Below are 57671 nucleotides of genomic sequence, written 5' to 3' on the forward strand. Positions count from 1 at the left end.
CCTTGGCGCGGGCCGTTCCCCGACCGATGAGTTTTCTAGAGATAAATAATGCGTGACACAGTTTATTTTACACTACCGTCTGGTCTGTTTCTGTCCGGAGCAGCCGCCAGCCTTAACATGAAGAAAATCCCGGAAGATATAGAAGACGGTATATTGACTGCCAAGGAACTTTCTAAGTTAGATCTGTCAAACCTCAATTTGGCTATCCTGTCAGCTTGCCAAACGGGGTTGGGAGAGATCGTAGGGGACGGCGTTTTCGGATTGCAACGAGGATTCAAAAAAGCCGGAGCCCAGACACTCTTAATGAGTTTATGGAAAGTAGATGATACTGCCACCCAGCTACTGATGGCAGAATTCTATAAGAACTTGGTTTCCGGACAAAACAAAAGAGCAGCTTTTCTAAATGCCCAAAAATATCTGCGTAGCTATCAAAACGGAATCTACGACAAACCAGAATATTGGGCAGCCTTTATTATGCTAGATGGAATTCATTAACTAAATATTTAGAAACACCATGAAAAGAGCCCTAATCAGCATGTTATACTTGCTTACCTTTTTAACAACATGTTTTTCACAAACAGCCACATTGTCAAAGAAGATGGCAACCTATCGGGATTTTTGTTTGAAAGTCCGCGAAGGAGTAGAACTGAAAAATGTACAAACCTTGAAAGAGTGTATAGCAGAGTGGACCGGTGACATCAATACTATCATATATCAGAATGATACGGTCAGAATTACCGACTTTGACCGATTCTCCGTAACAGATGGCAGTAACGAAGTGGGGCTAAACAAACACTTACTATACCGTCCCGAATTTATTGATTCATTGATTGTCTACGACATAAGCTTTGCCAATAACTACATTGAGAAACCCTTACTCTTACGAGCATCCTACGACTGTAAACTCGTACATCGCGCGCTGGCACCACATAGTAAAGGTACATACTCATCCAAAGGTTCCGGAAAGAGAGAACTTCTGGTTGTAGCAGAGAATGGTGGCACCGTGAACCTTTACGTCAACGACGAAAAAAACGGCATCCATGTATCAGACACATCTCCTCAAGGAAAAGCCGCCGCTTGGGTCTGCTGGGAGATGGATAGTTTCGGCATATATACAATAACCGTTGAAAACACTTCCGATAAAGAGATAAGTTTCGTGATAACATCCAACTAATTATGAAAATATTCATTGCATTATTACTACTGCTGGGCAATGTTTATATACATGCGCAAAGCAACTACAATGAACTGTTCACCCGTGGGGAAGAGTTCCGTAGTAAAGGTTTATATACAAAAGCACTTCCATATTACGAAAAGGCAGAAAAGGTAGTAAAGGCCAATAGTCATAAATTAGCCCTATGGAGAGTGATGGCAGAATCCTATAAAGAAACGGCAGATTATAATAAATCTCGCTTGTACTACGAGCAAATACTCCATACGTTCAAAAACTTTCCTTACAAAGACGACGTCTTACTGAATCTCAGTGACATTTATCTACTGACCGGCTATTACGAAAAAGTCATCGAGCTACTATCTCCTCTCAACTTAAGAAAAGGCGAAGACAAACGCCTGATTAATCTGTCCAATGCTTACGCACAAACCGGTAACTCCCAAAATGCATTAGCACTTTTGGACACAGCCATCAGTCAACATGCAACAAGCAAAGACAGCATCTTCAGAAGTGCCATCCAAAATAAAGGATACATTTTGTGGAATATAAAACGCCATAAAGAAGCTTTCGAGTTATTAAGCTCCGCTTTGTCTCTATATACAGAAAATGATGCCGATCGCTATTTATGTTTGGGTAATCTGGCCATCGTAGAAAGCGAATTAGGAGATTCAGCCAAAGAGCAGTCTTATTTCAAGAAAGCGTTGGCACATATAGACGAAGCCATATCCTGGCAGCAGATAAATATCGGAAACACCCATCCAGACTATATTATCTCATTGCGGAAAAAAGCAGAAATCCTACTTAAGATGAACGCTCTTCCAGAAGCAACAACTCAATTCAAAATATATTTTGAGAAAGAAAAAGACTACATCATCTCCAACTTTGCATACATGACCGAACAAGAACGAATTAACTTCTGGAATACAAAAAAGAAAGTATTGGCAGAATGTTATGCAACGGAAGGCTTTGACCCCGACTTTTTGTTTGATGTAGCTGTATTCTCAAAATCTGTACTATTACAAACCAACATCAATATATGGCAATTGGTATCTGGCAATCAAGAATATACACAACTTTATGAAAGGCTCCATGAACTACGACTGTTACTCCGCTCATCAACCGGTAAAGAGAGACAAACTCTACAAAAAGAATATGAACAACAAGAACGCCTATTAATGAACCGGGTAAATGCTTATAAATTCTTTCTTGACAATTTGAAAGTCAATGGAAAAGACATAAGCAGAGCACTGACAAATCAGTCGGACAAAGCCATTGAGTTCATACAATATCTCAAGAATGACACAACACGTTATGCAGCATTGGTTATGCAGAAAAATAAAGCAGTTCGCTTTATTCCCATGTTCACCTTGGAAGAAATAGAACAATACACAATACAGAATAAGAAGAACTTCGGTACGCTAAAAGAGGCTATATATTCCAGAAAAATCATAGATAAGAACCACCTTTATTCCGACACGATTTCTGGGAAAAAGATATGGGATAATCTTCTTGGCGATACACCCTCCAAAACTAATATTTATTTCTCACCGGAAGGTATATTCCATCTGCTGGGTATAGAATACCTCTGCTTTGACCGCCCCGACTGCAAAATATTCCGTCTGTCATCTACCAGAAGACTATGTGAAGACAGAGGAACAGCATCCAAGCCTTCTCTGTTACTACTCGGTGGATTAAATTACAATGATGACTCTGCCGTCATACAGCACCCCGATACCCTGCCTGATCGCAGTGCCAGTGAGATATTAGGTAGAGATATGTTACCACCCGTGGTAGGGCAAGGATATACATACCTCAATGGCTCGCTGGCCGAAGTAAACAATATTCGTACGCTTATATCACCCAATAGTTGCCAACTATACCAATATTCCAAGGGAACAGAGGATATCGTCAAACAAGATATGCAGAAATACAATATGATACATATATCTACTCATGGATTTTGTTTCGACTATCAGATAATACCATCCACATTATACCTCAAGGATAATGTTTCAGAAGATTTATCCTTGTCACGATGTGGAATCATACTTTCTGGAGCCAACCGGACAGCTAAACAAGATGCCAACAATAAATACGTGGAAGATGGCATATTGACAGCAAGAGAATTATGTAACCTTAATCTAACACATGTGGAGCTGGCTGTTCTTTCCGCATGTCAAACGGGATTAGGTCGTATTACGGCCGATGGAATTGCAGGGCTGCCCAGAGGATTGAAAAAGGCCGGTGCCAACGCCATCCTTGTTTCACTGTGGGACGTAAACGACCACGCAACACAGTTACTCATGACACAATTCTATAGGAACTTGCTTAAAGGAAAAAATAAAATTGAGTCTTTACATGATGCACAAACCTATGTGCGTAATTATGAAATCGAAGTGGAGACGGGAGTTGGTAAACAACAATGGAAATCCCGGGTCAGGCAAGAAATAGACAAAACCAAAGAAAAATCTGCTTCTCCGCAAACCACCAAAATAAAGAAATATCAAGACCCATATTATTGGGCAGCCTTTTTCTTGATTGACGCGATTTAGACCATATTATCCAGATATCACCTCCTTGGCTATCCACGCACAAGCCTCCGCATCTGCCAATGCATGGTGGTGCTGCTCCAGTTGGTAGCCACAACAAGCTGCCACTGTGTGCAACTGATAGTTGGGCAATCCTTTCAGGACGCGACGTGATACCTGCAAAGTACAATGAAACTCATAATCCGGATAATCCATGCAGTAAGTACGGAAAACAGCTTTCAAGCAGCTTTCATCAAAGGCCTTGTTGTGCGCTACCAATGGTAAACCTTCAATGCGTGGAGCTATTTCCTGCCACACAACGGGAAAGATAGGAGCATCCTGGGTATCTGCCAACGTCAAGCCATGCACGCGGGTATTCCAATAAGTATAATACTCCGGCTCGGGACGGATAAGGCTATAATAATGGTCCACAATTTCTCCATCGCGTACGATAACCACTCCTACACTACAAACACTGGTACGCTGTTCATTGGCCGTTTCAAAATCAATGGCTGCAAAATCTTTCATCCTATCAGAGAATTTAATGACTCCCAAAGATAGAAATAATATTTGCGCAAGAAACATAGTCAATAAACAAATATGCTACTAACTCTAATTACCAGCGCCTTACCTTTACCAAGTCGTTACTCTATTCGGTAAAAGCTTTTACTTCATAGTGTAACGACCATTACCTAAGAATGTAAAGCCCGTTACCCCATAATGTAAACACCTTTACAGCCTATTGTAAACGCACCCGTAATATAAAAAAGAACTCCGTTCCTTTCATACTACACCTGGTTTCCATTATCTTTGTCCCCCGGACAAAGGCTAAAATATCATGGAACATCCACTTTCGCAATTCAAATATTGTCCGAAATGCGGTTCAGCCCATTTCGAAGTTCATAACGAGAAGTCGAAGCAGTGCGCCGACTGCGGTTTCGTCTACTACTTCAACCCCTCTTCCGCCACCGTCGCCTTGATACTGAACGAGCGCGACGAGCTGCTGGTGTGCCGCCGCGCCAAAGAGCCTGCCAAAGGGACGTTAGACCTCCCCGGAGGCTTCATCGACATGACCGAGACCGGTGAGGAAGGCGTTGCCCGCGAAGTAAGAGAAGAAACCGGCATGAAGGTGGCAAAGGCCGAATATCTCTTCTCCCTACCCAATATTTACATCTATTCCGGCTTCCCCGTACACACGCTGGATATGTTTTTCCGTTGTACGGTGGAGGACACCTTGCACTTCGAGGCGATGGACGACGCGGCAGACCTCTTCTTCCTCCCCTTAAAAGATATCCGTACGGAAGAGTTCGGACTCGGCTCCATCCGCAAAGGAGTGGGTATCTTCCTGGAAGACATACGGAAGAACAAAAGTGAATGATTATTCGTTCCTATTATGGTATATATCCTAAAAAAGCCAAACAAGTGTAACATTTCCGGGTTAAAACCCGTATTTTTGTAAAATACCTATTTTAACAAAAGAAGATGAAACATAAAATCTCCCGAATATTGTGCACAGCACTCTGTTGCGCACCTTTACTCGCCTCAGCACAAACAAGCGAGAAGAGTACTTCTCCCAAGCGACTCTACCAGGAAGGACAGACGTTGTTCCAACAAAAGGCATACGCCGCCGCCATCTCCCCGTTGCAAGCCTATGTACGCCAGATGAATGCAGACGGCAAGCCTCTGCCCGATACCGGCGAGCGGCAAGAAGCGGAATACATGCTGGTATGCGCCGCATACGAGCTCAGAGACCCCAAAAGCATAGACCTGCTCCGCGCCTTCCTAGACGAATATCCTGATACTCCCCATGCCAACCGCATCTATGCATTAATCGCCTCCTCCTATTTCTTCGAAGGCAATTATGACGATGCCCTCGCCATGTTCAACTCCGCCCGCCTCGACCTTCTGGGTACCGAGGAGCGTGACGACATGACCTACCGCCTTGCCACCTGCTATCTGAAGACGGGCAATGTAAAGGAAGCAGCCATCTGGTTCGAGACCCTGCGCAGCACCAGCAGGAAATATGCAGCGGACTGTGCTTACTACATCTCTTATATCCGATATACCCAAGGACGGTATGACGAAGCGCTCAGCGGTTTCCTGCCTCTGCAGGACAATGCCAAGTACAAGAACCTGGTCCCCTATTACATCGCCGAAATCTACTTGCTGAAGAAACAGTACGACAAGGCGGAAATTGTAGCGCAAAATGCCTTGTCAACCCACCCCGACGGTCTGAGCTACACGCACACGGCGGAGCTGAACCGCATCCTCGGTACAGCCGAATACCATTTCGGGAAATACCACGAAGCCATAAAGTCCTTCGAGCAATACCTGGAGCACAATGCCGAATCTGCCACTCATAGAAGAGATGCCCTCTACATGCTGGGTATGTCCTATTATCAATGCGGCGTGTATTCTCAAGTTCCTGCCATCCTTGGCGAAGTGACTACCGAGAACGACGCTCTCTCCCAAAATGCCTACCTGCACATGGGACTGGCTTACCTGCAACTGGCCGACAAGACCAAGGCACGTATGGCCTTCGAGCAGGCTGCCGCTTCCAATGCCGACCCGAAAATCAAGGAACAAGCCGCCTATAACTACGCCTTATGCATTCACGAGACCTCCTATTCCGCTTTCGGCGAATCGGTGACCGTCTTTGAGAAATTCCTGAACGAATTTCCAAACTCTCCTTATGCCGAGAAAGTCAGCAACTACCTGGTGGAAGTATACATGAATACACGCAGCTATGATGCCGCACTCAAGTCCATCGACCGTATCTCCCATCCCAGCAAAGCCATTCTGGAAGCCAAACAAAAGATTCTTTTCCAACTCGGGACCCAGTCTTTTGCCAACACGCAGTTCGAACAAGCCATCGGTTACTTCAACCAAAGCGTCACGTTGAGGCAATACAACCTCCAGACCAAGGCAGACGCCCTCTACTGGCTCGGCGAGTCTTATTACCGCCTGAACCGGATGAGAGAAGCTGCCCGCAATTTCAACGAATATCTGTCACTCACCCGGCAGAGGGATACGGAGATGTTCGCCCTTGCCTACTATAACCTGGGCTACATCGCTTTCCACCAGAAAGACTATTCGACGGCAGAGAACCGTTTCCGCAACTTTGTCCAACTGGAGAAAGGTGAAAACCCGACTGCATTGGCAGATGCCTACAACCGTATCGGTGACTGCAACCTGCACGTCCGCCGCTTCGACGAGGCCAAGCAATACTATACAAAAGCAGAAAGTCTGGGAACACCTGCCGGAGACTACTCTTACTATCAGCTGGCCCTTGTAGCCGGCCTGCAAAAAGACTATTCCGGAAAGGTTACTTTACTGGACCGCCTTGCCGTCAAATATCCCAATTCGCCTTATGCCATCAATGCCCTTTACGAAAAAGGACGCTCCTACGTACAGAGCAACAACAGCCCCCAAGCTATCGCCGCCTTCCGCGAATTGCTCGGCAAGTATCCCGAGAGTCCCGTCAGCCGTAAAGCAGCTGCAGAAATCGGCCTGCTTTACTACCAGAACGATGACTATGACCGTGCCATAGAAGCCTACAAACATGTAGTCACCCAATATCCCGGAAGCGAGGAAGCCCGCCTTGCCATGCGCGACTTGAAGTCCATCTACGTAGATGCCAACCGCGTGGATGAGTTTGCCGCCCTTGCCGCCCAAATGCCGGGAGAAATCCGCTTCGAACCCAGTGAGCAAGACTCGCTGACTTACATCGCTGCCGAAAAAGTATATATGAAAGGCGAAGCCGTACCTGCCAAAGAGAGTTTCACCCGCTATCTGCAAAGTTATCCGGGAGGCGCTTTCAGCCTGAATGCACACTACTACCTCTGCGTCATAGGCAAAGAGCAGAAAGATGACGAGGCGGTATTGGAACATGCCGGAAAACTGCTGGAATACCCCGATAACCCATATTCTGAAGAGGCTTTGCTGATGCATGGAGAAATTCTGTTCAACCGCCAGCAATATGACCTGGCATTGGCCGACTACAAAAAATTGCAGGCCAAAGCCACCACGGCAGAGCGCCGCCAGCTTGGCGCTATCGGTGTACTGCGCTGTGGAGCACTGATGCATGATGATGCGGAAGTCATCAACGCCGCCACAGCCTTGCTTGCCGAAGCCAAGCTGTCTCCGGAGCTCCGGAACGAGGCGTTGTACTACCGTGCCAAGGCATACCTCAACCAGAAAGCCGACAAGAAGGCAATGGATGACCTTCAGCTGCTGGCCAAAGACACCCGTACCCTTTATGGAGCCGAAGCCAAATATCTGGTGGCATTACAATGGTACAACGCCGGTAATTATGCCTCTGCAGAAAAGGAAATCCTTAATTTCATCGACCAGAGCACACCGCATGCCTACTGGCTGGCACGCAGTTTCATCCTTCTGTCTGATGTATATGTAGCCATGGACAAGAAGCTCGATGCACGCCAATACCTATTGAGCCTGCAGCAGAACTACCAGGCCGACGACGATATAGCAAGCATGATTAACGAAAGACTGGAGAAATTAAAGTAAGAAATATAGCACATTATGAAAAAGATACAATATATCCTCGCAGGAACTATGCTTGTCTCCCTCTCTTTGGGAGCACAAGCCCAGACACAACCCCAAGACACCACCATGAACCGTACGGTAGTCGTGGAACAAGAATATAATCCGGACATCATGGATGCCTCCAAAGTGAACGTGCTTCCCAAGGTGGAACCTCCTACCGTCAGCAAAAAGGCGGTGGAATATGACGCCACCCTGATGCCGGCAACCCATATCCCGGCAGGTATCATGCAAGCCTATACCGGAAAAGAGACGCAGGCGAAAGCGCTGCCCGGATATGTACGCTTGGGATACGGTAACTACGGTAACCTCGATGTACGCGCCAACTACCTCTTCTCTTTATCCCCCAAAGACCGCCTCAACCTGACATTCACAATGGATGGCATGGATGGCAAACTGGACTTGCCGGATAATGGCGGGAAGTGGAATTCATTCTACTACCGTACCCATGCTGCCATGGATTATGTACATGCCTTCAGCAAAGTCGATTTGAATATTGCCGGAAAGTTCAACCAAAGCAATTTCAATTTCCTGCCCGACTTCGTCAGCAACAAGCAGAAATTCGTTTCGGGTGATGTACATTTCGGGGTAAGTTCCACGAGCGACGATATGCCTCTCCAATTCCGTGCCGAAACCAATTTGTTGGTCTACCAGCGCCAACACGACCTCATGGTGAGCAATATCAAAGAAAATATCGTGCGTACCAAAGCCGATGTCACCGGTTCCATCTCCGATGAGCAGACCATCGGCATGGCTTTTGCCATGGACAATACATTCTACAGCGACGGACGTTTCGAGAATCACACCGACGTAGACTTCAATCCATACTATCTCTTTCAGAATGACGACTGGAAAATACGTCTCGGCGCACACGTCGACCTGGCTTTCGGTTTCGGCAAGAAGTTCCGCGCCGCTCCCGACGTAGAAATACAATACATCTTCTCGGACAGCTACATCCTCTACGCACAAGGTAAGGGAGGACGGCTACAGAACGATTTCCGCCGTCTGGAAACCATTACGCCTTATGGCATTACAAACCAGCAACTTGACAATACCTACGAACAGCTCAACGCAGCCGTCGGCTTCAAGGCAAGCCCGGTCAGCGGATTGTGGTTCAACCTATACGGCGGGTATCAAGATTTGAAAAACGACCTGATTGACACTCCGACTGTCAAGTCCGACGGGATAAGCAATGTTTTCCTCACAGAAGACACCAAGAACCTCTACGCCGGAGCCGACCTGAGCTACAACTACAAGGATGTTTTCTATCTCGCCGCCAATGCCGTCTATCGCCATTGGACAACGGACTCAGACGGTTCTGATGTCGTAGTAAGTTTCAAACCGGCCGTAGAAGGCAATCTCAATCTCAAGGTACGCCCCATCTCCCCACTGCTTGTCGGCATCGGCTATCAGCACATCTCACGCCAAGGCGTGGAGGGCAACAAGGCGGACCCCGTCAGCAATCTCTATCTGAACGGCAGCTACGAACTCTTCAAAGGTATCTCCGTGTATGCGCGCGTGAACAACTTGCTGAACAAAGATTACCAGTACTACTGGGGATACCCTTCAGAAGGTCTCAGTTTCTTAGGCGGAGTAAGCTTCCTCTTTTAATAGAGGCAGCACAAGCCGAAGCTCTAATTTGAACAAAAAAGGTCATTTTTGCTAAATTCTCCTTATATTATAAGGTGGGAAGAATCTTTTTTTCCTACTTTTGCGGGCGAATTCAGTGGCGGGAGTCACTAAAAAACAGAAATTTATGCAGAAAAACCTTGTCATAGTCGAGTCTCCGGCGAAAGCAAAAACCATCGAGAAATTCCTTGGAAAAGATTTCAAAGTCCTTTCCAGCTACGGCCATATACGTGATTTGAAGAAAAAAGAATTCAGTATTGACGTAGACAAAGACTTCAAACCGCATTACGAGATACCGGCGGATAAAAAGAAACTCGTAACCCAGCTGAAAGAAGAAGCCGAGCAGGCAGAAACCGTATGGCTGGCTTCCGATGAGGACCGCGAAGGGGAAGCCATCGCATGGCACTTGTACGAAGTGCTGAAACTGAAACCGGAACACACCAGACGTATCGTCTTCCATGAAATCACCAAAGGTGCCATCCTGAAAGCGATAGAAAATCCCCGTGACATTGACATCAACTTGGTCGATGCCCAGCAAGCCCGACGTATCCTGGACCGTATCGTAGGTTTTGAACTTTCACCGGTATTGTGGAAGAAAGTGAAACCTGCCCTTTCTGCAGGCCGTGTACAGTCCGTAGCCGTCCGTCTCATTGTAGAGCGCGAACGCGAGATACATGCATTCCAAACCGAAGCATCCTACCGTGTTACTGCCGTATTCCTCGTTCCGGACACTGACGGCAAAACAGTGGAAATGAAAGCCGAACTGGCGCATCGGCTCAAGACAAAGGCAGAAGCCCGGAAATTGCTGGAGAGCTGTAAAGCAGCTACGTTTACCATCAGCGACATCACTACCCGTCCGCTGAAGAAAACTCCCGCCGCCCCGTTCACCACCTCTACCTTGCAGCAGGAGGCTGCCCGCAAACTGGGATTCACCGTGGCACAGACCATGATGGTGGCGCAACGTCTGTACGAATCCGGATTGATAACCTACATGCGTACCGACTCCGTCAACCTTTCCGAACTTGCCGTCAACGCCAGCCGTGAAACCATCTCCAACCTGATGGGCGAACGTTACGTACACAACCGCCACTTCGCCACCAAGACCAAAGGAGCGCAAGAGGCCCACGAAGCTATCCGCCCCACCTATATGGAGAATGCCAAGATAGAAGGTACCCCGCAGGAAAGAAAGCTGTACGACCTCATCTGGAAACGTACCATCGCCTCGCAGATGGCAGATGCCGAAGTGGAAAAGACAACCGTAACCATTGCTATCAGCAACGAGACGGAGACTTTCACTGCAACCGGCGAAGTGGTGAAATTCGACGGTTTCCTCCGTGTCTACCGCGAATCATACGATGATGACGTAGAAACCCAGGAAGATGAGGCACGCCTACTGCCCCCTCTGAAAAAAGGACAGAAGCTCGAACATGAAGGTATCACCGCTACCGAACGTTTCACCCAACACCCTCCCCGCTACACGGAAGCAAGCCTTGTGCGCAAATTGGAGGAACTGGGTATCGGACGTCCGTCTACCTATGCTCCTACCATTTCCACCATCCAGCAACGCGAATACGTGATAAAAGGAGAAAAAGCAGGTGAAGAACGCACCTACAATGTGCTCAACCTGCAGGGTAATGAAATAACGGACAACAACCATACAGAAATCACCGGAGCTGAAAAGTCAAAACTGATGCCGACAGACACCGGTATTGTGGTCAATGACTTCCTGATAGAGTACTTCCCGGACATCCTTGACTACAACTTCACTGCGAGCGTCGAAAAGCAATTCGACGAAATAGCCGAAGGTGACAAGCAATGGACCGCCATTCTGAAAACATTCTATAAAAAATTCCATCCTTCAGTAGAAAACACGCTTGCCGCGAAAACCGCCCACAAGGCAGGCGAACGGATTCTGGGAACAGACCCCGTCAGCGGAAAGCAAGTGTCTGTAAAAATCGGACGTTTCGGCCCAGTAGCACAGATAGGTACTGCCGAAGATGAGGAAAAGCCCCGTTTCGCTCAGGTAAAAAAAGAAATGTCCATCGAGACCATTACGCTGGAAGAAGCGCTGGAGCTGTTCAAACTTCCCCGTACTCTCGGAGAGTACGAAGGTAAGAATGTAGTCGTAGGTGCGGGACGTTTCGGACCTTATATCCAGAACAACGGCTTGTATGCCTCATTACCCAAGACAATGGACCCGATGACTGTTACGCTGGAAGAAGCTATTGAACTTTTGCAAAAGAAACAAGAAGCAGAAGCCCAGAAACATATCAAGAAGTTTGAGGAAGAACCGGAACTGGAAATCCTGAATGGACGCTATGGCCCTTACATCGCTTATAAAGGCAGCAACTACAAGATTCCTAAAGACATCATCCCTCAAGACCTAAGCCTTCAGGCTTGTCTGGAGATTGTGAAACTGCAAAGCGACAAGGATACGGGCAAGTCGAAACGGACTGCAAAGGCGGTGAAAGCAACGAAAACTACGAAAACAACCGCCAAAGCAACTGCCAAAACGAGCAAGACGAAATAGGATGAAGCCGATTTACTCTTCCTTTCATATCGGAAGAGTTTCGGACAATCCGAAAGAAGCCCAAGGTTCAGAGTACCAAAATACTTTTTTGTACAACCAGAGTTTTCACGGTATTTGTCATCTCTGCATGCCCGATTCTTCAGGCACGGATGATGCGGATAAAGAAAGCCAATAGTGCCACTGCAACATCACTGCATATCTTATGCAGTGTCACTGCAATAGTGTTGCAGTGGCGCTGCAAAAGGCGTGCAGTAGTTTTGCAGTGGAGTTGCACTGATTATCAACATCTTATTTTACCCACATAAAATGAGGGAAAAGATTTATCTACATAAAATGGAGGAAAACACTCCTTTAGCCAGTTTTTGTAAAAAAGCCTTGTGTCTTCGTTAAATATTGCATATATTCGCCGTGCATGCAAGATGGATAAGTAAAACTCAACCGTCAAGATGCAAAAAAGACAATATACCATGAAGCAAATCAACCTTTTATCGGCACTCCTGCTGCTATGCCTCTATGCCTGCAACAACAAACCATATCCTCATACTATGCAAGTGGCAGATAAATTGGTATATAGTAATCCGGACAGTGCCTGCCTATTGCTGGAACAACTCCGTGACAGTATCACTACAGAACCCAAAGCCACACAGATATATTACCAACTACTGAACATAAAGGCCAGAGACAAAGCCTATATTACACATACCTCTGACAGCCTCATCCTGGAAGTTCTGCATTATTATGAAGATAAAAAAGACAAAACGCATTTACCCGAAGCATATTACTATGCCGGGCGAGTATATGCCGACTTAGGAGATGCCCCACAAGCATTAGACTACTATCAGAAAGCAGCAGAACTGTTGGAAGGAAGTACGGATTACCGATTGCAGAAAGTGATTTATAGTCAAATGGGAGAATTGTTCCTTTATCAGGGAGTATATGAAGAGGCGATGAAAACATACAAAAAAGCTTATCGGTATAGTGCATTGACCAAAGATGAAAGAAGTATAATTGTCAACCTCTGCAATATAGGGACAACTTGGATGGCTTTCGATAAGCAAGACAGTATTTTACACTATTATACACTTGCACTAGCACAAGCCGAGAAGAACAAAGATAAAGAATCAATAACCATGATGCACTATCGCTTCATTGATCTATATATCCAACTAAAGCAATACGATTCAGCCAAAGCCATATTGCAAACGGTCATACTTTCTACACCACCACAAGAAACAGCGCAATATGCAACCGTTGCAGCTTCATATCACGAAATGGGGAAATTTGATTCTGCACAGCACTACTATAATATCATGCTGAAGAGTGATAATATCTATGCCCTACAAGCCGCTCATTGGGGATTAGCAAAAATCTCAGAAAGAGATTCCAATTGCTCTTCCATTTTATATCACCTCCAGCACTACAATGAATTGACCGATTCCATCAAAAACATTACAGACAGCGAAAGTATCCGTAAAATGCAGTCACTTTACAATTATCAACTACATGAAAAAGAAAGTAACCGATTAAAAAACCAAAGTACCCGCCAACAGTTCTGGATATTATCTTCACTCTTGACATTAAGTATTCTGGTGCTTGTCTTCCTTATTTATTTTTACACAAACAAACAAAAGAAAGCCCGTTTGGAGAATAGCTTGAAAGAGCTGAAACGGCAAAAAGAGGAGCAGTACCAAAGAAGTACACAATACATTGAAGACAATAAGCACAAAATAGCGCTATTGGAAAAAGATTTGCAAACAACCAATCAGAGCAACAATGCTATGCAAAAGCTGCTCTTGGCACAAAAAGAGCAGATACTTCACATGAACTGCAAAATAGAAGCAGACCAAAAAGAACAATCCTTAGCCGAAATAGCCTTTCGCCAATCCGATATTTACTGCAAATTCAAAGATGCCGCTAACGACAATAAACCTATTGATGCCCAAGACTGGGAAATGCTACGCATCAAAGTGGATCGTTGCTATAAAGATTTCACAGCACGCCTGCAAGCCATCTACCCCGTAAGCGACATTGAAATGAAAATCTGCCTATTACTCAAAATAGGAATCAACGTAACAGGTATCGCACAGCTTACCAGAAGAACTAAATCAGCCATTGTCTCTGCCCGCAAAAAGCTGTATGAAAAGACACACGGGGAAGTTGGCAAACCGGAACAATGGGACAAAATTATTCAGTCGTTATAGATGCCTATATAAAAAGGTACAGTTATACACACAAAAATCGCACAAAATAGCACGTCAAAACAAGAACCGCACAAAAACCGCACAGTTCTTAAATGAGAAACAAATTGAAATCCCATAAATTCGCAAACTAAAACTCAAATACATCAAATTATGAAACGTTTGCTTATTATTATTTGTTCTTGCCTTCTTTACATAGGATTATGTTCAGCTAAGACGAAAATATATTTAGAGAGAAAGCAAAAAAACGCCCAAACGCGTTCTTTAGTCACAGAACCAACGGCCAACCACGAAGGCAATACCATCTATCTACAATCCGATGTCTCCATAAAGGAACTTCAAGTAACCGTCAAAGACGAAAAAGGAAACATCATTTCTTCAGAGTTCATTTCTCTCTCTTCCCAGCAATCCTATGCTTTTTCTATAGGAGGTGCAAAAGAAGGAATTTATATTTTAGAGTTGAATGACGGAAAAGAGGAATATTACGGCTATTTTGAAATCTACTAATAGAATCAAACATGAAAATAGTTTGAATTAAAAAAACAATAAACGAGAACTCAAAAACGCCCAATTATCTACATCTCTAATTAAATTTGAAATGAAGAAAATCTTACTCACACTATTAATATACATAGCATATTGTATTTTTGTACAATGCGAAAATGATAAGCTACAAGAAAGTTTAGTTATTGCCACTATACTTTCAAAAACTGTAAATACAGTAGACCCTATTACGCTTAATGAAAACAAAAAAATGCAATTATTAGAGGAAAACAGTAATGAAATAGTATTACTTTCTCTAAATGCAATTAAAGAATTTACATACCAAGAAGGATACGAATATAAGTTAAGCCTATTAAAAACAAAAATTGAAAAGCCAGAATACATTGTAGACGCTCCTTCATTTGAATACAAATTATTAAATACAATTTCAAAAATGAAAGTAGAGTAGTAAACTAACATACCATACTTCATTAAAAAACGAAAATCATGAAAAAGAAAATCATTTTTTCAAACTGTATTTTTTTACTTTCTTTATTAGCTTGTACAAATGAGCTAAAAGAAGAAACCTCTTCTTTAAATACAATTCCTATTGATGTAATTAATTTAGAAGAAGCATTTCCTAATAAGACTAAAGAAACTGTGACTTTGCAAAATGGAATATCATTCGAAAGGTATAATGATTTAATTATTTGGGGAGGAGATATGATAATATCCGAAAAGATGTTTAATTCTTTTAATAATCCTACTCAGACCAGAGGCGGAATCGTTAATAATCCAGACTTTAAATGGCCCAATGGGATTGTTTATTACAAATTTGACTCTGCAATATCAAAAACGACTAAAGAACATATTCAACAAGCCATGGATGAATGGAAACAATCAACTTCTAAAATCATCACATTCACAGAAAGAACATCTCAAAAAAATTACATCAAGTTCATCAATGGAGATGGTAATTATTCATCAGTCGGAATGAGAGGTGGAGAACAAATTCTTAGCATTAGCAAATATGACAGTAATAAAGGTACTGCTTTACACGAAATAGGACATGCACTTGGATTAATTCATGAGCAGCAACGACGCGACAGAGACGAATATATTAATATAAATTGGGACAATATTCAGTCTGATAAAAAAAGTAATTTCAAGATATGGGAAGAAAGTCACGCCGTGATTAAGTACATTCCTGATGTACTATTTGATTATAAATCTATAATGCTATATCCTTCTTATAATTCTTTTGCTATTGATTACTCGAAGCCTACAATGACCAAGAAAGATGGTTCGACATTTAATGCACAAAGAAACAACCTTAGTTATATTGATATAGTAGCAATTTACGATATTTATGGTTTCCCCACTGGAGGAGGAGGTCCTTCCGTCACTTCCATCAAATAAACACTTATCTATCTTGACTACTATAATGAAGAAAATTACAATGTACGCCACAAAACAAATTTCTATCACAAGTATATAAAGAATAAGCCCGAAGAAGTATCTTCGGGCTTATTCTTTATTATAGTGCGGTGCTTACATTCTGTCAGGTACCTCAATTCCCAATAAGCCCATACCTAAGCGTACCACCTTGGCTACATTCTCGGACAATGCAAGGCGGAATACCTTCACTGCTTCGTTCTCCTCACGCAAAATGCTGAAGTCATGGTAGAACTGATTATATTCCTTCACAAGGTCATACGTATAGTTTGCAATGATGGACGGACTGTAGTCCTCACCTGCCTGCTTCACAATAGCGGCAAAGTCGGCAACCATCTGTATCAGTCCCTCTTCCTTCTCACTCAGTTCAATGCCGGCAGGCAACTGGGCAGGGATTTCGATACCGGCCTCTTTTGCCTTGCGGAGAACAGACTGGATACGTGCATAAGTATATTGGATGAACGGCCCCGTATTACCATTAAAGTCGATGGACTCTTTTGGATTGAATGTCATGTTCTTGCGGGCATCCACTTTCAGGATGAAGTACTTTAAGGCACCCAGACCAACGATACGGGCGATATTGTCTGCCTCTTCCTTTGTCAGACCATCCAGCTTACCCAGTTCATTGCTGGTTTCCTTGGCTGTATCAATCATCTCCGCCATCAAGTCGTCAGCATCAACTACTGTACCTTCGCGGCTCTTCATCTTGCCCTCGGGAAGTTCCACCATACCGTAAGAGAAGTGCACCAACCCTTTACCCCATTCGAAGCCCAGTTTGTCGAGCAGGATGGACAATACCTGGAAATGGTAATTCTGTTCGTTGCCTACCACATAAATCATCTTGTCGATGGGATAATCTGCAAAGCGGAGTTTGGCAGTACCTATATCCTGCGTCATGTAGACGGATGTACCGTCCGCACGCAACAGTAGCTTGTGGTCCAACCCCTCACCCGTGAGGTCTGCCCATACAGAGCCATCTTCTTTCCGGTAGAAGAAGCCTTTCTCCAGGCCCTCCATTACCTTCTCCTTACCTTCGAGGTACGTGTTTGATTCGTAATATATCTTATCAAAAGTTACACCCATCATACGGTAAGTCTCGTCAAAACCTGCATACACCCAGTCGTTCATCTTCTTCCAGAGCGCACGTACTTCCGGGTCATTGGCCTCCCACTTTACCAGCATTTCACGAGCCTCCTTCATCAAAGGAGATTCAGCTTCCGCCTTGGCTTTGGCTTCTTCCTCATTCATGCCTTCGCTTTGGAACTTGGCCATCAGTTCTTTCACTTCCGCTTTATAATGCTTGTCGAAGGAAACATAGTAATCGCCAATCAAGTGATCTCCCTTCTTGCCGGATGATTCGGGAGTTTCACCATTTCCGTACTTCTGCCATGCCAACATGGACTTGCAGATATGAATTCCACGGTCATTGACAATATTTGTCTTTACTACCTTATTACCGTTGGCAGCCACTATATTAGCCAGCGCATTTCCTAAAAGATTATTGCGTACATGGCCCAAATGAAGCGGTTTGTTGGTGTTGGGAGAAGAATACTCAATCATCACCAATGGAGAGTTGTCAGTAACAGCCACGATACCGTACTGCTTGTCCGCATGAATGCCATTCAACAATTCTATCCACGCAGAGGAGGCAATGGTCAGGTTCAGGAAGCCCTTGATGACATTAAATGCTGCAACCGAAGGCTCGTTTGCCTGCAAGTATTCACCGATTTCCTGGGCCGTCTGCTCCGGTCCTTTCTTGGACATACGGAGAAAAGGGAATACAACCAGCGTGAGGTGTCCCTCAAATTCTTTCTTGGTTTTCTGCAACTGCACTTGTGCGGCAGGAACATCCTGTCCGTAAAGCGCTTTCAGTCCGCCGATGACGGACGATACCAGTTTCTGTTCTATATTCATGATTCAAATGTATTTTCCTGCGTGCAAAGATAGCGTAAACCGAAATCAGTACAAAACAAGCAGGCTTGTTTTTATGGCCTCACAAGATATTCAACATACAAAGAGGGGACGCTCCTTGTAAAACGTCCCCTCTTTGTATGTTGAGTATACTGTTCTTATTCAGCTGTCAATTCCGTACCTGGTTTGAATTTAACAACTTTCTTTGCAGCAATCTCGATAGGCTTTTTAGTAGAGGGGTTGATACCCATACGCGCTCCTCTTTCCACCACACTGAAAGTTCCAAAACCAACCAATGATACTTTATCACCGGCCTTCATTGCCTTAGTGACTGATGCGATAAATGCATCCAATGCTTTCTTTGAATCAGTCTTTGACAAACCAGACTCCGCTGCCATAGCGCTAATAAGTTCCGCCTTATTCATAATGCTTAAAATTAATTAATATGTTACACAAAAGATATTTTTACTTTTCATCACAAACCTCCACAAAAATAGAGCAATATTTCTGAATATCAAATAAAAACATTAAAAAAATATTGGAAAACAACGAAAAAGAAGGAATAGAATCTGCTTTTTCTGTTATAGAACAGAATTTATTCGTATTTTTGCCGGAGAAAGCAAAAACAGGCAACTGTTTTTGAACTGTAAAATGAATTGAAACAACAGATTATGAATACTATACCTACTGTAACCAAGAACCTTTTAATCATTAATGTGCTGATGTTTCTGGGTACCATCGTCGCCCAAAGCTACGGCATCGACCTCGCCCAATATCTGGGATTGCATTTTTTCCTTGCCGAAGATTTCAATGCAGCACAATTGATAACATATATGTTCATGCACGCCGGATTCGCGCACATATTTTTCAACATGTTTGCTGTATGGATGTTCGGACGTATTTTAGAGCAGGTATGGGGGCCAAAACGATTTCTGTTCTACTATCTGGTGTGCGGTATAGGAGCCGGAATTATCCAGGAGGTGGTACAGTATATTCATTATGAGACAGTACTTTCCGCCTATGACAGCGTAAATACTGGCATGGCCATCATCCCGATGGAGGAATATCTCAATATGATGACTACCGTGGGAGCTTCGGGAGCAGTATACGCCATTCTGCTGGCATTCGGCATGTTGTTCCCCAACCAGCAAATGTTCATCTTCCCGTTACCGGTTCCCATCAAGGCCAAATATTTTGTTATCGGATATGCCTTGATTGAACTTTATGCCGGATTTGCAAACAGTGCAGGAGACAATGTGGCTCACTTCGCACATCTGGGTGGTATGGTATTCGGCTTTATCCTAATTATGTACTGGAGAAAAAAGAATAGAGGAAATGGCTACTATTATAACTGATTTGAAAGAAACCTTCCGTAGGGGGAACATTTATATCCAACTGATTTACATCAATGTAGCGGTATTCATACTTACTACGCTAACCGAAGTCATGTTCCAGTTGTTCAACCGGAGTATAGCAGGCGTATTCGAATGGTTGGAACTGCCGGCATCAGTCCTACGCTTCATCCTGCAACCATGGTCACTACTGACATATATGTTCATGCATGCAGGATTCATGCACATTCTTTTCAATATGCTGTGGCTTTACTGGTTCGGTGCACTGTTCCTGAGTTTCTTCTCTGCAAAGCATCTCCGGGGTGTATACATTCTGGGAGGAATTTGCGGCGGTCTGCTCTATATGGCCGCCTATAACATTTTCCCGTATTTCCGTCCCATGACAGACTATTCTTTCATGCTGGGCGCTTCTGCCTCTGTACTTGCCATTGTAGCCGCCACCGCCTATCGCGAGCCCAACTATCCGATACGGCTACTGCTGTTCGGAACCATCCGGCTGAAATACCTGGCACTCATCGTTATAGGCACCGATTTACTGTTCATCACCTCCAGCAATGCCGGTGGACACATCGCACATTTAGGAGGTGCGCTGGCAGGGGTATGGTTTGCCGCCAGCCTCAGCAAAGGTAGTGACCTGACCTCATGGATAAACAAATGTCTGGATACCTTAGTTTCCATCGTCAGCTTCAAACCTAGAAAGCCGAAAATGAAAGTACACTACGGTACTGGCAAACAAAAAGATTATGATTACAACGCACGGAAAAAAGCCCAATCCGACGAGATAGACCGCATTCTCGACAAATTAAAGAAATCGGGATACGAAAGCCTTACTACAGAGGAAAAGAAAAGCTTGTTCGACGCGAGTAAACGTTAAACCAATGGAAAATGGAAAACGGAAAATGAAAAATGAGAATATAACCGCCACTCTTATTTTCAGTTTTCACCTTTCAATTTTCAACTATTATAATGAAGCATCTCGGTAATTTTGTCGCTCTCCTGATTTTAGCGGTCAATGCCTTATTTACGGGCCTATTACTGTTCACCGCCTATAGTCCGCACATCCAGCCGGTCACACATCCGGTGCAATCGTGCCTGGGGCTGACATTTCCCGTGTTCCTGATGATAAATGCCGGCTTCCTCATTTTTTGGCTGGTCATCCAGCGCTATAGGTCGGCTTTGCTGCCCCTAATAGGGATGTTGCTCTGCTATTCGCAGATACGCACCTATCTGCCCATCAACTTCCATACAGACCACTTACCGGAAACAAGTATCAAACTGCTCTCCTACAACATTATGGGATTTGACGGTGCCGCCAAACAAGATGGCAAAAACCCGATATTGACCTATTTGAAGGAAAGTGGCGCCGATATCCTCTGTCTGCAGGAATATTCCACAGTACAATCCTCAAAGCATCTTTCGCAAAAAGACGTAGAGCGGGAACTCAAGGCATATCCATACCACCGCATCAACACAGTGGGTAGCGGAAAGGGACATACCAACAAGATAGCATGTTACTCTAAATTTCCGATTCTCTCGTCACGCATATTGGATTATCCCAGCGAATACAACGGTTCGGTACTCTATGAAATCAAGATTGGGGAAGACACGGTTACCCTCATCAACAATCATCTGGAGTCCAACAAGCTGACCAAAGCCGATAAAGTCGTGTACGAAGACATGCTGAAATCTCCCGAAAAGGAAAAAGTGAAAAGCGGCGCACGCCTGCTCATACGCAAGCTGGCAGAAGCATCGGCCATCCGTGCCCCGCAAGCTGACACTATTGCACATGAAATAGCCGCTTCACCGCATCCTTACATTATTGTATGCGGCGATTTCAACGATACCCCCATCTCCTATACCCACCGCACCATCGCCCAGGATTTGGACGACGCATTCACCCAATCAGGACGGGGGCTGGGCATCTCCTACAACCAGAACAGATTCTATTTCCGGATAGACAACATACTGACAAGCAAGAACCTGAGAGCCTACAATTGTACAGTAGACCGTTCCATCAAAGAGTCAGACCACTATCCGATATGGTGCTATATCACTAAGAGATATTGAAAATTAATACTTAACCATTTAATACTTAGAAAACAATGTTCAAGAAATGTATTCTAATTTTAGCAGTAAGTTGTATGATGTACTCCTGTGCCACCCAGACGGAAAGCAATCCGTTCCTTACCGAGTTTCAAACACCCAATGGCGTGCCTCCATTCGATAAAATCAAGTTGGAGCACTATGAACCCGCATTCCAGAAAGGCATGGAAGAGCAAAATGCCAACATCCAAGCCATCATTGACAATACGGAAGCCCCTACTTTCGAAAATGTCATTGTTGCCCTTGACAACAGCTCTCCCACCCTGGACCGTGTAGGTGGTGTATTTTTCAACCTGACGGAGGCCGAAACTACCGATGAACTGACAGCCCTTTCCATGAAACTGGCTCCGACATTGGCCGAACACGAAGACAACATCTCCCTCAACCAGGAGCTTTTCAAGAAAGTGGATGCTGTCTACAGCCAGAAAGATGCTCTCGGCCTGACCCGCGAACAACAAAGGCTGCTGGAAAAAACCCATAAGAAATTTATCCGTTCCGGCGCCAATCTTCCGGCCGACAAACAAGCCCGTCTGCGTGAGATCAACAAGCAGCTTTCCACACTCGGAATCACGTTCAGCAACAACATCCTGAACGAAAACAACGACTTCAAGCTTTATGTAGGAAAAGAGGAAGACCTCGCCGGACTTCCCCAATGGTTCCGCGAAAGCGCCATGGCTGAAGCCCGTGCCACCGGACAGGAAGGCAAATGGCTGTTTACCCTCCATAATGCAAGCCGCCTGCCTTTCCTTCAATACTCTGCTAACCGGCCGCTACGCGAACAGATGTACAAGGCCTACATCAACCGCGGCAATAACAATGACAAGAACGACAACAAGAAAATCATTACCGACATCGTACGCCTGAGACTTGAAAAGGCGCAACTGCTGGGTTTCGACTGTTACTCCAACTTTGTATTGGACAATACAATGGCAAAGAATTCCACCGCCGTGATGGACTTCCTCAACAACTTGTGGAGTTATGCACTCCCCAAAGCAAAAGCCGAAGCAGCCGAACTGCAAAAGCTGATGGACAAGGAAGGCAAAGGAGAGAAACTGGAAGCATGGGATTGGTGGTACTACACCGAAAAACTCCGTAAGGAGAAATATAACCTCGAAGAAGAAGAGATTAAGCCCTACTTCAAACTGGAAAACGTACGTGAAGGCGCCTTTGCCGTTGCCAATAAGCTCTATGGCATCACGCTGACAAAGCTCGAAGGTATCCCCGTCTATCATCCCGATGTAGAAGTGTTTGAAGTGAAAGCCGCAGACGGCTCACAAGTAGGTATCTTCTATGTAGATTACTTCCCCCGTCCCGGCAAAAGCGGTGCTGCCTGGATGAGCAATTACCGCGAACAACAAGGCAGCATACGTCCATTGGTATGCAACGTATGCAGCTTCACCAAGCCCGTAGGCGACACTCCTTCCCTGCTGACTATCGACGAAGTGGAAACTTTGTTCCATGAATTCGGCCATGCCCTGCACGGATTATTGACCCAATGCCAGTATAAAGGTACTTCAGGCACCAATGTCGTACGCGACTTCGTGGAACTCCCCTCTCAAATCAACGAGCATTGGGCTACCGAACCCGAAGTATTGAAAATGTATGCCAAGCATTACAAGACCGGCGAGGTCATTCCCGACAGCCTGATTGAAAAGATACTGAACCAGAAAACGTTCAACCAGGGTTTCATGACTACCGAGTTGCTGGCCGCCGCCATCCTCGACATGAACCTGCATAACCTGACTGATACCGAAGGTCTTGATGTCGTTGCATACGAAAAAGAAGCGATGGACCAACTGGGGCTGATTCCGGAAATAGCTCCCCGCTACCGTACCACATACTTCAACCACATCATCGGCGGTTATGCTGCAGGCTACTACAGCTATCTCTGGGCCAATGTTCTGGACAACGATGCCTTCGAAGCTTTCAAGGAACACGGTATCTTCGACAAGCAGACAGCCGACCTCTTCCGCCAGAATGTTCTGGAAAAAGGAGACAGCGAAGACCCGATGACTCTCTATAAAAACTTCAGAGGAACTGAGCCTCAATTAGACCCGATGTTAAAAAATCGCGGTATGAAGTAAGATTTGTGAAAAAAAAGCTATATTTGCAGCCTTGTATGCAACAGAATTTAATTAAAAAGTAATCATAATAAACTAAAAGTAACATGCAAAACAAAGGATTTGTAAGGGTTTTTGCGATATTGCTCACACTGGTGTGTGTGTTCTATCTCTCCTTCTCTTTTGTAACTCGCCATTACACAAGTAAGGCCAAAGAGTTTGCAAAAGGCGATGTGAAAGTAGAGCAGGACTACCTCGATTCTCTGGCTAATGAGAAAGTGTATTTCGGCAATTGGACGCTGAAACAATGTCGTGAGATGGAAATCAGTTTAGGTTTGGACTTGAAGGGTGGTATGAACGTCATCCTTGAAGTTTCCGTACCCGATGTCATCAAAGTATTGGCTGACAACAAGACTGACGAAGCATTCAACCAAGCATTGGTCACTGCCGCCAAACAAGCTACCACAAGCCAGGATGACGTGATCACCCTATTCGTCAGAGAGTATCACAAGCTTGCTCCGGGTGCTCCTCTTTCACAACTGTTCGCAACCCAACAATTAAAAGACAAGGTAACTCAGAAATCTACCGACGCGGAAGTTGAGAAAGTATTGCGCGAAGAAGTAAAGGCAGCTGTTGACAACTCCTACAATGTACTTCGTACCCGTATCGACCGTTTCGGTGTAGTTCAGCCCAATATCCAGAGTCTGGAAGACAAAATGGGCCGTATCATGGTAGAACTTCCGGGTATCAAAGAACCTGAACGTGTAAGAAAATTATTACAAGGTTCCGCCAATCTGGAATTCTGGGAAACATACACAGCAAAAGACGTTACTCCCTATCTGCAAGCTGCCGACACCAAGTTGCGTGCCATCGTTGCAAGCGAAACTCCGGCAGAAGAGGCAGACAGCGCAGCTACCGAAGCTCCTGCCGTAGCCCAAGCTACCAGCACAGCCGACAGTCTTGCCGCTGCTTTAAAGGGTGAAAACAAGACACAACCCGCTGACCTTGCACAAATAAAGAAAGAACACCCGCTGTTCGCAATCTTGCAAGTCAACCCCAGCGGACAAGGTCCTGTTGTAGCCTATGCCAACTACAAGGATACAGCTGAAATCAACAGATACCTTTCCATGCCGGAAGTTCAAGCCGAAATGCCGAAAGACTTGCGTCTGAAATGGGGAGTATCTCCTTATGAATATGATCCGAAAGCTCAGACTTTCGAACTTTATGCCATCCGTTCTACAGAACGTAACGGCAAGGCGCCTCTGGAAGGTGATGTAGTGGTTAGCGCCAAAGACGAATACGACCATTACGGTAAACCTGCCGTAAGTATGTCCATGAACACTGACGGTGCACGCCGTTGGGCTCAGCTCACCAAGCAGAATATCGGCAAGAGCATCGCTATCGTGCTGGACGGTTACGTTTACTCCGCACCGAACGTAAACAATGAAATCACTGGTGGTAACTCACAGATTACCGGTCACTTTACTCCGGAACAAGCAAAAGACTTGGCAAACGTGTTAAGATCAGGTAAGATGCCAGCTCCTGCGCACATCGTACAAGAAGATATCGTAGGTCCTTCACTGGGACAAGCTTCCATCAATGCCGGTATCATGTCATTCATCGTAGCATTGATTCTGCTGATGGTTTACATGTGCTCTATGTACGGATTCATTCCGGGTATGGTTGCCAATGGTGCTTTGGTGCTGAACTTGTTCTTCACGTTGGGTATCCTTTCTTCTTTCCAGGCAGCATTGACGATGTCCGGTATTGCCGGTATGGTGTTGGCGCTGGGTATGGCTGTGGATGCCAACGTATTGATTTACGAGCGTACCAAAGAAGAACTCCGTGCAGGCAAGGGTGTGAAGAAAGCATTGGCTGACGGTTACTCCAACGCCTTCTCTGCTATCTTCGACTCCAACTTGACGTCTATCATCACCGGTATCATCCTGTTCAACTTCGGTACAGGTCCTATCCGCGGTTTTGCCACTACACTGATTATCGGTATCTTGATTTCGTTCTTTACTGCCGTGTTCATGACACGTCTGTTCTATGATTATTTCATGGGCAAAGACAAATTGCTGAACCTGACATTCTCTTCCAAGATTTCCAAGAACCTAATGGCGAACGTACACTTCGACTTCATGGGCAGAAACAAGCTGTGGTTGACCATCACCGGAGCTGCCGTAGTTGTATGCATCGCTTTCCTCGCTACCCGTGGACTGAGCCAGAGCATCGACTTCACCGGTGGACGTAACTTCAAGGTACAGTTTGAGAACAAAGTGGAACCGGAACAGATTCGTGAACTTATCTCCAGCAAGTTCGGCGATGCCAATGTCAGCGTTATCGCTATCGGTACAGACGGCAAGACTGTACGTATCAGCACGAACTACCGCATTGAAGAAGAAGGTAACAACATCGACTCTGAAATCGAAGCATATCTGTATGAGACTCTGAAGCCGGTATTGACTCAGAACATCACTTTGGAAACCTTCATCGACCGCGAAAACCATACGGGCGGAAGTATCATCAGTTCCCAGAAGGTAGGTCCGAGTATCGCAGACGATATCAAGGTTTCAGCCATCTGGTCCGTTGTACTTGCATTGATTGCCATCGGTATCTATATCCTGATCCGTTTCCGCAATATTGCATACAGTATCGGTTCAGTAGCCGCATTGGCTTGTGATACCATCATCATCCTGGGTGCCTACTCTATCTGTTGGGGCTGGATGCCGTTCTCTCTGGAAATCGACCAGACCTTTATCGGTGCCATCCTGACAGCTATCGGTTACTCTATCAATGACAAGGTGGTAATCTTCGACCGTGTACGCGAATTCTTCGGCCTCTATCCGAAGCGTGACAGATTCCAGTTGTTCAATGACTCATTGAACACAACTCTGGCACGTACCATCAATACTTCACTGAGTACTTTGATTGTGTTACTGTGTATCTTCATCCTCGGTGGTGATTCCATCCGCAGCTTCGCATTCGCCATGATTCTGGGTGTTGTATTCGGTACAATGTCTTCTCTGTTCGTTGCATCTCCTATCGCTTACATACTGATAAAAGGCAAAAAGAGCAGTGAACTTAATGAAGTTTCAGAATAAAAGGATTTTACTATAATAATATCCCTAATTAAGGGGCTATCTATTTTCGAATAGCCCCTTAATTAGGGATATTCAGTAAATGTCATAAAAAAGTAAGATGGCATATGCAGATGATTTGCTCCTACCATCTCATATGCCATTTTATTGTATTTTCTCTCTCTGAGCTAAAATCTTATCCGTTTGGAAGAAGCCTAACAACTTCCTCTATAGGATTTCTGTTTTCCTGTTCCGTACTTTAATTTTCGATAGTGAGTAATACTGTTTTTGTGTACCGAAACGGCCTTCGAGCCTGGTGGCTTTGAAAATTCTATAAACAGAAGTTACTTAACACCTATTCAATACAAGCGATGATATTCAATTCTAAAACTTGAAGCATAATTGTAAACTTCAGCATGGCCAAGCGAAGGGTTACATTTGCCAAGTTGAGATTGATAGGACCCGGTACCTTTCACTGAAAAGATCTCTTAATCAAGCTTCATATCAGAATGAGAAACACGAGACCTAAACAATGCCAGTTAGGCATAAAACTGATTGGTCATTTCGACTCCTCCTTGTGATTAAGCCATCAGACAAACGTTACTTATGAACATTTTTAAGTGTTTTCCCAGGGACATCATGCAGTTTCGGGCGACTTGGACGTACGTTATAGATGTTCATCCATTTCTCAAGAATATCGCGTAATTCTTGCAGTTTCTGGCCATATGAGTTTTCCATTATCAGGTTTCTCATTTCCCCTCTGTCATTTTGCATATCAAACAGCTGTTCGCGATATCTTCCTTTATCGTAAAGCACATATTTATAACGTTCGCTACGTACTACCCAGCCCCTCGTCTTGCTACCGTCAAACCGTGTTTCGGTGATGATATATTCTTGATGTAAAGCTTGCGGATTTCCTTCCTCTGCAATTTTCCGGAAAGACTTTCCTGCTGCTCCCTTCGGCATTTTGGCACCTGCCCAGTCACACACGGAGGCAAAGAAATCTACACCGTTACTAATAAGCTGGGGTAACACTTTGCCTGCATTCTTCTTGCCTGGCAGCGTTACAATAAGAGGGATATTGATAATCTCCTCATATAAAGCAGACTTCTGGTTCCAACGATGGGCACCTATACCATCGCCGTGATCGCTGGAAAAGATTACCACTGTATTTTCCCAAAGATTATTCCGATCGATGGCATCAATAATCTTTCCTATTTCTCTATCTACTTTTTCTACCAAGCGATAATAAGTATATCGGTACATACGCCAGTCTTCGGGGGTAAAACCAGCGGTTGGATATACATTGTAGTTATTGATTCTTTCACTTTCAATGACGTCAGCATCATACGGGTTTTTGGCAAAATTGGCAGGCAATCCCGGACAATCCCGTATATCAGGTATATCAATATTTCCATAAGGGAAGTTCTGACGACGTGCATATTCGCAGATATTATGTGGGTTGTCATAGGAAGCCACCAAAAAAAACGGCTTTTTATGTTTGCGCGAGAGATATTCGGCACAAGCTTCTGCCAGCCCATCATCACTATGTTTATATATATTGTCGAAGCCATATTCTTTGTCTGGAACTTCGAGTAAAGGAAGATGCCATTTACCGCCATAGGCACAATCATAACCGGCATTCTTTATTAAAGTGCCCAGTGTTTGTGCCTTAAGAGAGTCGGGCATCGGTGATCCGTTGACAGACAGCCCTACTGCATCCGGATAGTACCCTGTAAACATAGCTCCACGTGAGGGGCCACTGAGTGGAGCTGTACAATAAGCGTTATTAAATAGTATACCGGCCGCTGCCAAACGGTCAAGGTTGGGAGTGTGCAGATCCGGATTTCCGGCACAGCTCATGGCGCTGGCCGTTTGCTGATCGGTGAAGATGTAGATGATGTTAGGACGTTCGATGGCAGAAGCCATAGAAGAGCATAACAACGAAAAACAAGCCAAATACTTCATTGAATTTTCTTTTACCATATTATTTCAATAATTCAATTTTGTTTTAAAGTGATATCATATTTCAAGTTCCGGTAAGGCATCAACCAGCCTTTTTTCTACTTTCTTTCCGTCTACCCGATCTATGATGGTCGTAGCACCTTTGTTTGAGTCATAATTGAAGTCCAGCGAAACACCGTTCTGTTTATTCTCTATATACAAGAACGCATTACCTTCACCTTCCAGATTACATTCGATAACCCATTCTTCTACTGTTATGCGGTTCCTTTCACGATTAATTACAGCATCGGCACGGTTGTTTCCATGTACATCAATCACATTGAGAAAACAGATTTTGCTGCAAGAAGCTGTCGTTGCTGTAAAATGATAATGATTGGAGAGAGTTTTGCCAAGTCGTTTTTTCCAATCAACAGCAGCCACAAAAAAGGTGTCTGTTTGCGCATAAGTCATTTTCTGTGAGGAGAACAGATGAGCTATAGATACTCCGTCTGCCTTGTTCTTTCCTAAGATGCGCAATCCGTCTTTCTCTTCAGCGACTTCCATGGGCAGTTCTACCGTATGCAGCAGAAAATTCCATTCTACCGGTTCTTTACCAACCAGTTCGTCATAAACAACGAACAAACCCGAACGTCCCAGCTGAACAATATGTCTTCGAAAAAAATCCAGTTTATTCTCATCCCAACCTTTCTCCGGTGTATACTGAGTACCAGACAAGCGCCCACGTTCCAGCCACAACGGAGAAACCACTTTTCCATAAGCGTTAGAAGCATCACCTACAACGTAGGAGATTTCTTCTCCTTCATAATAGCGAGGAATCCATCCATAACCTTCCGTTCCAATCTTTTGTCCCATACCATTCACCAATATGGAATTATGGGCGCGAGTATTCCGATAAGCATACATGCAATGGTCATCTGTAAAGCCGGTACGATGTCCACTGCTATAGAAAATTGCCTTTCCACCAAAGAAAGTATTGAAGGCGTTTTGATTAGCTAAAGCATGGGAAGTGGCACCATAGGGGCTGCTACGGAAAGAGAGCATGGCATTGTTGGTGTGATGTCCTATGTCTGTGTTCATCAGTGCAGTGCCTGTCTGGCTGAAAACTTTGGACTGAGGCAGCTCCAACAGCTTACTACTATAAGCAGGCCTCTCCTTTTTTGTCGTACAACGATACCAGGTCAAGTCCGCCGGTTTGGCTTCAAAAGCTTTCGACAGAATATCAGGGTCTTCCTGCATAATTTCGTGTACATAAGCTGCCGCCCACGGATTGTTACATTCGCGTGCCAGCGCATCTGCATATCCTACGCGACCTCCATTCGGAGTGCGCTGTCCCTCATGCGAATTGCCATGTCCTCCGGATTTGGAAAAGGGAGGTTGCTGGTAAATGACATATAAAGCATTGTTGTTATACCACGGATCGGCAAAGAAATTGAAACCGGATATACGGGAGAAAAAGGCCGGTACCTCTATCAGTGTGCGTATATTTACATGAAAATATGAATCTCCATTATGCCAAGCACCATCCTTATTCAGTCCCGGAAGACGGGAGATCCATTCATTATAGCAATAATCTGCCCACACGGATGCTTCCGGAATCTCACCAACTGTGGCAAAGGCCGCCATTGTAAGAATGCGGAAAGTCATTTGCCATACATGATTGTCTGCAATACGGTTCTCCAGATGATTAACGTATTCATTATAGAATTTATTCCCGATATTCCGGATATTATCTAATAATAACTGTTTTTCTGACGGAGACAACAGGTTGTAGAACCCGTCGTACGCCGATGTGCTCATAGAGAGCAAAGTGGATAGATTGAAGTCACCTGCAAAGTATTTGCTTGTTTGCCAGGAAAGGATTTCACTCAACCGGTTGATGCCTTCACGATAATACTTCTTGTCTTTCGTCAGCAGATAGGCGCGTACCAATGCTTCCACATTGGCTTCTTCTCTATCCACAATCTTACGGCTCTCGCGGATAAGGGCTGACTCACGCTGTACTACATTGGTTAATGTAACTACATTTGTTGTATCTATCTCTTCCTGAAGATGCTTCAACGGATGAGAAATGCACCGGGAAGCTTTGTCCATATAGGCCTGAGCTTCCGGATTATTTTTATTCTTCGTTATAATTTCCTCCCAATCATCCGCATCCAATAATACGCGTGGGTGGTGAGACGTATATTTTGCCAAGACTTTCTCCAATGTGGGCGGATTAAATTCCGGTGTATCTTTACCTATATGGAATTGATAAACCGGTGACCATTCTTCTTTACCTCCAGGAGTGACGTAAGCATATTGCCAGTACCATTTTCCCTGAGCCAGGCACTGGAAAGGATTGAAAAAAGCCCAGGCGCGTTCCCCAATCAACACTTCCTTTTGAAAGTTCTTGTCCTGAGAAATACGAATCCGATAGACTACTTTCGGTTTTTCATCCACTTGTCCCGGAACTCCATCCAATACCGGACCTAAATGCGGGAATTTATCCGGCCACATAAAGCGCGGCGGATTCATCTTAACGCAAGCACCATTCGCAGGAGAGGGAGTTGCACGAACTTCGTGCATCAATGTCTCGCCGGAAACTGTTATGACAGCAGATTGCTCGGAACTGCCACATGCCATCAATAGGCAAAAGGCGGGTAAGCCTAATAATATCTTTCTCATCTCAGTATTTTATTTTTGTTTTTGAAACCAACCAGTTCTTTCAGGCTGACTGTCTTATTGTTGACCAGTGGATGTGCCCAAAAACCGATAAACGTAATATATCCCATGAAAACCAAGATAAGGAGCATTCCTATGCGTAATGAAGTGGTATCGGATAGCAGACTGACAAACAGCGGACCTCCTGCGCCTCCCACAATTCCGGAGCAAAGAATACCGGCAAAAGAACCGTGATTCTGGGCTACTGTGTTCAGAGCCAGTGAGAATACGATGGAGTACATCATTGAAATGCAGAAACCGATTGCCGGAAATGCACATACCGCAACTTTTGCAGAACCGAACAATGCGATCAAGAGTAAACTCATGGAAAGCAGTCCTGATATTTGTAGGAGACGTTTACTGTCTATCAGCTTCAGCAAGAACATACCAAATAGGCAACCGACGGTCATCGAACCCCAGAAATAACTGATACTTTGTGCACCGACAGTTTTTGGATCAATGCCATGATACTGTTCCAAGAAGGTACTCATAAAAATAGAGACACCCTGTTCTGTACTGACATAACAGAAGATTCCCAAAAAGAAAAGCCATACGTATTTTTGACGGAACAATTTTTTATAGGAAGAGGAGGAACCACTGCGTTCATCATCTTTCAATTCAATGCGCGGAAAATGAACGAATGACACAACGAGCAGCATAGCCAACAACAGTGCTGTAAATACCCAATACAGAGAAACCCAGGGAAGAGTAACCGGAGTAACTTTTGCCAGAATATCCAGCAAAAAGTTCTGTCCCTGCTGATAAACTTCCGGTTCCAGTGCATGTATCAGCCAAGTGTAAACCAAGGGACTGATAAAAGAGGCTACTCCGAATACAAACTGTGCCAACTCTGCTATAAACGCATAATTCTCCTCTCCGCCGACAACACGTTGCAAAGGGTTGATTACAGTTTGCAACATGGCCATTCCCAAACCAATGATGAAAGAAGACAGAAGCAGTATCAGGTAAAAAGGGAAACATGCAAACAAGGTAGTACCTATAAATGGCATTAGGAAGCCGGTAAATAGCACCGGCTTTTCTCCATATTTATCTATTAATATACCTGCCGGTATCGACATGATGGCATAGGCCAAGAAAAAAGAGGTCGGAATAAACCCTGCCATTGCCAGATCCTTCAGTTCAAAGTTATGGATAATGTCGGGGATTAACGGCCCGAGAATATTCGTAATGAATGAAATAGTAAACCAAAACATCATGATTAATGTCAGCATACTCCATTTCTTGTTACTTTTCATGATATATCGTTCATTTTAAGATTAATGATGCCGCTCCGATAAATCCGGCTTTATTACCCAATGATGCGGCTACAATTTCTGTATTTAAGGCACAATCGGCTATAACATGCTCTCGAACCACTTCCCTTATTTTCTCTAAATAGAAAATACCGGATTCTGTAACCCCTCCTCCCAATACAATCCGTTGAGGGCTGAATATATTGACAAATCCGGCAATTCCTCTTCCCAAATAGTAAAAGTGTTCACTCATGCATTCAACAGCCATCGGAAAATTTTCATGATACAGGCGGACTATTAGTTCTCCGTTTATTTCCATATCAAAACTCAGATTCCGCTCTTTAGCCAACGTGCTGAAATGCCTTACCAAAGCAGAAGTCGAGGCATAATGCTCCAGGCAGCCGATCGCTCCGCAGGCACAACGTTCACCGTTAGCAATCAATGGCACGTGTCCCAGCTCCGTACCCCGATTGGCATAGCCGTTGAATAATTTGCCATCAATGATGACGGCTCCACCGATGCCGGTTCCCACTGTCAGAAACACCACGTGGGTACACCCCCTCCCTGCACCATATTTCGCTTCCCCCAACCCCATCAGGTTGGCGTCATTTCCAACGACTACCGGTAGTTTCATCTGTTCTTCCAAAAGAGAAGCCACATCTATGTTTTCCCAACCGATAATATTTTCTGCACCTCCCAATACGATACGGTTCGTCTCATCTACAATTCCGGGTGTACCAAGCCCAATGCCCAATACTGTCCAGTTTTGTTTGGCAGCTTCATCTTTTAACAACATGACAGCTTTTATCAACTGCTCTATTACTTTTGCAGCTGAAACAGAAGCAAAAGAGGGTAATTTTCCCTCAAAGAAAGAATTACCCGCTTTATCCACCAAAGCATATTTTATAGATGTACCACCTAAATCAATGCCAATTGCATATTCCATAGTTTATTATATCAAATAAGGAAACATTATGTTCTTTCTACCCATATAGGAGAACTCCATGCCCATTGCTGGTCACGCTGGCGAACCCTGACATAGTAATAGTCCGTATCTCTTTCGGGTTGGGTATCCTCCATATAATGCTCAACCGTAAAGCAACTTTCCGGCATTGCACGGTTGAAGAGAATAGCCTCACTGAGCCACCCTATCATGAAATGTGAACGGGAACCTTCCAAAAGTTCACCCAACGAATGCTCAAATTTCTTGCCATTGAATTCGGCTGTAATCACGCCATCTTTAGGCATAGTCACATCCAGAATGACAGCTTGCGTGGCAGGAGTCGTGGTATTGGGGTTTTTGGAACTGTACATATCCAACTCTGTATCCTTGCTCGTAACAGACACAATACGGTTAACTTTTGTCTCAAACTCTGGTTCTCCCGGTTGCGGAGAAGTGAAGGCAGCGCCACGGAAGCAAGGTTCCACTGCATTGATAGTTCCTTTGTTTATGGACAGCTTTCCTTGCCAATGCACATACTGTTCTTCGCGGTTCCAACCGAAATCAACTTTTACCTTGCAACGTACCATATCTCCTTCTGGCATCTCGGGCAACAATGGGCCACTTAAACGAGCAATGCACTTTCTGTTCTTAACGATGTCAATATAATCAATACAGCTACCTCCCTCCACATTCAGATAAATACGACGGCTATTTCCCCGTACGACATCACCCGGGAACGCATCATTCAAACGAAAATCTATATTTATTTTATCACCGGTGGCACAGCAGACATGACGGTTCTTCATGGCATCCCAGATTTTATCACGGCTCAACGATTCTGCAAGGATACCTATGCGACCGTCACCGTAACTGCCCGGATAACCTGCATGTTGGTCGGTCGAACCCATAATACCGAATTTCTTACCTTGCTCCAATCCGCATTGAATAGTACCTTCCCATTGGCGGGGACCCATGTCATGCAGATAACTGTAATCTCCCTGATCGCTTTCTGCCAATCCATGGCGGGAATACATCTCTACAAACGGGGTCTGGTCTCCTTCCGTAAAGAAGTTCCAATTGTATCCGCGATAGCCTGTCTGATATCCCATATGATGCGGAGTAATAAATACCTTATGCCCGCGGGCTTTCCGTTTCCAGTCTTCAATGGAGGTACATTCCACCAGCGGTGCGTCCAAGTCATAATTCAGAGCCACATGGTCGCCATGTTCCATGCTGTGCGCCTCATAACCAACAAAAGCCAGGAATTCTCCTTCCTTATTGTATTCATTGGTCATGGCGACATATTTCTCATAACCTCCCTCTCGCAAACGCTTGAAGGCACCGGTATGATAATCGATCACCCACTTCAGACGGGGATCATCGGCTCCGGGAATATCCGGCCACATGGCATGAGGAGTGACAGATACAAAATCCAGTTGTTCTTTGGCAGCCTCAAATGCAGAACGCATGTCGCCATGACCGTAGGTTATGTTACAATGATTATGCAAATCTCCCCAGAAATACTTCAGATTACTGGCAGAGGGCATGACTTTCTTTCCTGCGGCAGTTCCTTGCTGACATGCAGATAATAGGCTACCGGAAGCGGCCAGCCCGACAAGAGACCAGCCGGTATGCTTTAAAAAATTTCTTCTGTCCATAATTTAAATTTAGATTATCTGTTTTTCATCAATCGTCTGTCACCTTTGAATAACTCTTTGACCTTTTCATCGGGGTCATCATCCTTATACTGTTTTTGAATCTTTTTCAGCAATGAAATGAGTTCCGCTTGTTTGTCGGCATACTCCGGTTTACCAAACACACTGTTCAGTTCACTCGGGTCATTCTTCAAGTCATACATTTCCCATTCGTCCACATCGTTATAGAAGTGAATCAGCTTGAAGTCAGCGGTACGAATGCCGTAATGCCTTTTAACCGAGTGCTCTGCCGGATACTCATAATAGTGATAATAGGCGGCTTTTCTCCAGTCAGCCGGTGTTTTCCCCCCATTCTCCAGAATGGTCCTGAGAGACTGTCCCTGAATATCTGCTGGTATATCTACTCCGGCAAAATCCAGCAGGGTAGGAGCAAAATCCACATTCATGGCAATAGCGCTCGATACACTCCCCGCCTTGATGGCCTTCGGATAACGGATAACCAATGGCATGCGCTGGCATTCTTCATACATAAAGCGCTTGTCGAACCAGCCATGTTCGCCCAGAAAGAAACCCTGGTCCGAAGTATAGATTATGATTGTATTGTCCAATTCACCGTTTTTCTCCAGATAGCCGAGCAACCTTCCTATATTTTCGTCCACAGCTACAATAGTTGCCAAGTAATCGCGCATATATTGCTGGTACTTCCAACTGATCAGTTCTTTCCCTCTTAAGTTGCCGCTACGGTATTCTGAAATACGCTGGGCGTATACCGAATCCCACTTATCTTGTACATCAGCCGGCATACGCTTGTAGACTTGATAGAGGCGATTGGTCGTATCTTTCAGCATTTCTTCACGGGTCAGCAGTTTCAGATCCCAGTCATTGGTCAATGTATGCTCGATGGACATATCCTGTTCTATAGCAGCAGAGCCTCTGCCTTCGTATGTATCGAAAAGCGTAGCGGGTTCGGGGAATACGGTATTGTTGAACATTCCCAAATGACGGGGGGCGGGCATCCAGTTACGGTGGGGGGCTTTCTGGTGATACATCATACAGAATGGTTTGCTTCTGTCTCTGTGTTCCAGATATTCGATGGCCTTGTCTGTGATAACGTCAGTTGTATAGCCTTGCTCTACAATCTGCTTTCCGTTCTCGTTGAAATCGGGATTATAATAGTCCCCCTGTTCATGTTGTCCGGTCAGGATGCACCAATAGTCAAATCCCTGAGGCTCGGTAATCAGATGCCATTTGCCGACAATTGAAGTCTGGTAACCAGCGGCCTGCAACAATTTAGGAAAGGTTTGTTGGTTGCCGTCGAAAGTGCTGGCATTGTCTGTGAATCCGTTGATGTGGCTGAATTTGCCCGTCAGGATGCAAGCCCTTGACGGGCCGGATAAAGCATTGACCGCATAACAATTGTCCATACGAACACCTTCATTGGCAATCCTATCCATGTTGGGAGTCTGAAGGAAACGTCCACCGTAACATGACATAGCTTGCGTAGTATGGTCGTCCGTCATCATAAAGATGATATTCGGACGTTTCACTTCCTCTTTGCCGGAACTGCAAGCGGACATTCCGATGGCAGTCAAAGGCAGAAATATGTATGATAAACGATTCATTATAAAAATCTTTTATAACCCGTTGGCGGAATTTAAGAAAATCCGGACGATTGTGAACTGCAATAAGGCACGGAACAGCAATCTGCATTCCTTACAAATAATACAGATGCAAGAAATAGCAGTATACTGAACCTAATTCAGTCGTATATTGAATGCCATTCAGTCGTATACTGAATAGGGTTCAATCGTATACTGAATGCAATGCATCCAATAGGTACTGATAATCAAAATATTACAAAGCAGATTCATACCTTCAATATATTACAACAAACCATTAAAGTATCATTGCAGTCATTCCGCAGCGGTAATGAATTAATTCCGCCAACGGGTTATTATAGTTTATATTCCAATTGACGTTTCTTTCCGCCAACAGATATTTCTATTTTCACCCCATTTTCGTCAAATGCCTTGTTCAGGAACTTAGCTTTGAATATAGGGAAGGAAGCTGTATTTTTCGACGGATAAAGAATAGTTATGTAACGTACAGCGTCCGAATCCTTTTTATCTATATCAAAAGATACAGTTGTACGGGGTACTCGTAAACGATAGGCAGTTGAACGCCAGCCTTCTTTTTCTTTCATTGAAATTTTCTTCTCGGCAAAGCATTGCAGTTTCACGTTGCTTGGGCCGTCATAAACTGTAGTCAGCATATTATTCTTTCTGTCTATATTTACAGTACCTTCACACAAATGGTAGTTCAGATTCACTACTCCTTGGGCGTTTCCCACGGCTTCATCTACAATTACAAAATAAGATTGGTCTACAAAGAAAACAGAACGTCTGTGTTTCAAACCATCATAATGCGGATTCTCAGTCACCAGAATCTGCTCATTGCCTTCGGGCTTCCATAGTTTGGTGACAGACTGGGTTGTTTGCAGGTTTTTCCCATCCAATGTCAACGTATTGTGAGAACTTGTCCGGCGAAACCAATTACGAAGTTTCATTACTTCATCATCACCGGCATAGACGTAGGAACCGCTATCCGGGAAGAGATTCCGGCCATTGAACCAAAACTCAAAAGTTCCGTTGTCCGGCTGGCAGTGCCATTCCCCTTTGGGACCGGCCTTTACAACCATTACGGTAGCATCCTGCTTCCAGCCGTTTCTGAAAGTAAAGAAGCCGGAAGTCTGCGCACCGTGAGAAAGGTTGGGCAAGGGAGCGCCTTCACGACCTTCTGTGGCATAATAACGAATCCACTCACAATCAGGAAATAGCTTGAGCCAATCCTGATAATTACGGATTTCTGCCGGACGGTCTCCCAACTTGGCATCACTGAAACAGGGATTGCTGTAATCCGGAAAACAAATGTTGGCATAAAATTCAATCATACTCTTGACCGTATTCACGTATCCGGTGGGAAATTCTTGACGGAAGCCATTAACATCCGCCATGCGCAAAGCCTTGCAGAAAATGTTGATTGCCGCCAGATGATAATGTGGGTCCAATTCATATTGACCGCCATCCGGATAGACTTGTTTTTTAATTTCGCGGTTCAAAATGCTTATCCCACTTTTTCGCCATTCGCCTGCTTCCTTAAATTCGGGGAAAAACGCACCTGCATACACCATTCGCTGAGCTTCAAACAACAAGTGGTTACCCTGATCCGAGTAATTGCCAAGAATATGCAGTGCATGCCGGTGATAATTAATCAGAAATTCAGTCAAGAACTCCGGCGTGAAGGCCTTCGAAGAAACGAACAACAGAAATTGCAGCGTTTGATCCTGTAAACGGTTGCTCACCTCCAGAGGACGCCATGCAAAACGTACATTTTCCGCATTTCCCTTTACCTCGCCTGCGCTGACCAGTTCGTATTCTTCTTTCTCTACCTCTGTCAGAGGATTCTTTTTAATCCAATCCATATATTGGTATGCCCATTCTTTGGCATATTTCTCGTCTCCAGAGATTCGATATGCCTTACCCATTGGGGTGAACCATTTGTGGCGATGCAATTGCCAACGCAACTCATTGTCCTGTACCGGCCAATATTGCCAGTTGATATCTTTGCCGTAATTATAAGAAGGCTGATAGCCTTTATGCACAAAAAACGTATGTTCCAAGGCATCATCCGCCCATTTCTGTTCTTCCTTGGAAATCTTGATATTCTGCATATCGATATCAGGGTGTCCTATGCCGGTACGTTGGCGATAATAGTCCAATAAGGCTTTGGCTGCCTCGTCCCATTGTTGTCGGTCATATGCGGCTTTCACTTTCTCCAATCCCGGATAATCCAGATTCAGCAAGCCGAAAGCTTCCTTCCGCAACTGCTGTGCTTCCGCACATAATACAACCAACAGAAAAATAAAGCTAAGAATATACTTTGTTATCTTCATGGTATATTAATTTCGTTTATAGCGATTTATAATCAATTCCTTTTACTTGCATATATCGGACTAAAGCCTCCAGATAATAATAATCGGCATAATTGATAGGTGTATCAATTTCAGAACCATTAGGCAATGAACCTGTAGAGTGCATCAGAATAAATCCCTGGTTGGTGCCGACTTTTGCCAAGTAAGCATCGGAAGAGAGAGACTTGAGCAGTTTCTCGGCGTAATCAAAATAGACTTGTCCGTCCTCTACAAGAGTACTGAGCTCTATCAGGGCAGAAGCTGTGATAGAGGCGGCAGATGCATCACGAGGCGTCTCCGGTGTGTTCGGGGCATCGTAGTCCCACAAAGGAATCGCATCGTCAGTCTTTACACGTTCCATGATTAATGCCGCGATATTTTGGGCTTGCTGTAAGAAGGCTGCATCTTTCGACTCACGATAACAGGATGTATATCCATATACTCCCCAAGCTTGTCCGCGCGCCCATGAGGAATCATCATTTTTCCCCTGATGCGTACATTTCATTTCTACGCTGCCATCGCTATTGTAGCTTACTACATGGTAGGACGAATGATCGTTTCTAAAGTGGTTTTTCATTGTTGTCTCAGCATGTCTCAATGCGACTTCTTTATACTTGGAATCATTCGTAAGATGATTGACGTAAAACAATAAGTCCAGATTCATCATATTATCAATAATCACAGGGAAATTCCACTTCCCAAAATCCCAGGAACGGATACAGCCTATGTTCGAGTCGAAACGACCGCACAAATTATCAGCAGTCTGTACCAATATCTGACGGATAGTGTCGGCAGGAGACAGACGGTGCGCATTACCATAACTGCAATTCACCATGAATCCGATATCGTGTGTACCTTTATAATCTTTCAACGGATATAGGTAATTCGTAAATTTCACCGCATCTTTTTTCAAGTCTTCTATACCAGTCAACTGATATGCGTACCACAAGTTTCCGGGGAAAAAACCGCTTGTCCAATCATAGATGGAACTGCAATATCTACGGCTTCCCAAGGCATCTTTCACAGGTTTCATCCGCAAGGAGTCTTTAAAAGTTACAGGCTCTCTTTGTAACTGGCTACAGAGAAAATCCATATTGTATCCCGTCCAGATGGAACGGGGCAACAAGACTGAATCCCCTACATCCGCCACTGTTTCTTCCAGTTGTTGCACAGAAGTGTCTATCGCGTTTTTCAACCAGCCGTAATCTTCCTTTGGTTGACTGGGTGAACAGCCAGAGAATCCCTGCAATGTAGCAACTGCGTAACAAAATAATAAAAATTTCTTCATAAATATATGCATATTCTATAGGTTATATCTGCTCAAATTATCATCCTTACATACAAGGATGGAGAAACAGTAAGATGTTTATACTTTCTCCATCCATTGTCAGTTCATACCCAGAAAATGAAATTACTCAAATCCCGGATTGTTTTCTCCATTCAAAGCCGCGTTCGATTGGATTTCGGCCAATGGAATGGGGTAAAGTTCATGCTTGCCTGTGGTAAAATTGTGGCCTGCTACGTAATTGGACTTAGCCCATTTCACCGGATTCCAATCTTTACGTGCAGCATCCGTTATATATTCATCTGGTCCCGGAATCCATGATTCCATATAGTTCTGAGCAGCTTTTAAAGATGCTTCCAGAATACCCCAGCGCAATAGATCATATTTACGTTGACCCTCGTAGCAAAGTTCAAAAGCACGTTCCCAATACAATGCTGTACGGAATCTGCCGGCATCATCACCATCCGGAATAAATGGCAAATCATACAATTTCGGAGCCTTCAACAAGCTTGAATAATTAGCTGTACTTATAGGAGTAGCACCGGCACGTACACGGACGTCATTCAATAATTTCCATGCTTCGGTTGTGTTGCCGATTTCGTTATAAGCTTCAGCTGCCATCAGAACAGCATCGGCATAACGCAACGGAGCATAATTGACGCCTGTATTGTTGGGATCCACAAAACCCGGAGCCATCCATTCTCTGCGCCATTTGCCCGGATATCTGTTCAGATTTTTGTTGATATCGGCAGAAGTATGCGATTTTTCCTGAGTTTCTTTATTTTTATTCCACTTGATAGCATAGTCCACGAAATTCACGTCACGACGTATATCCTTTATGCTTCCATCCTCATTTGACTCATAGAAAGACTTCCAATATGGTAATACCACAAAGAAAGCATTGGCACGTCCCATATAACTGCTTGTGCCGGGATAACTTCCCGGAGCATCTACAAGTGGCCCGTTGTAAGTTGCCCACACACCGGCATTGTCCTTCAAACCTTGGTTGGGTTCGAAAGCGATCTCCCAAAGAGATTCCTGATTGTCCAATGTCAGCTGAGAATAGTTCTTAAACAGTTGCTCATAACCACCTGCATAAAAACCATGGTAGCCTTCAGCCTTCAGAGCTTCCCATTCTTTAATCACCGCTTCAAAATATCCCTTTCGGGTAGTATCATCCGGACGGGTCAATTGACGCGATGAACAGTTCAGGCTATAGCCAGCGCGTTGCAAATAGACACGCATCAGTAAAGTATGGGCAGCACCGCTACAAGGTATTTCAGAAGAAGCCACTTCACGACCAGATTTCAAATATGTTTTTGCATAATTCAAATCTTCGATGATTTGGTCATAAATCAGCTCACGGTCGGTACGAGGTTTGGATGTATTAGCAAAACCATTCGTATATTCCGTGCTGAACGGTACATCACCAAAGAATTTCACTAGGTCAAAAGCTATGTAGGCACGGAGGAATCGAGCTTGCCCGTCAATTTCCTGCAGGTTTTTGTTTTCTGCAAAACCTGACATAGCCTCGATGCTGGCAATAGCCACATTGGCACGATCGAGAGCTTGGTAAGCACATCTCCATACACTAGCAATCCAAGTATTAGAAGCATTGTACAGATAGTGGGATATGTCACGGCGAGTTCCGTCCGAACCGGTTCCACGTACCATGAACATGTCGTCCGACCCAAAGAACGGCATGATATTTTGTCCATAATAGTCTGTAGTTTCAAGACAGTCATAGATTCCGACTACAGCCATCTGGGCTTTTCCTTCTGTCACGAAATAAGTATCTTTCTCGTAGAATGAGCTGGGCTTTTCAGTCAGGTCACAAGAAGTAACCCCTACAAGCATCATTGCGCCAAGCGCATATATCATTTTGTTTTTCATCTTATTATTCCCTTTTTAATTCTAATTAAAATGCTACGTTCACACCAAATACGAAAGAGCGGCTTCTGGGGTAAGCACCGAAATCGACACCGGGAGTTAACGCGCTACTCATGGTAGATACTTCCGGATCGAAACCGGTATAAGGAGTCCATGTAAACAAATTATTGCCCGTTGCATACAGACGCAATTTGGTCAGACCAATTTTATTTATCACTTTCTTGGGGAAGGTATACCCTAAAGTGATATTACTCAATTTCAAATAAGAAGCATCTTCAATGGCCCAAGAATGAATGTAGGTGTTGTTGGATCCGTTATCACCGAAATGAGCTACTGTTTTTCCCTGGTTCACTGCTGCCAGTTCTTCCGGATTCGTAATCAGTTCACCATTGGCATTAATAGTCACCCAACGATGAGCATCATCAGCTACCGACAGAACGTTTTTATTAGTAAGGGCAGTCTTGGTATTGGTCAACTTAGTAGCATTCAGTACTTCCGCACCATAGCTGTAAGTAAAGAAGATGCTCAAGTCAAAATCCTTCCAACTGAAAGTATTGTTGATACCGCCATAGAAATCAGGCAAGGCATTACCAATAATGGTCTTATCACTTTCAGTAATTTGGTTGTCTTCACTACCGTCCACGTTCTTAAATTTCCAGTAACCTGGCTGGATATTCTTCTTGTCGCCATGATAAGGTACACCGTCCTTCAATGTATAAGTTTTGGTTGTAGCATCGTAATTGAAGTCTTCCACCTGATACAATCCGTCAGTCACATAACCGTAGAATTGTCCCAATGGTTGATTTACTCCAATCTGATGGGATGCCCCCGCACCACTATAACCAAAGTTGGCCAGATACAACTGTACATCTTCACCTGTCAGTTTCTTAACCTTGTTCTTGTTGTGGGAGAAAGTAACCGAAGTGTTCCAAGTAAAATCTTTGGATACGATGTTTGCCGTATTGATAGTCAAATCCACACCCGAATTTTGAGTTTCGCCTGCGTTGATAACCATACTAGTATAACCGGAAGAGTTAGGCAGTTTGGCATTCAGCAGCAAGTTGCTACTGCGATTGATGTAGAATTCCGGCGAGAATGTGATACGCTGGTTCAAGAAACCAAAATCTATTCCTACGTTGAATGTCTTATTTGCCTCCCATTTCAAATCGGGATTAGGCACCTGACGAGAAGCATAGCCTGCTTGTGCACCGTTGCCATTGGCAGCAGTAACAGAATTCATAAGAGCAAGACTTTGATAACTACCAATACGATTGTTACCCGCAAGTCCATAACCGATGCGGAATTTTAAGTCGGAGAAGATTCCCAGATCCTTGATAAATTCTTCTTCGCTTAAACGCCATGCAGCCGAGAAAGCCGGGAAATATCCCCACTTGTTGTTCTTACCGAACTTGGAAGAACCGTCAGCACGGACTGAAGCAGTAAAAAGATATTTATCCATCAGGTTGTAGTTTATACGTCCAAAGAAGGAAAGCAATTTATCATCGTAGTTTTCACTGGAAGTGGGAACACCTGGAACACCCAGTGAGAGGTCTCCCAAACCTATTTCATCATTCGGAAACTGACTGGCACTTGCAGAAAAGCTGCGTGACCATCTTTCCACATATTCATGTCCGGCAATGACTGTAAAGTCATGAATTTTGTTTTTCCAAGAATAGGTCAAAACATTGGAAGTCTGAAAACTGCTATTTTCCAAATTAGTAATTGAACCTTGAATACTGGAACGCTTACCTGTAATAGACTCATCACCATAGAATACATCATTACGGCGAGTCTGATAGCGCATACCTACCGTACTACGGAAAGATAGTCCTTTCAGCAGCTTAATGGTAGCGCCACCATTGGCCTGGAAAGTACGCCATTCCCTATCGTTGAGCTCTTCTGCTGCCGAAATCAGCGGATTCTGCATAACGTTGCCATTATCATCTGCCAACAGAGGATCTTCGCCGTATAATAAATCTTCATCTACCCCCATAATACCTACTGTAGGACGATACTGCAAGATGTGCTGCATCTTGTTGAAGCGGTCACCACCTTCTGATGTACCCATGCCTTCCACACGCATCTGGTCGTAACTGATACGTGAATTTACCGTTAACCATTTGTTTATCTCATGATTCATGTTGAATGAGATGTTATGCTTTTTACTACCGCTGTATACCATAGCACCTTCTTCGTTGTAGTATGAGTAAGCCAGACTGTAATTCATCTTCTCCGTCTTTCCGGATACACCTACACGATAGTTTTGAGTAATAGCATTACGACCCAAGGTTTCATCTTGCCAGTCGATACCCTTGCGACCATTATATATGGAAGCGAGATCGCTGAACTTACCGTATCTCTCTTCCCATTTGGTCATACCATCCGCACCGGAATCTCCTGTACCCATTCTCCACAATGTACGTTCGTAATCCAATCTGGCAAATTCACCGGCATTAAGTACATCCAATTTGTTTGCAATCTTTTTGACACCGACATAACTGTCAAAAGTCACTGTAGCCTTGCCACCTGATTTACTACCATTCTTCGTAGTGATTACAACTACACCATTGGCACCACGAGCACCATAGATGGCAGTGGCCGAAGCATCCTTCAACACGTCAATGGTTTCAATTTCAGCGGGGTCGAGGGTAGACATACCGTCTTCACTGGGAAAGCCGTCGATAATGTAAAGAGGTTCGTTACTTTGTGTGATAGAGATACCTCCACGCACACGTACGGAAATGGAAGCACCCGGAGTACCTTCACTCTGCTGCACCATCACACCTGCCATGCGTCCGGTCAAGGCTTGTGTAACATCACTTACTGGCACTTTAGAAAGTTCTTTGCTGCTAACGGAGGTTACCGACCCGGTCAAATCTCTACGAGGAACGGCAGCATAACCAATTACCACAACGTCTTCCAGTAATACGGCATCAGCCTGTAGAGTCACATTGATTACACTTCGGTTATTGACTTTCACTTCTTGCGGAGTCATACCTACATACGAGAAAACCAATACATCTTTGGATGCATCATTCACTTTCAGAGTATAGTTACCATTTACGTCGGTAACTGTTCCAACACCGGCAACACCTTTAATGGTTACACTACCTCCAATCACTTCATATCCTTCACTATCAATCACCTTACCAGTTACTGTCAAACTTTGTGCGTATGCAGCCAAACTGACAAAAGCGAGGATAAACATTAAAAACAATTCTTTCAATTTGTACATAATAAATAATCTAAGGTTTAACTTTAGAATTTTTCTGATGACAAACATACGACAAGCACTAAAAAAAGTGCAAAAGTATTGTTTTTGTTACTTTTACTTTTACACTTTTTCCATACCAATATTGTTCACTACACACTATTTTTGTGCAAAAACAACTTCACAGATTACCACAAAAGGAAAATCATCCGATTAAGCAATAGCTTTATCTGCTTGGATTGCACGAAAAACAAATTGTACAAAACATCTTTTCAAGGCTTATTTCAAGAAATCAGCTCGTATCGGAGCAAAACAGTCAATCAAAACTCCAGGCTCCAGACAAACGCAGCCATGCAAAATATCCGGTTCAATATAAATACCGTCTCCCGCTTCCACAATCTTCTTTTCATCACCCACTGTAAACTCAAATTTACCACTTACCACATAAGTCGTTTGCGTGTGGTAATGCGTGTGAGGAGTTCCTATAGCCCCTTTCTCAAATTTGACTTTAACCAACATTACTTGCCCATCATAGCCCATAATCTGTCTGGCCACACCTTCACCTGCCGGCTCCCACGCTTTTTCTTTCTCTATAATAAAAGTATTGCTTCTTGTTTTCTTAATAGGACTATCAGGCACTCTATTATTGGCATTCAAACCCGTTACCGCAAAAAGAACTACTCCAATCATACATACACATCTTTTCCATGTTTTCTTTTTCATAATTAGTAAACTTTAGTTGATTAAATATATTATTCTGATATTGTTTCAAATTTATAAATAGTGACCTGCCGATATATTTCTCCCGGCAACAAACTTGTAGCAGGAAATTGAGGATTATTGGGAGCATCGGGGAAATGCTGCATTTCAAGACAAAATCCATAATATCTGCCATATTTCTTTTCACCATGACCAATAAGATAATCCATATTTGAATTTGGAATATAAAATTGCATTCCCGGTTCAGTAGTGTATGCTTTCAACACTCTACCGGATATAGGTTCCACTACGATAGCTGCCAACTCTAACGAACCTGGGTATTTATCCAGTCTATAATTCACATCATATCCTTTTCCCATTTTCTGTACTCTTTTTTCCACCGATTGTGGAGAAGTATAATCATATACAGTACCCACCACAGGCATTAACTCTCCGGTAGGGATACCCATGGAATCGGTAGGAGTTATGGAATCCGCATAAATCCTATAAATATGATTCAACACGTTTCTGGTGCAACCTGTTAGATTAAAATAACTATGATTTGTAAAATTAACTACCGTAGGCTTATCCGTAGTAGCTGTATATTCCAGAACAATCTCATTATGATTAGTCAGTTTATAAGCTATTGAAAGCTCTATATTGCCGGGAAATCCACCTTCCAAGTGAGCACTTTTGTATTTGAATACCACGATAGCCGTATCTTTGACGGTATAAAATGTGTCTGTTTTAAAGACTTGACGATTGAACCCGTTTGTTCCACCATGAATGGAATGTTCTTTATTGTTTTTTTCCAGATGATAAGTTTGTCCGTTCAGGCTGAATTCTGCATTTCTAATGCGATTGGCAAACCTTCCTATGGTGGCTCCAAACTTAGGATGTCTTTCCAGATAAGATTCCAGACTGTCAAATCCTAAAACCACATGTTCAAACTGCCCTTGTCTGTCAGGAACGGAAACGTCAGTCAGCGAAGCGGCATAATTTGTCACTTTGATAGACATGCCGCTTGCATTGGTCAAGGTGAACATTTCTATCACATCACTTCCTTTCCAAATGCTACCATCCTTAAATACAGACGGCCGACATAAATCCGTTTGCCCCCACGAGACCGACAACCCCAAGATGGTAATCAACGTTCCAATAATACGCATCTTCATAACCTGATGATTTATACTATTTCTTTCCATATTCTGTAGGCAAACAACCGATATACTTCTTGAAACGTGCCGCAAAATAAGAAGGAGTGTTATATCCCACCATAAAACTGATTTCTGAAACGGTATACTTTCCTTCTTTCAATAACTGGCATGCCCGATTAAAACGTATCTTATGTATAAAATCAATAGCCGATTTTCCCGTTATTGCCTTTAATTTCAAATGAAGATTTGAACGGCTCATATTCATCTCACGCGCAAACTGTTCTGTAGAAAATTCCACATTGTCCATGTTTTTCTCAACGACAGCAATAGCCTTTCGCAACAGTTCCTCATCCATCGTATTGCTCGTAAGCTTTTCCGGTCTTATTTCCGTCATATTGGAATATCGCTCGAATATGCGATAACGTGTACGCAGCATATTCAGAATCTTGGTTCTCAACACTTCCATAGAGAAAGGCTTGGCAATGTAATCATCGGCTCCTACCTGTAAACCTTCCAACTGATACTTGATATCCACTTTGGCAGACAACATATAAACCGGAATATGACAAGTACGTAGATTCTGTTTCACTAACTTACATAACCTAACGCCATCCATTACAGGCATCATGACATCTGTTATAATCAAATCTACATCCTTGTCTTTCAGTATATCCAGCGCTTTTTGCCCATTCTCCGTTTCCAATATATCAAACAGCGCAGACAGGCCGTTCACCAAGTACTGCCTTAATTCCCTATTGTCCTCTACGACCAAAATAGTACCACGTTTACAGTTTTCCTCATCCGTACTAACTTCTTCCCCGAACTTTTCGTCATCACCGATATAAATGTCGTTTGCATTGGTGGAATATACACGTTGTTCTCCTTCATCCCCACTTCTTCCTAACAACTCTTCTTGTGTATATACGGATTCATCTTGCGGCAGATAAATCGTAAAGGTAGAACCTTTACCGACTTCACTCTGTAGAACAATCCGCCCATGATGTAATTCCACCAGACGTTGAACCAATGAGAGTCCGATACCACTCCCTTCACGTCCATTTTCTATCTGATAGAAACGTTCAAAAATCTTTTCCTGCTTCTCCAATGGGATGCCAATGCCAGTATCTATTACTTGCAAGACAAGATTGTCATCTTCTATGTAAAGTTTCACAATGATACTTTCGCCGACTTCGGTATATTTAAAGGCATTCGAAAGCAGATTATTTGCAATTAAATCCAGATAGTTCTCATCGAAAATAACATTTTTATCTTGCAACTCTGTATAGAAGTTATAGTCTATATCCTTCCTTTTAGACAAACTTTCATAATTCATAAAACAGTTCAATATCCGCTTATAAGCATTGGAATACACAGCCCTGAGTTCAAATATCCCTAACTCAGCACGCCGGAAATCCATTAACTGATTAACCAAATGCAAGAGGCGGTTGGTATTCCGCTGCACATAAAGCAACTGCTCATGCTCCCAATGCCCGCTGATACGATCAAGTAATTCCTGCAAAGGCGCAACAATCAAAGTCAACGGAGTCCGTAACTCGTGCGAGATATTAACATAAAAACGGATTTTCATCTGGCTTATCTCTTCCCGCTTTTCTTTATCAAGCCGTTCCATTCGTATTTCAGCCTGCATACTCTTGCGTAGCCAGAAGAAGCGTACGATACCGAACACCAACAAAGCAAACGACAAAGCAAACAAGGAAAGCGCCCACCAAGTAGAATACCAAACCGGCAATATATGTATATGAAGTATGGCGGGTTCCTCATTCCATTTACCATCATTGTTCGCTGCTTTTATACAAAAAGTGTAATCCCCTGCTGGCAAATTGGAGTAAGAAACAAGGCTGATATCATTCTGCTTATACCATACATTATCATATCCCTCCAGTTTGTAGGTAAATGTATTATGTTTACCCGCTATATAATTGGAAACGACAAAAGAAATGGCGAATGAATTCTGAGATGAAGATAAAGTTATACGATTCACGTATGTAATACTTTCCTTTAAAATTCCGGTTTCATCATCCGGTAATACCTCCTTATTATGAACAAATAATTTATTGATCACAGGTTTGGGAGCATAAGGATTATCAATCAACGTTTCAGGACGGAATGAAGTAATGCCGTTGACTCCACCAAACAACATGTAGCCATTGTCTTTTCGACAATAAGCCCCAGCATTAAACTGGTTGCCTTGTAATCCGTCCATAATCGTGAAATTACGAAACTTCCCACTCTCCGAATTCAGACAACTCAACCCTTGGTTCGTGCTTATCCATAAACGCCCGTAAGCATCTTCCAGAATTCCATAAATAACATTACTCGGCAGACCGTTTTCTGTAGTATATTGCAGAAACTGCTTATCACTTTCTTTCAAAGCAAACAATCCGTTACGTGTTCCAATCCACAGATATCCGGAAGATGTTTCGTAAAAACAATTCACAAACGCTTGCTTCAACACAGAAGCTATCTGAAAATCCGTATTAGGGAGCAAAGAGGTACCTACCTGGTTAAAAACAGAAATTCCCATTTCTCCCCCAGCCCATATACGTTTCTTTGAGTCACAAAACAACAAGCGATTGTATTGCTGCAATTTATGCCCGTCCCCATCTACATCAACAATCGTAAAATTGCGTTTATCTATATCAAAATGCAATAAATATTCCAGCGATGCCACCCAAAGCCCCCCATACCCGTCTGAAATAATAGAATAGATATTATTGCTCGGCAAATTGCTATTGTGACGATTATAATATTCTATGTAACCGGATTTACGATGTAAAACCATCATTCCTCCGGCATGTGCCCCCACATATATTCTATCTTGTACCTCATCTACATACACCGTCTTGATATCCTTGAAAGGTACATCTAGATTGCCCGAATTGAATAGATAATTCTTATATAGCTGAGAGGCATTATCATAGTAATTCAAACCGCCATCGCTCGTGCCAATCCACAAATTATGCTTGTTATCCTCAACAATGCAACTGACCACATTATTACTGAGTGAGTTCAAGAACGGGACATGTTTGATACGCTGGAAACGGTTACACAAAGGATGATAATAATTCAGCCCTCCCCAGTAAGTACCCAGCCACATGCCACCCTGCGAATCTCTGAAAATACTCCGGACTGAATTCTGCGATAAACTTCCTTCCTGAATCTCAGAGCTTTTAATGGACGAGAAACTGTCTGATCCCTCCTTGTAGATATTCAATCCACCATAGGTTCCCACCCATAGGCGATTCTCTGTATCCAGTGCTAAAGAACGCACATAGTTTGAGTTCAATCCTGATTTCCCATCTTCATAACGGTAATTCTTCAGCTCCTTTGTCTTCATGTCGTACAGATAAAGTCCATCTCCCTCCGTAGCCAGCCATATTCTATTAAACATCTGGCACAGAATGGCATGAACCCGGATGCCAGTAGGCACATCCACTAGTTTCTCCAAAATACCGTTTGACAAAGTATAAATATATACACCTTCCTCAGTACCTATATAGATACAATCACCCTGGCGTACCAAAGCTGCCGGCTGCAATCCATGCAAAGAAGAGGATAATGTATCCGAAAGGAAACACTCTTTCTTTACATCAAAAAGCAGAATGCCTTCGGCAGTACCCAACATCAACCAATCTTTTTTTATCGGGATAATACTGGTCACAGCTACGTTCAAACCATTTCTCTTATAATAATAATTGGAAAATTCATCCTTATAATGATTGTAAAGAGACAACCCCTCACGAGTTCCTATCCAAATCCGGTCTGAATCATCCATTGTGATGCAACGGGATATATCGCTGGCAATACTTTTGGGATTGGTATATTGATGACGATATACAATAAAGTTGTAACCATCATATTTATTCACACCATCATACGTCGCAAACCATAAATTCCCTCCTTTATCCTGATTAATCGCAAAAATCGTACTATGCGACAATCCTTCCTCCAAACCAATATGGGAAAAGTGAATATCTTCAGTGACATCGGCATTCAACATGTAGGGGAATAATACTTCTAAAAGCACTAACAAATATTGCTGTATTTTCATGTTTGTAATCTATTATGAGGCAAATAAATAAAACACATTAGCAAAAGTAAATATTAATCTGTATTTTCTTGCCAATACTTTCCGGTATTATTCGCAAAGGTACAAAAGAGAATCCTGGAACCGGATTAAAGATTCGTCCATCACTATCTGTCGGTGCTACATCTATATATCCTGCTTCGCAAGTGATGTACAATATCCCCTTATTTTTTTTTATGGAAGCTTCTCGCGTACTTATCCTCACCTCTTCTTTGGGCGACGCGATAACTGGCAACACAAGGTAAGCCGAGTCATTGCAACGTTCCACGCTTATGCTCACTCCTTGTTCTGAAAATGCATAGTTCACCTCTACCGGTACTTCTCCCTGCTTTGGAGACTGTTGATTGATATCAACCAAATGAGAATTTACATTAAATCGACAGAACCCGTCTTCTATAAAACAAGTAATGTCCGTATTCAAATCGTCCAGATTACTATATGCAACTTCATCCTGAATCGATTCAACCCGGGGGGTACCTCCCATCAGATATTTACGGACATTGTCCTGCATATTGGGAGCTTCAATCAATTTATACCGGTTCATAGTCGCAGCAAATATAGGTCCTGCCTGAGCATGCCACAACAACGAAAGAGCACCTCCCATTGGATGAGTCCCTTTCACTTTATATTCGGCGTCATATCCGGTAAATGTGGCACGCCAATCTCCTTGGGATAAAAGCCACGTACGAATATCCTTAAAGAACTTCACTCCGTAAACGGAGTCACGGGGAAGCTTTTCCAAAGAAGTCATTTTCACAGAAGGCAGTTCTAAAAAAGAAGCCAACGCCTTGGCATGCCCAAATGTATGATGAATACAAGGAGAAACACCGGATGCAAAATAATGCATTCCTCCATAAAGAAGTCCACCATGGGTAGCCTTACTCAATAAACGGATATTGCAGCGAATGGCTTCCAAATATTCCGGATGACGGGCAGCAGCCATCAAATAATAACCTCCCATAAAGCCATCACTGGTACGCCCGCCCCAATAAGTCCATTTAAAGCTTCGTGTTCCCCAACTGTTGTCCCAAGCGCCATCGGGTAACATAAACTCAAGATGAGTATCCATGGAACGTTCCACAAGCGAAAATAGTTCCATGTCGTTTGCCATCACTGCATAATATGCCATATTAGGCAGTGATTCTTCTACATTATAAAGCAAATCTACCGGACGGCAACCGTTTGGAGTTTCTGAGGCGATATTAGGTCCCTCGCCATACAAGAAACAGTCATTCACGGTAAAATATTCTTTTAATCCGAGAGCTATCTCTTCGGCTTCCTTCTTAAATTCAGGCCGATTGCACATTTCACCGATAGCATATAGTGCATAGGTTGCTGAAGCAGAATAATTTACATTCATATTTCTCATGCCTTCTCGCCTTCGGCTATAAATGAAAGGATTGTTCATCATAAACTCACCAGCCTCTACCAATCGCTGTTTCCAATGATGATGGGTTGAATCATCCAATAGATGTCCGTGATAATGCAAAGCTTCATAAAGAGCAATCGCTGCAAATACCGTCGTACCGTTCCAATCCGATACATGTACATCGTTCATCCATGACCCGTCCGGACGGTGCACATTCTCCATCCACGCCATCAAGCGCTTGGCTCCAAGCAAATATTTTTGGTTTCCGGTCTTTTCTGCCAAATACATCAAAGGAAGTACGGCATCACCTATACGTCCATGCATACGGGCACATGCAGGGCATAAGACTCCTCCATCAAGTGCGGAATCGGAATAGGTGCACTGATAAGCCAGAAAAGCATCCATCCATTCCGTCAACAGCTTATCCGCTTCACTACGCAATGAATCATCAAAAGAGTTCGCATTTACATTCTGGGCTTGTCCTGCCAAAGATGATACACAAAACAGCACCATCATAAACAACATGTTTTTCATATCTCTTTCATGGTTAGATTTTAATGCTCAAAGTTAGTCCTTTGTTATCAGTATTTCACTCTCTTTTTATTCAATATCATGCCAATGGGCGTTTAAACCTCTTGTAATATTGTTGAATCAATGCTAATATTGTTGAAACCTCACTTGCCAAAACAATATTGGTACACTTTTAAACATAAGGAAGTCTCAGTTAAACACAAACGGACTACTTTAGCTGCGGGAAACAAATGTTCTTAATTCTTAATGCTTTATGAGACACCTACCTTTATTAATGTGTACTGCCTTCTGCGGATTGTATTCCACACAGACAAAGGCGGCAGACACAAAAAACGAAAAGCCCAATATTCTTTGGCTCACCTTTGAAGATACTAGTGCATACGAATTCGGTTGCTACGGCAACAGAGGAGTACATACTCCCAATGCGGACAGCCTTGCCGCCCGCGGCATACAGTTTATGAACGCATGGTCCGTAGCTCCCCAGAGCTCGGCTGCCCGTTCTTCACTGATTACCGGATGCTATTCAAGCACTTACGGCATGGACATCCATCCTGTGCCCTACGATACACCTGCTGACATCTTCTTTCCACAGAAATTACGCGAAGCCGGATATTACTGTACAAACAACAGCAAGACACACTACAACTCTACCACTGACAATAAAATATGTTGGGACGAATGTAGCAACAAAGCCTCATACAATAGTCCCAAACGAAAAAAGAACCAACCCTTTTTCGCTGTATTCAACACGGTAACCTCACACATGGGACGCATCCGAACTTTCCATACAGACGGACGCAGAGATTACACACGGGAAGGCATATACCCGGCACTGCTTTCATTGCCTGCTTATGTTCCCGACTTGCCGGAAGTACGTTCCGACTATGCCGGTCATTTAGAAGCAGTACAAGACGTGGATACCTGGCTGGGATTCTTCCTGAAAGACCTGAAAGAGAAAGGCTTGGATGAAAATACAATTATATTTTTCTTCAGTGACCACGGCGGTTGTATACCCCGTGGTAAAGGATATTTGTACGAAAGCGGTCTAAAAGTACCTCTGATTGTCTATTTCCCGCCCAAATGGCAACACCTGGCCAAGCAGGCTTCAGGCAAAGAGTACAGCTTGGTCAACTTCACGGATTTAGGGCCTACCGTACTTAGTCTTGCAGGGGTAAAACCACCCAAACAGATGCAGGGCAAAGCACTTTACGGCAAGTTTGCAAACAAAGAAAAACGCCAGATGCAATTTGCATTAGCAGCCAATCAATTGCATCATTTCATGCCGGTACGCGCCGTTACCGATGGGCGTTTCAAATATATCCGTAGTTATATCCCCTATCGTCAGTTTGCCCTGCGCAATTATTATCAATGGGGAATGCCTTCCAACAAAGCATGGGATAAACTAGTATTGGAAGGGCATAATACCAACCCTAACTGGAAACTGACTTTCGAAGCCCATCCGGCAGAAATGCTGTTTGACCTTGAAAAAGATCCGGATGAACTGCACGACTTATCCGGTACTCCCGAATATGCAGAAATCTTGTCCAAAATGCGCCAAGCACTATCTGACCATATTCGTGTCACCGGTGATTTGGGGTTCTTCCTTCCCACTTCACGCACCGGTCATATTCTTTACGACAAAGTGCGCAAGGAGAAATATCCTCTGAACGAACTTTATACTCTTGTTGAAACAGCTGGAACAGCAACCACCGCCTCTCTGTCTATGTTAGAAGAAGCAATTACCAATCCGCTATCCGAAATGAGATTCTGGGGAGTAGTAGGATATGCCAAACTTGCCAGAGAAAAGCAAATATCTTCTTGTCCGCAAGCCTTGTTGGCACTCCTCCAAGACAGTAATCCCTACATCGCTTCCGAAGCCGCCTATGCCGCAGCCTATCTGGGTAAAAGTCAAGAAAGCGTTGCCCGCCTAATTATTCCCACAGAGGAAAAATACAGAAAAATAGGGTACTCTTCACTGGAATGCTTATCTTTAGACCCTGATATGCGTGACTGTATCCGTCCTTTCCTGTCGGAGCTGAGAGAAGCCGCAGAAACCCTGCCACGCCTTGAAAACGAAGATGCCGGACTCATGGCGCGGGGAATCCTCGTGAACTTGGGTGAAATGGATATCCAAGACCTATATGGTCCTGAAGCTTATAAAAGAGGTCTGAAATTTAACTATGGTCGTAGAGCAATGATACCGTTGCCCAACTAAAAGGAATAAATTTATGCGTAGTACAATCAAAATCGTAATTTTATTGTTTTTCATATGTACTTCCATGTCCGGAGCTTCGTTTCCGGACATGGAAAAGTATATGCGCCAACATGCCTTGATATGGGAACAATTACCCATGCAATGGAATGAAGGTGCTTTTTTAGGTAATGGATTGGTCGGCATGATGGTATATGCCGATTCCACACTCAATGCATTAGTTTTCCATCTGGGACGTCCCGATGTCACAGATCATAGGAAAGCTCCCTACCGAAAAACCTCCATCGGCACGGAAGAGGCAGATAAAATGGTGGATTTTTGCAGGCTTGATGTCGGTAAAATGCTATTATTCCCTGAAGGGAAGATACTTTCAGGCACTTTTTATCTCGACATTTACAATGCCGAACTGACCGGACACCTAAAAACAGACAAAGGAGACTTGACTTTCCACGCCTATACTCCCCAACCCGAAGAAGTGAATATCGTGGAAGTTTCCTCCGGAGTCCCTTACCGCTGGAAGGGGATTCCCGGGAACCCATGCTCTCCCCGCATAAGAGTATTTCCCCATTTGAAAGAAAAATTAAAATACAAGGACAACCCCGCACCTGTCGTCGACCAAAAAGACAAAGAAGGTAGTTGGGTACAGTCCTTGTTGGCGGGAGGAGACTATGCAACCTACTGGAAAGAGGTGCCGGGCGGAAAATCACGTTCCGTATTGTACGTGTCTACAGCCAATGAAGTGCCGGCTTCATCCCTCTCTCTTGCCAAAGCCATGAAGACTGTAGAAGCAACACAGATTACAGGAACTAAATTGTTGAAACAAAAGACACGCCAGTGGTGGAATGCCTACCACGAACGTTCTTTCCTTTCCATTCCGGACAAAAAACTGGAGAACTTTTATTTCATACAGATGTACAAACTTGCCACTTGTTCTCATCCGGATGGCCCGGCAATGGACGTAATGGGCACTTTCTTCAAACTGAGCCCATGGCCCAGTTTCTGGTGGAACCTAAATATACAACTGACTTATATGCCCATAGGACCAGCCAATAGGATGGAACAAGGCAAAAACTTCCAGCGACTGATGGATGAAGTGTTTCCTTCACTTGTCCGTTCTATTGAACCATGCAAGATAGGTGACTACACCTGGGCATTGCAAAACTATTATATGTACCTGCGATATGCCGGTGCTGACTGGCAAGATATCAAACAACAAGTAGTTCCAAAAGCACTGGACGCATTTGCCGTATTCGATAAAATACTGTGTTATAAAGAAAACACATGGCATCTCACCCATATTGAGTCTCCCGAATATGAAGGGTTCCAAAAATACAATGACAGCAATTACGGATTAGCTTCACTGAGCTGGTTGCTCCAAACATTGATAGCATGTCATGACAGAACTTCAAGCACTCATCCCGACTATGCACGCTGGAAAGAAATCCTGACACGACTGGCTCCATATCCCACCAATGAAAACGGTCTGATGATTGCCGCCAACAAACCGCTGGAGAAGTCCCACCGCCATTATTCACACCTATTGGCCTTCTACCCTTTCCGACTTTTACATCCCGATGTACCAGAGAACCGTAAATTCCTGGAGAAATCCATCGAACACTGGTTGTCTTTAGAAGATGGGAAAGGATTAGCAGGATATTCC

34 protein-coding genes and 1 pseudogene (1 of these 35 running past the window's edge) are annotated in these 57671 nt (G+C 43.8%); 18 read left to right on the forward strand and 17 right to left on the reverse strand.

Features of this window, described 5'->3' with window-relative positions; all coding sequences use genetic code 11:
* Positions 1 to 48 precede the first annotated feature (48 nt).
* The 3 genes from ACESTD_RS08075 (at position 49) to ACESTD_RS08085 (ending at position 3723) form a co-directional block, all read left to right on the forward strand.
* Entirely contained in the window at positions 49 to 495 is a 447-nt protein-coding gene (locus tag ACESTD_RS08075) for a CHAT domain-containing protein (protein ID WP_195289098.1), read from the forward strand.
* Positions 496 to 598: 103 nt separating this feature from the next.
* Positions 599 to 1174, forward strand: a complete 576-nt coding sequence (locus ACESTD_RS08080; RefSeq protein ID WP_195289099.1) for a hypothetical protein — start codon at positions 599 to 601, stop codon at positions 1172 to 1174.
* Positions 1175 to 1176: 2 nt separating this feature from the next.
* Positions 1177 to 3723: a CHAT domain-containing protein gene (locus tag ACESTD_RS08085; RefSeq protein ID WP_373158771.1), complete on the forward strand. Its 2547-nt coding sequence runs from the start codon at positions 1177 to 1179 to the stop codon at positions 3721 to 3723.
* Positions 3724 to 3729: 6 nt separating this feature from the next.
* On the opposite strand, the gene ACESTD_RS08090 is transcribed toward ACESTD_RS08085, so the two are convergent.
* Positions 3730 to 4227, reverse strand: coding sequence for a 3'-5' exonuclease (locus tag ACESTD_RS08090; protein ID WP_195289101.1), 498 nt, complete (start codon positions 4225 to 4227; stop codon positions 3730 to 3732).
* Between the two features lie 310 nt (positions 4228 to 4537).
* On the opposite strand from ACESTD_RS08090, the gene ACESTD_RS08095 reads away from it, so the two are divergent.
* From ACESTD_RS08095 to ACESTD_RS08130, 8 genes are all read left to right on the forward strand, one after another.
* On the forward strand, positions 4538 to 5077 hold the full coding sequence (locus tag ACESTD_RS08095) for an NUDIX domain-containing protein (RefSeq protein WP_005834443.1): 540 nt from the start codon (positions 4538 to 4540) through the stop codon (positions 5075 to 5077).
* A 104-nt stretch (positions 5078 to 5181) separates the two neighbouring features.
* A complete protein-coding gene (locus ACESTD_RS08100; RefSeq protein WP_373158770.1) occupies positions 5182 to 8226 on the forward strand; it encodes a tetratricopeptide repeat protein in 3045 nt (1014 codons plus the stop codon).
* A gap of 15 nt (positions 8227 to 8241) precedes the next feature.
* Positions 8242 to 9873: a TonB-dependent receptor gene (locus ACESTD_RS08105; RefSeq protein ID WP_117589170.1), complete on the forward strand. Its 1632-nt coding sequence runs from the start codon at positions 8242 to 8244 to the stop codon at positions 9871 to 9873.
* Positions 9874 to 10018: 145 nt separating this feature from the next.
* Positions 10019 to 12421, forward strand: a complete 2403-nt coding sequence (gene topA, locus ACESTD_RS08110) for a type I DNA topoisomerase (RefSeq protein WP_195289103.1) — start codon at positions 10019 to 10021, stop codon at positions 12419 to 12421.
* Positions 12422 to 12966: 545 nt separating this feature from the next.
* Entirely contained in the window at positions 12967 to 14622 is a 1656-nt protein-coding gene (locus ACESTD_RS08115) for a lipopolysaccharide assembly protein LapB (protein WP_195289104.1), read from the forward strand.
* Positions 14623 to 14772: 150 nt separating this feature from the next.
* The gene (locus ACESTD_RS08120; RefSeq protein ID WP_055288272.1) at positions 14773 to 15126 is read left to right on the forward strand and encodes a DUF3244 domain-containing protein; all 354 of its coding nucleotides are present in this window, start codon (positions 14773 to 14775) and stop codon (positions 15124 to 15126) included.
* Between the two features lie 91 nt (positions 15127 to 15217).
* On the forward strand, positions 15218 to 15571 hold the full coding sequence (locus ACESTD_RS08125; RefSeq protein WP_055288274.1) for a DUF4377 domain-containing protein: 354 nt from the start codon (positions 15218 to 15220) through the stop codon (positions 15569 to 15571).
* Positions 15572 to 15609: 38 nt separating this feature from the next.
* Positions 15610 to 16521 (forward strand): M12 family metallopeptidase, encoded by a 912-nt coding sequence (locus ACESTD_RS08130; RefSeq protein WP_055288275.1) that lies wholly within the window; start codon positions 15610 to 15612, stop codon positions 16519 to 16521.
* Positions 16522 to 16653: 132 nt separating this feature from the next.
* Here the strand turns inward: ACESTD_RS08130 and argS are convergent, their stop codons facing one another.
* Positions 16654 to 18471, reverse strand: coding sequence for an arginine--tRNA ligase (gene argS, locus ACESTD_RS08135; RefSeq protein ID WP_005834435.1), 1818 nt, complete (start codon positions 18469 to 18471; stop codon positions 16654 to 16656).
* A gap of 155 nt (positions 18472 to 18626) precedes the next feature.
* Positions 18627 to 18893, reverse strand: a complete 267-nt coding sequence (locus ACESTD_RS08140; RefSeq protein WP_005830643.1) for an HU family DNA-binding protein — start codon at positions 18891 to 18893, stop codon at positions 18627 to 18629.
* A 246-nt stretch (positions 18894 to 19139) separates the two neighbouring features.
* Here ACESTD_RS08140 and ACESTD_RS08145 point away from each other — a divergent pair, with 246 nt between their 5' ends.
* The 5 genes from ACESTD_RS08145 (at position 19140) to secDF (ending at position 27087) form a co-directional block, all read left to right on the forward strand.
* Positions 19140 to 19823, forward strand: coding sequence for a rhomboid family intramembrane serine protease (locus tag ACESTD_RS08145; protein ID WP_005830648.1), 684 nt, complete (start codon positions 19140 to 19142; stop codon positions 19821 to 19823).
* On the forward strand, positions 19804 to 20694 hold the full coding sequence (locus ACESTD_RS08150; protein ID WP_005834433.1) for a rhomboid family intramembrane serine protease: 891 nt from the start codon (positions 19804 to 19806) through the stop codon (positions 20692 to 20694). The genes ACESTD_RS08145 and ACESTD_RS08150 overlap by 20 nt, the downstream gene beginning before the upstream one ends.
* 92 nt (positions 20695 to 20786) lie before the next feature.
* Positions 20787 to 21887 (forward strand): endonuclease/exonuclease/phosphatase family protein, encoded by a 1101-nt coding sequence (locus tag ACESTD_RS08155; RefSeq protein ID WP_005834432.1) that lies wholly within the window; start codon positions 20787 to 20789, stop codon positions 21885 to 21887.
* Positions 21888 to 21922: 35 nt separating this feature from the next.
* Positions 21923 to 24007, forward strand: coding sequence for a M3 family metallopeptidase (locus ACESTD_RS08160; protein ID WP_373158769.1), 2085 nt, complete (start codon positions 21923 to 21925; stop codon positions 24005 to 24007).
* A gap of 83 nt (positions 24008 to 24090) precedes the next feature.
* Positions 24091 to 27087 (forward strand): protein translocase subunit SecDF, encoded by a 2997-nt coding sequence (secDF, locus tag ACESTD_RS08165; RefSeq protein WP_022402179.1) that lies wholly within the window; start codon positions 24091 to 24093, stop codon positions 27085 to 27087.
* Between the two features lie 576 nt (positions 27088 to 27663).
* Here secDF and ACESTD_RS08170 read toward each other — a convergent pair.
* From ACESTD_RS08170 to ACESTD_RS08235, 14 genes are all read right to left on the reverse strand, one after another.
* Entirely contained in the window at positions 27664 to 29031 is a 1368-nt protein-coding gene (locus tag ACESTD_RS08170; RefSeq protein ID WP_016272391.1) for a sulfatase, read from the reverse strand.
* Between the two features lie 54 nt (positions 29032 to 29085).
* Positions 29086 to 31692 (reverse strand): DUF4962 domain-containing protein, encoded by a 2607-nt coding sequence (locus ACESTD_RS08175; protein WP_373158768.1) that lies wholly within the window; start codon positions 31690 to 31692, stop codon positions 29086 to 29088.
* Positions 31689 to 32984, reverse strand: a complete 1296-nt coding sequence (locus tag ACESTD_RS08180) for a sugar MFS transporter (RefSeq protein ID WP_035447167.1) — start codon at positions 32982 to 32984, stop codon at positions 31689 to 31691. The genes ACESTD_RS08175 and ACESTD_RS08180 overlap by 4 nt, the downstream gene beginning before the upstream one ends.
* 10 nt (positions 32985 to 32994) lie before the next feature.
* A complete protein-coding gene (locus ACESTD_RS08185; protein ID WP_016272388.1) occupies positions 32995 to 33927 on the reverse strand; it encodes an ROK family protein in 933 nt (310 codons plus the stop codon).
* A gap of 26 nt (positions 33928 to 33953) precedes the next feature.
* Positions 33954 to 35582: a Tat pathway signal sequence gene (locus tag ACESTD_RS08190; protein ID WP_182424319.1), complete on the reverse strand. Its 1629-nt coding sequence runs from the start codon at positions 35580 to 35582 to the stop codon at positions 33954 to 33956.
* Positions 35583 to 35596: 14 nt separating this feature from the next.
* Positions 35597 to 37201, reverse strand: a complete 1605-nt coding sequence (locus ACESTD_RS08195; protein WP_195583481.1) for a sulfatase — start codon at positions 37199 to 37201, stop codon at positions 35597 to 35599.
* Between the two features lie 332 nt (positions 37202 to 37533).
* The gene (hepC, locus tag ACESTD_RS08200; RefSeq protein WP_373158767.1) at positions 37534 to 39531 is read right to left on the reverse strand and encodes a heparin-sulfate lyase HepC; all 1998 of its coding nucleotides are present in this window, start codon (positions 39529 to 39531) and stop codon (positions 37534 to 37536) included.
* A 16-nt stretch (positions 39532 to 39547) separates the two neighbouring features.
* Positions 39548 to 40837, reverse strand: a complete 1290-nt coding sequence (locus tag ACESTD_RS08205) for a DUF4995 domain-containing protein (protein WP_061412161.1) — start codon at positions 40835 to 40837, stop codon at positions 39548 to 39550.
* Positions 40838 to 40960: 123 nt separating this feature from the next.
* The gene (locus tag ACESTD_RS08210; RefSeq protein WP_022402187.1) at positions 40961 to 42727 is read right to left on the reverse strand and encodes a RagB/SusD family nutrient uptake outer membrane protein; all 1767 of its coding nucleotides are present in this window, start codon (positions 42725 to 42727) and stop codon (positions 40961 to 40963) included.
* A gap of 25 nt (positions 42728 to 42752) precedes the next feature.
* A complete protein-coding gene (locus ACESTD_RS08215; RefSeq protein ID WP_061412115.1) occupies positions 42753 to 45959 on the reverse strand; it encodes a TonB-dependent receptor in 3207 nt (1068 codons plus the stop codon).
* A 255-nt stretch (positions 45960 to 46214) separates the two neighbouring features.
* Complete coding sequence (locus ACESTD_RS08220) at positions 46215 to 46658, reverse strand: cupin domain-containing protein (protein ID WP_016272381.1); 444 nt, start codon at positions 46656 to 46658, stop codon at positions 46215 to 46217.
* Positions 46659 to 46687: 29 nt separating this feature from the next.
* A complete protein-coding gene (locus ACESTD_RS08225) occupies positions 46688 to 47809 on the reverse strand; it encodes an aldose epimerase family protein (protein ID WP_373158766.1) in 1122 nt (373 codons plus the stop codon).
* A 16-nt stretch (positions 47810 to 47825) separates the two neighbouring features.
* On the reverse strand, positions 47826 to 51863 hold the full coding sequence (locus ACESTD_RS08230) for a two-component regulator propeller domain-containing protein (protein WP_373158765.1): 4038 nt from the start codon (positions 51861 to 51863) through the stop codon (positions 47826 to 47828).
* A 37-nt stretch (positions 51864 to 51900) separates the two neighbouring features.
* A complete protein-coding gene (locus tag ACESTD_RS08235; RefSeq protein WP_373158764.1) occupies positions 51901 to 53802 on the reverse strand; it encodes a hypothetical protein in 1902 nt (633 codons plus the stop codon).
* A gap of 250 nt (positions 53803 to 54052) precedes the next feature.
* On the opposite strand from ACESTD_RS08235, the gene ACESTD_RS08240 reads away from it, so the two are divergent.
* Together ACESTD_RS08240 and ACESTD_RS08245 are read left to right on the forward strand one after the other, a co-directional pair.
* Positions 54053 to 56014, forward strand: a complete 1962-nt coding sequence (locus tag ACESTD_RS08240) for a sulfatase (RefSeq protein ID WP_022402192.1) — start codon at positions 54053 to 54055, stop codon at positions 56012 to 56014.
* A gap of 1081 nt (positions 56015 to 57095) precedes the next feature.
* Positions 57096 to 57671, forward strand: a pseudogene (locus tag ACESTD_RS08245) (glycoside hydrolase family 95-like protein); its annotated part runs 468 nt beyond the window's last position; the annotation flags it as partial.

It is taken from the genome of Bacteroides sp. AR20 (assembly GCF_964250605.1).
Classification (GTDB): Bacteria; Bacteroidota; Bacteroidia; order Bacteroidales; family Bacteroidaceae; genus Bacteroides; species Bacteroides uniformis.

Bases quoted from the DNA above. Each gene is read 5' to 3' on its own strand.
- ACESTD_RS08075 (WP_195289098.1), top strand. From the start codon at position 49: ATGCGTGACACAGTTTATTTTACACTACCGTCTGGTCTGTTTCTGTCC.
- ACESTD_RS08235 (WP_373158764.1), bottom strand. From the start codon at position 53,802: ATGAAAAACATGTTGTTTATGATGGTGCTGTTTTGTGTATCATCTTTG.
- ACESTD_RS08185 (WP_016272388.1), bottom strand. From the start codon at position 33,927: ATGGAATATGCAATTGGCATTGATTTAGGTGGTACATCTATAAAATAT.
- ACESTD_RS08170 (WP_016272391.1), bottom strand. From the start codon at position 29,031: ATGAAGTATTTGGCTTGTTTTTCGTTGTTATGCTCTTCTATGGCTTCT.
- ACESTD_RS08195 (WP_195583481.1), bottom strand. From the start codon at position 37,201: ATGAATCGTTTATCATACATATTTCTGCCTTTGACTGCCATCGGAATG.
- ACESTD_RS08175 (WP_373158768.1), bottom strand. From the start codon at position 31,692: ATGAGAAAGATATTATTAGGCTTACCCGCCTTTTGCCTATTGATGGCA.
- ACESTD_RS08115 (WP_195289104.1), top strand. From the start codon at position 12,967: ATGCAAGTGGCAGATAAATTGGTATATAGTAATCCGGACAGTGCCTGC.
- ACESTD_RS08130 (WP_055288275.1), top strand. From the start codon at position 15,610: ATGAAAAAGAAAATCATTTTTTCAAACTGTATTTTTTTACTTTCTTTA.
- ACESTD_RS08225 (WP_373158766.1), bottom strand. From the start codon at position 47,809: ATGAAGATGCGTATTATTGGAACGTTGATTACCATCTTGGGGTTGTCG.
- ACESTD_RS08105 (WP_117589170.1), top strand. From the start codon at position 8,242: ATGAAAAAGATACAATATATCCTCGCAGGAACTATGCTTGTCTCCCTC.
- ACESTD_RS08100 (WP_373158770.1), top strand. From the start codon at position 5,182: ATGAAACATAAAATCTCCCGAATATTGTGCACAGCACTCTGTTGCGCA.
- ACESTD_RS08125 (WP_055288274.1), top strand. From the start codon at position 15,218: ATGAAGAAAATCTTACTCACACTATTAATATACATAGCATATTGTATT.
- ACESTD_RS08210 (WP_022402187.1), bottom strand. From the start codon at position 42,727: ATGAAAAACAAAATGATATATGCGCTTGGCGCAATGATGCTTGTAGGG.
- ACESTD_RS08095 (WP_005834443.1), top strand. From the start codon at position 4,538: ATGGAACATCCACTTTCGCAATTCAAATATTGTCCGAAATGCGGTTCA.
- ACESTD_RS08080 (WP_195289099.1), top strand. From the start codon at position 599: ATGGCAACCTATCGGGATTTTTGTTTGAAAGTCCGCGAAGGAGTAGAA.
- ACESTD_RS08085 (WP_373158771.1), top strand. From the start codon at position 1,177: ATGAAAATATTCATTGCATTATTACTACTGCTGGGCAATGTTTATATA.
- ACESTD_RS08190 (WP_182424319.1), bottom strand. From the start codon at position 35,582: ATGGACAGAAGAAATTTTTTAAAGCATACCGGCTGGTCTCTTGTCGGG.
- ACESTD_RS08145 (WP_005830648.1), top strand. From the start codon at position 19,140: ATGAATACTATACCTACTGTAACCAAGAACCTTTTAATCATTAATGTG.
- secDF (WP_022402179.1), top strand. From the start codon at position 24,091: ATGCAAAACAAAGGATTTGTAAGGGTTTTTGCGATATTGCTCACACTG.
- ACESTD_RS08140 (WP_005830643.1), bottom strand. From the start codon at position 18,893: ATGAATAAGGCGGAACTTATTAGCGCTATGGCAGCGGAGTCTGGTTTG.
- ACESTD_RS08215 (WP_061412115.1), bottom strand. From the start codon at position 45,959: ATGTACAAATTGAAAGAATTGTTTTTAATGTTTATCCTCGCTTTTGTC.
- ACESTD_RS08240 (WP_022402192.1), top strand. From the start codon at position 54,053: ATGAGACACCTACCTTTATTAATGTGTACTGCCTTCTGCGGATTGTAT.
- argS (WP_005834435.1), bottom strand. From the start codon at position 18,471: ATGAATATAGAACAGAAACTGGTATCGTCCGTCATCGGCGGACTGAAA.
- ACESTD_RS08180 (WP_035447167.1), bottom strand. From the start codon at position 32,984: ATGAAAAGTAACAAGAAATGGAGTATGCTGACATTAATCATGATGTTT.
- ACESTD_RS08120 (WP_055288272.1), top strand. From the start codon at position 14,773: ATGAAACGTTTGCTTATTATTATTTGTTCTTGCCTTCTTTACATAGGA.
- ACESTD_RS08220 (WP_016272381.1), bottom strand. From the start codon at position 46,658: ATGAAAAAGAAAACATGGAAAAGATGTGTATGTATGATTGGAGTAGTT.
- ACESTD_RS08230 (WP_373158765.1), bottom strand. From the start codon at position 51,863: ATGAAAATACAGCAATATTTGTTAGTGCTTTTAGAAGTATTATTCCCC.
- ACESTD_RS08155 (WP_005834432.1), top strand. From the start codon at position 20,787: ATGAAGCATCTCGGTAATTTTGTCGCTCTCCTGATTTTAGCGGTCAAT.
- hepC (WP_373158767.1), bottom strand. From the start codon at position 39,531: ATGAAGATAACAAAGTATATTCTTAGCTTTATTTTTCTGTTGGTTGTA.
- ACESTD_RS08150 (WP_005834433.1), top strand. From the start codon at position 19,804: ATGGCTACTATTATAACTGATTTGAAAGAAACCTTCCGTAGGGGGAAC.
- ACESTD_RS08205 (WP_061412161.1), bottom strand. From the start codon at position 40,837: ATGAAGAAATTTTTATTATTTTGTTACGCAGTTGCTACATTGCAGGGA.
- topA (WP_195289103.1), top strand. From the start codon at position 10,019: ATGCAGAAAAACCTTGTCATAGTCGAGTCTCCGGCGAAAGCAAAAACC.
- ACESTD_RS08160 (WP_373158769.1), top strand. From the start codon at position 21,923: ATGTTCAAGAAATGTATTCTAATTTTAGCAGTAAGTTGTATGATGTAC.
- ACESTD_RS08090 (WP_195289101.1), bottom strand. From the start codon at position 4,227: ATGAAAGATTTTGCAGCCATTGATTTTGAAACGGCCAATGAACAGCGT.